The 57281-nt window shown below is 47.2% G+C and carries 60 protein-coding genes and 5 tRNA genes (2 of these 65 running past the window's edge); 59 read left to right on the top strand and 6 right to left on the bottom strand.

The genetic code is table 11. From position 1 onward, the window contains the following. Nucleotides 1-885 carry the start of a type I DNA topoisomerase gene (topA, locus tag ZMTM_RS01150; protein ID WP_221764526.1) on the bottom strand. Its footprint begins 1704 nt before the window's first position, so 885 of the gene's 2589 nt are visible here — the first part of the coding sequence; its start codon is at nt 883-885; its stop codon lies off the left edge, out of view. Nucleotides 886-1038: 153 nt separating this feature from the next. Between topA and ZMTM_RS01155 the strand changes: the two genes are divergently transcribed. The 4 genes from ZMTM_RS01155 to ZMTM_RS01170 are packed head-to-tail and all read left to right on the top strand — an operon-like array spanning nt 1039 to nt 4791. Beyond that, the gene (locus ZMTM_RS01155; protein ID WP_221764527.1) at nt 1039-1437 is read left to right on the top strand and encodes an MliC family protein; all 399 of its coding nucleotides are present in this window, start codon (nt 1039-1041) and stop codon (nt 1435-1437) included. A gap of 30 nt (nt 1438-1467) precedes the next feature. Continuing rightward, a complete protein-coding gene (locus ZMTM_RS01160) occupies nt 1468-3321 on the top strand; it encodes a CHASE2 domain-containing protein (protein ID WP_221764528.1) in 1854 nt (617 codons plus the stop codon). 46 nt (nt 3322-3367) lie between these two features. Then, a complete protein-coding gene (locus tag ZMTM_RS01165; protein ID WP_221764529.1) occupies nt 3368-3934 on the top strand; it encodes an SH3 domain-containing protein in 567 nt (188 codons plus the stop codon). Beyond that, nucleotides 3931-4791 (top strand): M48 family metalloprotease, encoded by an 861-nt coding sequence (locus ZMTM_RS01170; protein WP_221764530.1) that lies wholly within the window; start codon nt 3931-3933, stop codon nt 4789-4791. Before ZMTM_RS01165 ends, ZMTM_RS01170 begins: the two co-directional genes overlap by 4 nt. Before the next feature lie 1070 nt (nt 4792-5861). Here ZMTM_RS01170 and ttcA read toward each other — a convergent pair. Then, nucleotides 5862-6773 (bottom strand): tRNA 2-thiocytidine(32) synthetase TtcA, encoded by a 912-nt coding sequence (gene ttcA / locus ZMTM_RS01175; RefSeq protein WP_221764531.1) that lies wholly within the window; start codon nt 6771-6773, stop codon nt 5862-5864. A 10-nt stretch (nt 6774-6783) separates the two neighbouring features. After that, on the bottom strand, nt 6784-7536 hold the full coding sequence (locus tag ZMTM_RS01180; RefSeq protein ID WP_221764532.1) for a pteridine reductase: 753 nt from the start codon (nt 7534-7536) through the stop codon (nt 6784-6786). A gap of 105 nt (nt 7537-7641) precedes the next feature. On the opposite strand from ZMTM_RS01180, the gene ZMTM_RS01185 reads away from it, so the two are divergent. Beyond that, nucleotides 7642-8811, top strand: a complete 1170-nt coding sequence (locus ZMTM_RS01185; RefSeq protein ID WP_221764533.1) for a class I SAM-dependent methyltransferase — start codon at nt 7642-7644, stop codon at nt 8809-8811. Between the two features lie 36 nt (nt 8812-8847). Next, the gene (gene trmB, locus ZMTM_RS01190) at nt 8848-9582 is read left to right on the top strand and encodes a tRNA (guanosine(46)-N7)-methyltransferase TrmB (protein ID WP_221764534.1); all 735 of its coding nucleotides are present in this window, start codon (nt 8848-8850) and stop codon (nt 9580-9582) included. Here trmB and yihA read toward each other — a convergent pair. After that, nucleotides 9541-10164 carry a ribosome biogenesis GTP-binding protein YihA/YsxC gene (yihA, locus tag ZMTM_RS01195; protein ID WP_221764535.1) on the bottom strand — a complete coding sequence of 208 codons (624 nt, stop codon included), beginning with the start codon at nt 10162-10164 and terminating at the stop codon, nt 9541-9543. The two genes, trmB and yihA, sit on opposite strands and share 42 nt — an antisense overlap. Before the next feature lie 152 nt (nt 10165-10316). Here yihA and ZMTM_RS01200 point away from each other — a divergent pair, with 152 nt between their 5' ends. The 3 genes from ZMTM_RS01200 to ccsB all read left to right on the top strand — a co-directional run bounded on the left by ZMTM_RS01200 (nt 10317) and on the right by ccsB (nt 14231). Further along, nucleotides 10317-10925, top strand: coding sequence for a c-type cytochrome (locus ZMTM_RS01200; protein WP_221764536.1), 609 nt, complete (start codon nt 10317-10319; stop codon nt 10923-10925). 204 nt (nt 10926-11129) lie between these two features. Then, nucleotides 11130-13055: a cytochrome c biogenesis protein ResB gene (locus ZMTM_RS01205; RefSeq protein ID WP_221765525.1), complete on the top strand. Its 1926-nt coding sequence runs from the start codon at nt 11130-11132 to the stop codon at nt 13053-13055. 30 nt (nt 13056-13085) lie between these two features. Beyond that, nucleotides 13086-14231: a c-type cytochrome biogenesis protein CcsB gene (gene ccsB / locus ZMTM_RS01210; protein ID WP_221764537.1), complete on the top strand. Its 1146-nt coding sequence runs from the start codon at nt 13086-13088 to the stop codon at nt 14229-14231. A 70-nt stretch (nt 14232-14301) separates the two neighbouring features. On the opposite strand, the gene ZMTM_RS01215 is transcribed toward ccsB, so the two are convergent. After that, entirely contained in the window at nt 14302-15993 is a 1692-nt protein-coding gene (locus ZMTM_RS01215) for a sensor histidine kinase (protein ID WP_221764538.1), read from the bottom strand. A 232-nt stretch (nt 15994-16225) separates the two neighbouring features. Here ZMTM_RS01215 and ZMTM_RS01220 point away from each other — a divergent pair, with 232 nt between their 5' ends. The 25 genes from ZMTM_RS01220 (at nt 16226) to tatC (ending at nt 33317) form a co-directional block, all read left to right on the top strand. After that, nucleotides 16226-16891: a prepilin-type N-terminal cleavage/methylation domain-containing protein gene (locus tag ZMTM_RS01220; protein ID WP_221764539.1), complete on the top strand. Its 666-nt coding sequence runs from the start codon at nt 16226-16228 to the stop codon at nt 16889-16891. 110 nt (nt 16892-17001) lie between these two features. Further along, a complete protein-coding gene (locus tag ZMTM_RS01225) occupies nt 17002-17808 on the top strand; it encodes an ABC transporter ATP-binding protein (protein ID WP_221764540.1) in 807 nt (268 codons plus the stop codon). Continuing rightward, on the top strand, nt 17801-18589 hold the full coding sequence (gene mlaE, locus ZMTM_RS01230) for a lipid asymmetry maintenance ABC transporter permease subunit MlaE (protein ID WP_404804700.1): 789 nt from the start codon (nt 17801-17803) through the stop codon (nt 18587-18589). The genes ZMTM_RS01225 and mlaE overlap by 8 nt, the downstream gene beginning before the upstream one ends. Before the next feature lie 114 nt (nt 18590-18703). Continuing rightward, nucleotides 18704-19177 (top strand): outer membrane lipid asymmetry maintenance protein MlaD, encoded by a 474-nt coding sequence (gene mlaD / locus ZMTM_RS01235; RefSeq protein ID WP_221764542.1) that lies wholly within the window; start codon nt 18704-18706, stop codon nt 19175-19177. A gap of 10 nt (nt 19178-19187) precedes the next feature. Further along, the gene (locus ZMTM_RS01240) at nt 19188-19817 is read left to right on the top strand and encodes an MlaC/ttg2D family ABC transporter substrate-binding protein (RefSeq protein WP_221764543.1); all 630 of its coding nucleotides are present in this window, start codon (nt 19188-19190) and stop codon (nt 19815-19817) included. A gap of 35 nt (nt 19818-19852) precedes the next feature. Then, nucleotides 19853-20161, top strand: a complete 309-nt coding sequence (locus ZMTM_RS01245) for an STAS domain-containing protein (protein WP_225907055.1) — start codon at nt 19853-19855, stop codon at nt 20159-20161. A gap of 33 nt (nt 20162-20194) precedes the next feature. Continuing rightward, the gene (locus ZMTM_RS01250; protein WP_221764544.1) at nt 20195-21103 is read left to right on the top strand and encodes an ABC transporter ATP-binding protein; all 909 of its coding nucleotides are present in this window, start codon (nt 20195-20197) and stop codon (nt 21101-21103) included. After that, nucleotides 21096-21890 carry an ABC transporter permease gene (locus ZMTM_RS01255; RefSeq protein ID WP_221764545.1) on the top strand — a complete coding sequence of 265 codons (795 nt, stop codon included), beginning with the start codon at nt 21096-21098 and terminating at the stop codon, nt 21888-21890. Before ZMTM_RS01250 ends, ZMTM_RS01255 begins: the two co-directional genes overlap by 8 nt. A gap of 18 nt (nt 21891-21908) precedes the next feature. Further along, on the top strand, nt 21909-22157 hold the full coding sequence (locus ZMTM_RS01260) for a BolA family protein (RefSeq protein ID WP_221764546.1): 249 nt from the start codon (nt 21909-21911) through the stop codon (nt 22155-22157). An 85-nt stretch (nt 22158-22242) separates the two neighbouring features. Next, on the top strand, nt 22243-22560 hold the full coding sequence (gene grxD, locus ZMTM_RS01265) for a Grx4 family monothiol glutaredoxin (protein WP_221764547.1): 318 nt from the start codon (nt 22243-22245) through the stop codon (nt 22558-22560). Next, the gene (gene murA, locus ZMTM_RS01270) at nt 22561-23826 is read left to right on the top strand and encodes a UDP-N-acetylglucosamine 1-carboxyvinyltransferase (RefSeq protein ID WP_221764548.1); all 1266 of its coding nucleotides are present in this window, start codon (nt 22561-22563) and stop codon (nt 23824-23826) included. It abuts the gene before it with no gap. Between the two features lie 79 nt (nt 23827-23905). Beyond that, nucleotides 23906-24562 carry an ATP phosphoribosyltransferase gene (hisG, locus tag ZMTM_RS01275; protein ID WP_221764549.1) on the top strand — a complete coding sequence of 219 codons (657 nt, stop codon included), beginning with the start codon at nt 23906-23908 and terminating at the stop codon, nt 24560-24562. Nucleotides 24563-24565: 3 nt separating this feature from the next. Beyond that, nucleotides 24566-25864, top strand: a complete 1299-nt coding sequence (hisD, locus tag ZMTM_RS01280) for a histidinol dehydrogenase (RefSeq protein WP_221764550.1) — start codon at nt 24566-24568, stop codon at nt 25862-25864. Then, the gene (hisC, locus tag ZMTM_RS01285; protein ID WP_221764551.1) at nt 25864-26928 is read left to right on the top strand and encodes a histidinol-phosphate transaminase; all 1065 of its coding nucleotides are present in this window, start codon (nt 25864-25866) and stop codon (nt 26926-26928) included. Before hisD ends, hisC begins: the two co-directional genes overlap by 1 nt. 213 nt (nt 26929-27141) lie before the next feature. Beyond that, nucleotides 27142-27810, top strand: a complete 669-nt coding sequence (gene hxlA, locus ZMTM_RS01290; protein ID WP_221765527.1) for a 3-hexulose-6-phosphate synthase — start codon at nt 27142-27144, stop codon at nt 27808-27810. 184 nt (nt 27811-27994) lie between these two features. Then, on the top strand, nt 27995-28582 hold the full coding sequence (gene hisB / locus ZMTM_RS01295; protein WP_221764552.1) for an imidazoleglycerol-phosphate dehydratase HisB: 588 nt from the start codon (nt 27995-27997) through the stop codon (nt 28580-28582). A gap of 59 nt (nt 28583-28641) precedes the next feature. Continuing rightward, nucleotides 28642-29286 carry an imidazole glycerol phosphate synthase subunit HisH gene (hisH, locus tag ZMTM_RS01300; protein WP_221764553.1) on the top strand — a complete coding sequence of 215 codons (645 nt, stop codon included), beginning with the start codon at nt 28642-28644 and terminating at the stop codon, nt 29284-29286. 27 nt (nt 29287-29313) lie between these two features. Then, nucleotides 29314-30054, top strand: a complete 741-nt coding sequence (gene hisA / locus ZMTM_RS01305) for a 1-(5-phosphoribosyl)-5-[(5-phosphoribosylamino)methylideneamino]imidazole-4-carboxamide isomerase (protein ID WP_221764554.1) — start codon at nt 29314-29316, stop codon at nt 30052-30054. 10 nt (nt 30055-30064) lie between these two features. Next, the gene (gene hisF / locus ZMTM_RS01310) at nt 30065-30823 is read left to right on the top strand and encodes an imidazole glycerol phosphate synthase subunit HisF (protein ID WP_221764555.1); all 759 of its coding nucleotides are present in this window, start codon (nt 30065-30067) and stop codon (nt 30821-30823) included. A gap of 12 nt (nt 30824-30835) precedes the next feature. Beyond that, nucleotides 30836-31225 (top strand): phosphoribosyl-AMP cyclohydrolase, encoded by a 390-nt coding sequence (hisI, locus tag ZMTM_RS01315; protein WP_221764556.1) that lies wholly within the window; start codon nt 30836-30838, stop codon nt 31223-31225. Further along, complete coding sequence (locus tag ZMTM_RS01320) at nt 31218-31535, top strand: phosphoribosyl-ATP diphosphatase (protein ID WP_221764557.1); 318 nt, start codon at nt 31218-31220, stop codon at nt 31533-31535. Before hisI ends, ZMTM_RS01320 begins: the two co-directional genes overlap by 8 nt. A gap of 1 nt (nt 31536) precedes the next feature. After that, nucleotides 31537-31875, top strand: a complete 339-nt coding sequence (locus ZMTM_RS01325; RefSeq protein ID WP_221764558.1) for a histidine triad nucleotide-binding protein — start codon at nt 31537-31539, stop codon at nt 31873-31875. Nucleotides 31876-31910: 35 nt separating this feature from the next. Then, a complete protein-coding gene (gene tatA, locus ZMTM_RS01330; protein WP_221764559.1) occupies nt 31911-32126 on the top strand; it encodes a Sec-independent protein translocase subunit TatA in 216 nt (71 codons plus the stop codon). Between the two features lie 6 nt (nt 32127-32132). Then, entirely contained in the window at nt 32133-32567 is a 435-nt protein-coding gene (gene tatB / locus ZMTM_RS01335; protein ID WP_221764560.1) for a Sec-independent protein translocase protein TatB, read from the top strand. Between the two features lie 6 nt (nt 32568-32573). Further along, a complete protein-coding gene (gene tatC, locus ZMTM_RS01340) occupies nt 32574-33317 on the top strand; it encodes a twin-arginine translocase subunit TatC (RefSeq protein ID WP_221764561.1) in 744 nt (247 codons plus the stop codon). Here tatC and ZMTM_RS01345 read toward each other — a convergent pair. Continuing rightward, nucleotides 33314-34474, bottom strand: a complete 1161-nt coding sequence (locus ZMTM_RS01345) for a Do family serine endopeptidase (protein WP_221764562.1) — start codon at nt 34472-34474, stop codon at nt 33314-33316. The genes tatC and ZMTM_RS01345 overlap by 4 nt on opposite strands. Before the next feature lie 39 nt (nt 34475-34513). Between ZMTM_RS01345 and ZMTM_RS01350 the strand changes: the two genes are divergently transcribed. The 25 genes from ZMTM_RS01350 to tuf (ZMTM_RS01470) form a co-directional block, all read left to right on the top strand. Next, nucleotides 34514-35260 carry a Nif3-like dinuclear metal center hexameric protein gene (locus ZMTM_RS01350; protein WP_221764563.1) on the top strand — a complete coding sequence of 249 codons (747 nt, stop codon included), beginning with the start codon at nt 34514-34516 and terminating at the stop codon, nt 35258-35260. A 185-nt stretch (nt 35261-35445) separates the two neighbouring features. After that, entirely contained in the window at nt 35446-36027 is a 582-nt protein-coding gene (petA, locus tag ZMTM_RS01355) for a ubiquinol-cytochrome c reductase iron-sulfur subunit (protein ID WP_221764564.1), read from the top strand. Nucleotides 36028-36041: 14 nt separating this feature from the next. Beyond that, complete coding sequence (locus ZMTM_RS01360) at nt 36042-37325, top strand: cytochrome b (RefSeq protein WP_221764565.1); 1284 nt, start codon at nt 36042-36044, stop codon at nt 37323-37325. Further along, a complete protein-coding gene (locus ZMTM_RS01365; RefSeq protein WP_404804680.1) occupies nt 37322-38065 on the top strand; it encodes a cytochrome c1 in 744 nt (247 codons plus the stop codon). Before ZMTM_RS01360 ends, ZMTM_RS01365 begins: the two co-directional genes overlap by 4 nt. An 80-nt stretch (nt 38066-38145) precedes the next feature. Further along, nucleotides 38146-38745 carry a glutathione S-transferase N-terminal domain-containing protein gene (locus tag ZMTM_RS01370; protein WP_221764566.1) on the top strand — a complete coding sequence of 200 codons (600 nt, stop codon included), beginning with the start codon at nt 38146-38148 and terminating at the stop codon, nt 38743-38745. Between the two features lie 5 nt (nt 38746-38750). Beyond that, nucleotides 38751-39191 carry a ClpXP protease specificity-enhancing factor gene (locus tag ZMTM_RS01375; RefSeq protein ID WP_221764567.1) on the top strand — a complete coding sequence of 147 codons (441 nt, stop codon included), beginning with the start codon at nt 38751-38753 and terminating at the stop codon, nt 39189-39191. Nucleotides 39192-39230: 39 nt separating this feature from the next. After that, nucleotides 39231-39306, top strand: a tRNA-Thr gene (locus tag ZMTM_RS01380). Nucleotides 39307-39384: 78 nt separating this feature from the next. Beyond that, nucleotides 39385-39469, top strand: a tRNA-Tyr gene (locus ZMTM_RS01385). Nucleotides 39470-39548: 79 nt separating this feature from the next. Next, nucleotides 39549-39624, top strand: a tRNA-Gly gene (locus tag ZMTM_RS01390). Nucleotides 39625-39685: 61 nt separating this feature from the next. Further along, nucleotides 39686-39760 (top strand) — tRNA-Thr (locus ZMTM_RS01395). Nucleotides 39761-39887: 127 nt separating this feature from the next. Continuing rightward, complete coding sequence (gene tuf, locus ZMTM_RS01400) at nt 39888-41078, top strand: elongation factor Tu (RefSeq protein ID WP_221764568.1); 1191 nt, start codon at nt 39888-39890, stop codon at nt 41076-41078. 68 nt (nt 41079-41146) lie between these two features. Then, nucleotides 41147-41222, top strand: a tRNA-Trp gene (locus tag ZMTM_RS01405). A gap of 86 nt (nt 41223-41308) precedes the next feature. Beyond that, nucleotides 41309-41656 carry a preprotein translocase subunit SecE gene (gene secE, locus ZMTM_RS01410; RefSeq protein ID WP_221764569.1) on the top strand — a complete coding sequence of 116 codons (348 nt, stop codon included), beginning with the start codon at nt 41309-41311 and terminating at the stop codon, nt 41654-41656. After that, nucleotides 41656-42195, top strand: a complete 540-nt coding sequence (gene nusG, locus ZMTM_RS01415; RefSeq protein WP_221764570.1) for a transcription termination/antitermination protein NusG — start codon at nt 41656-41658, stop codon at nt 42193-42195. Before secE ends, nusG begins: the two co-directional genes overlap by 1 nt. Nucleotides 42196-42314: 119 nt before the next feature. After that, a complete protein-coding gene (gene rplK / locus ZMTM_RS01420) occupies nt 42315-42746 on the top strand; it encodes a 50S ribosomal protein L11 (RefSeq protein ID WP_221764571.1) in 432 nt (143 codons plus the stop codon). 1 nt (nt 42747) lies between these two features. Next, the gene (gene rplA, locus ZMTM_RS01425) at nt 42748-43440 is read left to right on the top strand and encodes a 50S ribosomal protein L1 (protein ID WP_221764572.1); all 693 of its coding nucleotides are present in this window, start codon (nt 42748-42750) and stop codon (nt 43438-43440) included. A 103-nt stretch (nt 43441-43543) separates the two neighbouring features. Further along, entirely contained in the window at nt 43544-43699 is a 156-nt protein-coding gene (locus ZMTM_RS01430; protein WP_221764573.1) for a hypothetical protein, read from the top strand. Nucleotides 43700-43811: 112 nt separating this feature from the next. Next, entirely contained in the window at nt 43812-44333 is a 522-nt protein-coding gene (gene rplJ / locus ZMTM_RS01435) for a 50S ribosomal protein L10 (RefSeq protein ID WP_221764574.1), read from the top strand. Between the two features lie 45 nt (nt 44334-44378). Continuing rightward, nucleotides 44379-44759, top strand: coding sequence for a 50S ribosomal protein L7/L12 (rplL, locus tag ZMTM_RS01440; protein WP_221764575.1), 381 nt, complete (start codon nt 44379-44381; stop codon nt 44757-44759). 181 nt (nt 44760-44940) lie between these two features. Continuing rightward, entirely contained in the window at nt 44941-49113 is a 4173-nt protein-coding gene (rpoB, locus tag ZMTM_RS01445) for a DNA-directed RNA polymerase subunit beta (protein ID WP_221764576.1), read from the top strand. Between the two features lie 9 nt (nt 49114-49122). Next, entirely contained in the window at nt 49123-53358 is a 4236-nt protein-coding gene (gene rpoC / locus ZMTM_RS01450) for a DNA-directed RNA polymerase subunit beta' (RefSeq protein WP_221764577.1), read from the top strand. A 111-nt stretch (nt 53359-53469) separates the two neighbouring features. Continuing rightward, complete coding sequence (gene rpsL, locus ZMTM_RS01455) at nt 53470-53847, top strand: 30S ribosomal protein S12 (RefSeq protein WP_221764578.1); 378 nt, start codon at nt 53470-53472, stop codon at nt 53845-53847. Nucleotides 53848-53882: 35 nt separating this feature from the next. Continuing rightward, on the top strand, nt 53883-54353 hold the full coding sequence (gene rpsG, locus ZMTM_RS01460) for a 30S ribosomal protein S7 (protein ID WP_221764579.1): 471 nt from the start codon (nt 53883-53885) through the stop codon (nt 54351-54353). Nucleotides 54354-54380: 27 nt separating this feature from the next. Further along, nucleotides 54381-56471, top strand: a complete 2091-nt coding sequence (fusA, locus tag ZMTM_RS01465; protein ID WP_221764580.1) for an elongation factor G — start codon at nt 54381-54383, stop codon at nt 56469-56471. Nucleotides 56472-56525: 54 nt separating this feature from the next. Next, a protein-coding gene (gene tuf, locus ZMTM_RS01470; protein WP_221764568.1) for an elongation factor Tu crosses the window boundary here: on the top strand, nt 56526-57281 show its 5' portion. Its footprint extends 435 nt past the window's final position; only the first 756 of its 1191 coding nucleotides appear in the window; it begins with the start codon at nt 56526-56528; its stop codon lies beyond the right edge, outside the window.

Raw genomic sequence — 57281 nt, forward strand, 5'->3', positions numbered from 1 at the left:
ATCAATACCTTCATATAGCTGCTGCGCAATGCGCATGGCGCGGCTGGTGGTAAAGCCCAGCTTGCGCACGGCTTCTTGTTGCAATGTTGAGGTAGTGAATGGGGCAGCTGGACTGCGGTTTTTCTGTTTTTTCTCAACACGGGTAACAGTAGTTTTACCTGCACTGGCAAGCAACAGTTTGCCAACAACGGCTTCTTCTTGCCCTTGGTTGGTAATCGTGAATTGCTCTACTTTTTTGCCATCTAGCTGCACCAGCTTGGCGTCAAACGCATGCTGATGTTTGCGTGATTCAAGGTGAATCGTCCAGTATTCCTGGCTTTTGAACGCTTCAATCTCAAGCTCGCGCTCTACGATCAATCGTAGTGCAGGGCTTTGTACACGGCCTGCGGATAGGCCGCGACGAATCTTTTTCCACAGCAAAGGCGATAAATTGAAACCGACCAGATAATCCAGCGCGCGTCTTGCCTGCTGTGCGTTTACCAGCGGCATAGCAATATCACGTGGGTTTGCAATCGCATGCTCAACCGCGCTTTTGGTGATTTCATGAAACACCACGCGCTTGAGTATTTTGTCCTTAAGTAGTTTTTTGGTTTTTAGTATCTCTGCAATGTGCCATGAAATCGCTTCGCCTTCACGGTCCGGGTCAGTCGCCAGATATATCGCATCGGCGACTTTAGCGGCTTTGGCAATCGCATCCACATGTTTGGCATTACGCTCTATTAGCTCATATTTCATGGCGTAGTCATTGTCCGTATCGACGGCGCCAGTTTTCGGGATGAGGTCGCGCACATGGCCATAAGAGGCGAGCACTTCAAAGTCCTTACCCAGGTATTTTTTCAGGGTTTTGGCTTTGGAAGGCGATTCAACAATCAATAATTTGGACATGAACACAGATGGCTAAAAGAGGCAAGAGTGGCAGATAATAAGAGTAAATCTGCGACTAGACAAGAAATCTTGTTGCGCAAGGCTTTGTCGTAGGCGCGTTTTGTCTATTATGATGTACATAAATCGAATCAATCAAAAGCTAAGGATGTAAGTATGTATAAGGCATTAAAGACCCCATTCAGGGTTGTAAGTTTTGCAGCGGCAGGATTAACGTTGCTGCTTTCAGGTTGTGCTACGCCAAAGATGCCCGATATAAAAGTATGGCCGTTTGGTGATAGCGATGTAGAAGTTGACAGAACCACGCCAGAAAACTCCACTAAATATGTATGCGATGCAGGTAGAAAGCTTTATGTGCGGACTTTAAATAATGGCGAATCCGTCTGGTTGATATTGACCGACCGTCAATTTGGCCTGGATAAAGTAGCCTCTGATACTGGCAAACGTTACAGCAACGGCAATAGCGTGTTGAATATCAATGGTGATGAAGCTACATTTGATGATGGCCCGACCACTGCCTACAAAAATTGCAAAGTGGTAGAAGTCAAAAAGTAGCTAGAAAAACCAGTATCAACACAGGGGACAATGTTGAAACATTCAGCGCAATATAAATATACAGGCTTGGCCTTGTTTGTATCGCTGCTGTTGGTGATTGAGCTGGCTTGGTTGCATGTGCTGCAGCCCATGGAAAATCGTGTGGCTGATGCCATGCTGGCGCGCCATGCGCTGAAAAGCGCCCCAGATAAAGACATCATCATTGTCGATATTGACGAACGTAGCCTGGACTTGATGGCCGATAGCGTTGGCCGCTGGCCGTGGCCGCGTTCATTGCATGCGGAGTTGGTCGAAGGCATAGAAAAGCAGCATCCCAAGGCGATTGTCTTTGATGTGCTATTCAGCGACCCAGACCTCACCCGCCCATCGGATGACGCCTATTTTGCAGAGACCGTGCAGGCACAATCCAATCTCTACTTCCCTATGTTGTTGCTGAACCCCACGGCCAATGGCATCCCGCTTGCCCAGTATGCCGAGGCGCTGGGCATCACCAAAACAGCCGTTGCCGAACCGCAAGCAAGTGTGAGCATGGTATTGCCGCTACCCGCCATGATCAAAAGTACCAGCCTAGGCACACACAACGTGCTGGCAGATCGCGATGGCGTGGTGCGCAGCTATCTGGTGTATAGCGATGTTGCGGGCTGGCATATCCCTTCTTTGCCCGCAAAAGTGGCGACAGGTCTTGGCTACGGGTTACCAAACACCAATAATATCGTGTTGAACTGGCATGGTCGCGCTTTGAGCTATCAGCGCGTTTCATATGCAGATATTTACAACGATTTACAGCGCAAAACACCACAGCGCGCTTCGGATGAATTCAAGGACAAAATAGTCATTGTCGGCGCCACAGCCACAGGCCTGCATGATGTTCGCGCCACGCCCGTCGATGGCTTCTATACGGGCGTCGAGATACTCGCCACGGCGATTGATAACCTGAAGAATGCAGATGCCTTGCGTCCAGTCTGTAAATGGCTGATAGCCGTCTTAGGTGTTTTATTGATTGGCCTGCTTGGCTGGGCATTTACACGCGCCTGCAAGCTATTGATTATAGGTGTCGCTCTTGCAGGAGTTACGATTGCCCTCATATTTGCTGCCTACAGCGCTTTGAACTGGTTGTGGCTGTTCACCATACTTACGCCATTGCTATTTGCCTGGGTGTATTACCTGATCGCCGCATTGATGGAATACCTCAAAGAGCGTAAAACGCGTGAGTTGGCCATTGCTACTTTCAGCCGCTTTTTGGATCCACGAGTAGTTCAGGCACTGGTGAGCCGTGGTGAAACCATGGAATCCATGAGCGGTAAAAGCTCCGAGATCACTGTGCTGTTCTCAGATATTCGCGGTTTTACCACGCTCTCTGAAAACAGTACGCCAGAGCAGGTTGTGGAGTTGCTCAATGCCTATTTCAGCCAGCAATCTGCTGCTGTTTTCGCGCATGAAGGTACGCTGGATAAATATATCGGCGATGCCATCATGGCATTCTGGGGCGCACCCACTAGCCAGCCAGACCATGCACTCAAGGCCGTGGCAGGCGCGCTAGCAATGAGCGAGCAATTGGAAGTGTTCAGGCAGCAATATGGCGCGCTAGCAAAAGATATAGAAATCGGCATAGGTGTGCATAGCGGCCAGGCCGTGGTTGGCTTCATCGGCTCTGAAAACAGGCAGGATTACACTGCCATTGGCGATACGGTGAATCTATCCAGTCGCATAGAAGGGCTGACCAAAGGCATTGCACGCGTTCTAGTGTCGCAAGAGACGCGTGATTTGTGTATCAAACAATCGGGCGATGCAGCCTGCCCGTTTGCGTTTATTGATTGTGGTAGCCATGCAGTCAAAGGCCGTGCGCAGCCAGTGCAACTGTATGAACCTATAAAAAAGAGTTAAGTAATATCCATCAATGCAGTGATTCATCAATTTCGGGGAAGATAGGATGAAAATATTCAAGCTATTCACGGCAGCTTTGCTGTTCAGCAGCCTTACTGCTTACGCGGCAGAAGACCCTGCCACAACCTTAATTAGTACTGATCTCAAGCAGGAGCCGTTTATCGACGCGCAGGTGATCATCAACCTGCCAGTCAATACCTCGGTGACTGTGCTCAAGCGCCAGGCTGGCTGGGTACAGGTTAAATCCAGTGGCGGTGCGCAAGGCTGGCTCAAGATGACCAGTATCAAGCTCGGCTCTGGCGGTGCATCTGGCAAGGGCGATAACGGCATCATGTCCCTATTCAATGTGGCGCGTAGCGGGCGCTCTGGCAATAACGGCGTAGTAGTCACCACAGGCGTGCGCGGCCTGACGCCTGAAGAGCTCAATAATGCAAGCCCAAATGCAGCTGAAGTAAAAAAGATGGATAACTTCCCTAAAGGTAAAAAAGAAGCAGATACCTTTGCCAGCGCAGGCAAACTCCAAAGCCAGCAAGTGGATTACCTGGCTGCTAGCCAGCCGACCAGCACGCCAACCCAGACCAGCAAACCATTCGTGAATGGAGGCCATAAATGAATAAGGCCATACAACACCTCAGCCTCTGTATTGCGCTATCAATATCATTCAACGCTTATGCGTTTGACTTGAACCTGAACAATCTCAACGTCGATAAACTCATCAGCATCGCCAAAAAAACGCAGGACTTAAAACCTGTCGATGAAAAAGCCGAGTTCGAGATCGGCAGTGGTGTCGCAGCCAACCTGCTAGGCGCTGCGCCCTTGGTTAAAGATGAAAAACTACAAGCCTATGTGAATCGTCTCGGCTGGTGGCTGGCCTTGCAAACTGAGCGGCCAGATATCCCATGGCATTTCGGCGTGCTGGATAGTGATGGCATCAATGCCTTTGCCGCGCCCGGTGGCTATGTGTTCATCACCAGGGGTTTGCTGTTGCACCTGCGTAGTGAGGCCGAGCTGGCGGGCGTGCTCAGCCATGAAATCTCGCATGTACTCAAAAAACACCACCTAATGGCCATCCAGAAAAGCGCGCAGACCGGAATCATGGCCGATGTCGCCAGCATGGCGGTGGAAGGAAACCAGAATAGCGAGCTGGCGAAAAAAGCCATAGGCGCGGGTACCGAATTATATTCGCGCGGTTTAGATAAGGATGACGAGTTTGAGGCAGATCGCATGGGCGTGGTGATCGCCGCGCGCGCAGGCTATGACCCTTATGGATTGCCAGCGGTGTTGCAGACATTGGAGGCTATGAATGCGGATGATAGTAATTTGGCGTTGATGTTCAAGACGCATCCTGCGCCGCAGAAAAGGTTGGAGTTGCTGGATGCGGCGATGACGGGGACGTTGGAGAGATATGCGACACAGGTAGAGGGGGAGGAGAGGTTTGTGAAGGTGGTGGGGGATTATGCGAAGAAATAATTGCTTGTGAATTCTTAAGTGGTATTAGATAAAAATATTCAGATTTGTGCAATTTGTGGGTTACGACCAGCCACAACCTCAGATCATGTCCCTCCTAAAGGCATATTTCCTAAACCACGCCCCAATGACTTAGTGACTGTTCCTTGTTGCTTTTATTGTAATAACACGAGCTCGAAAAATGATGAGGAATTTAGAGTTTTTCTTAGTCTTCAGCTTGGTATGGAATTACCTGCAACAAGAAAGCTTGGACTGATGGTGCACTTAAATCAATTCAACATAATAATCGTCTCAGAAATAACATAATCAATAACTCAAGAATTGTTGATGTCCATACTCCTGATGGAATTTATCTTGGTAAACAACGAGCCGTTCCAATGTCAGTTAAGGCTCATAATGCAGTTCTTGATCGAACTGTTAGAGGGCTTTATTTTCATCATTTCCATCAAGTGCTAGGTACCAGAGTTTCATGCCGAGTTAGGCCTCTTATAAGCTTGCCTGTTGAATTCAACTCAATTCTAAATTTAATGAATTTAGGTTCAATAGGAGGCGACTCGTTAGTTTATCGTTATAACCGAGCTTCTGACTCTCATCTTGATTCTTTATGGGTGATTCTTTTCTATAAGCGCTATCTTGTTCTTGTTGAAACTAGGTCAAAAAAAGGCCGTAAAAAATCTGCATGAGAAATCCCTTTCTTTTTCGCCTCTTGGCGAGTTTCTTTCTTTTGCTCAGCCAAAAGAAAGAAACCAAAGAAAAGGCTGCCCCACTACCGCTTATTCCCTGTGCTGCTCATCCTCATGGGCGTCAATCAAACTCGCCCTAGTGTCTTACACAAACCGTAAGCCACCGCGGAACTCAAACAGGTGATTGACTAAAACTCCCATGATGACTGCGCTGCTCGGCGCGGTAGAGGGGAGTTAAGGTCAAAACCAACCCACCTTGAGTTCGTCATTCCCGTGAAAACGGGAATCCATTTTCGTATCTGTGGGTGGATTCAGTTACTGCAGGCTAAAAAGCACGATGCCCTGAGAGGCAATATCCATGCGGCTCTCGTGGCATCGTGTTTTTCTGGATTAAGCGATATTGCGCTTGAATTCGATTCTGGTGCCTTCGCTATTGGCTAGGCTGAGGGCGGGGCTTTCTTTTTCTGCGATGTCACCGAATAGTGGGTCTTCGTCTTCGGGCTGCGCTTGTGTCAGGCCTTTGAAGTCGTAGAGTTCGGTATCTGCGAGGTGTGAGGGTTCTACGTTGGTGATGGCGCGGAAGATGTTGTTGATGCGGCCTGGTTGTTCGCGTTCCCAGCCTTGCAGCATGTCTTTCACTTTTTGCCGTTGCAGGTTTTCCTGCGAGCCGCATAAATCGCAAGGGATGATGGGGAATTCCATCTGTCTTGCATACGAGGCAATGTCTTTTTCCGAGCAGTAGGCCAGCGGGCGGATGACGATATTCTGTTTGTCGTTGGTGGCGAGCTTTGGCGGCATGGCTTTCAGCTTGGCACCGAAGAACATATTGAGGAACAGTGTTTCCACGATGTCATCACGGTGATGGCCGAGCGCGATTTTATTCGCGCCGAGTTCTTTTGCAGTTCTATAAATCACACCACGGCGCAGGCGTGAGCAGAGCGAGCAGGTGGTTTTGCCTTCAGGGATTTTCTCTTTGACGATGGAATAAGTGTCGGCTTCAACAATGCGGTAATCCACACCCAGTTTTTCCAGATAGGCAGGGAGAATGTCAGCGGGGAAGCCCGGTTGCTTCTGGTCAAGATTCATTGCCATCAACTTGAAATCAATCGGCGCGCGCTCTTGCAAAGCCAGCAGGATCATCAACATCGCATGCGAATCCTTGCCGCCACTCATGCAAACCAGCACGGTATCGCCGCCCTCGATCATGTTGTAATCGCCGATGGCTTTGCCCGTGGCGCTGATCAGGCTGTTGCGCAGACGGACAAAATTGCCAGAGGCGTTATCAGGTAAGTGTTTAATCATGCTGGGCATTTTACAGGTTTAGTGACCTGCCGCCATCTACCGCGATGATCTGGCCTGTGATGAAAGGTGCATCCTGAATCAAAAAGCGCACGGCCTTGGCAACGTCATTACCTTCGCCGATGCGTTTTAATAGGGTTTGCGAGATCACGCGCTGGCGATATACCTCATCAAACTGCGGGTTGTCTTCAGGCCACAGCACTGGGCCTGGCGCAACTGCGTTCACGCGGACTTCTGGCGCCAGCTCATGAGCGAGCGATTTGGTCAGCGTAACCAAGCCAGCTTTGGCAACGCTGTAAACGATATAACCTTTTTTCGGGCGCTCTACGTGCATATCGGTGATGTTCACGATGCAGCCATTGGTTTTGCGTAATTCTGGCGCGGCTGATTGCGATAAAAATAGTGGGGCTTTGAGGTTTGAACCTGTAAGGTCTTCCCATTCCTGTTCGCCGATCTGGCCAAGTTCAGTGGGGTAGTAGGTTGATGCATTGTTGATGAGCACATCCAGCTTACCAAAACGGCTCACGGTCTCAGTTATCAAGCTGGGTGACACGGCAAGGTTGAGCAAATCACCCTGAATAATCGCAACAGAGTTCGGGCGTTGCAGGTTCAGCTCAGATTGCAAGGCGCGTGCCTCATGTACCGAAGTGCGATAGTGAATCATCAGGTTAGCACCGTCTGCATGTAATAAACGGCAGATCGCCGCGCCTACGCGCTTGGCGCCGCCAGTGATCAAAATGACTTTATCTTGCAAATTATTATTCACAACGAATCCCTAAGTTTGCTTTACACGATTGATTGGCACTACAGGAGGACTATTTTTTGAGGGACGTCCTTAAAACATGCCCACGAATTATAATCCACTCTCACCATGAACACTTCATTACCTCAAGCTACTTTACCCGAACCTTCCGCTGAAGCACTTGTGCATAGCCAACGGCTGACCGAGCTGATTCAATCGGAGATTGAGACCGCAGGCGGCTGGATTGATTTCGCGCATTTCATGCATCTGGCTTTATATGCGCCCAGCCTAGGTTATTACAGTGGCGGCAGTAAAAAGTTCGGCAAAGCGGGCGATTTTGTTACCGCCCCTGAGATATCACCGCTATTTGCCCAGACTTTAGCTAAGCAAGTACAGCAAGTGTTAGCGCTTACTCAGGGCGATGTTCTTGAGCTGGGCGCAGGCACAGGTAAGCTTGCTGCAACCCTGCTACTGGAATTACAGCAAGCTGAACAGCTGTCAGAGCACTATTACATACTCGAAGTGAGTGCCTATTTACGTGACTTACAGCGAGAAACCTTGCAAAGTGAATTGCCCGCCGAATTATTCGAGCGCGTGATCTGGTTGGATACCTTGCCAGAAACCTTTAACGGTTTGATTCTGGGCAATGAAGTACTCGATGCCTTACCCGTGCATATCATTAAAACGCACGACGATAGCATTGAAGAATTAGGTGTGAGCATAGGCGCTGATGGTTTCGAATGGAAAACCAAAGTCCTCAAGCCTGATCTGCAAACAGTGGCAAGTAAGCTCTCACTCACGTCAGACTACACCACCGAAATCTGCCCGGCGGCCACAGGCCTGATTACCAGTCTGACGCAGTTATTAGAACATGGCGTAATCCTGATGCTCGATTACGGATTTCCACAGCGCGAGTATTATCACCCGCAGCGCGCGCAAGGTACGTTGATGTGCCATTACCGTCACTATGCGCATGACAATCCGTTTTTATATGTTGGGCTGCAGGACATTACTGCCCATGTGGATTTCACCGCCATCGCTGAAGCGGGCATGACGAATGGCGCTGAATTGCTCGGCTATGCCAATCAGGCGCAATTCCTCATCAACTGTGGCATTACCGATGTGCTCTCGCAGGTGTCACCCGAAAACATGCTTGAATACGTGCCGCTTGCCTCGCAGGCACAAAAGCTATTGTCACCGGCTGAAATGGGCGAATTGTTCAAAGTGATTGCCTTGGGTAAAGGCATATCAGAAGGTTTGCTCGGGTTCTCCCGTGGCGACAGAAGCCATACGTTATAATCCCGCTTCTAAAAAATTCCACAGACTTAAAACGTGATGCAAAAAGACTTAACCGAGCCAAAGCAGCCAGATATAGAAGAGCTAACAAATAATGAAGCGCTAAAGAATCGTCCGATTCGCAGCTTCGTTTTAAGACAGGGCCGCCTTACAACAGGCCAACAGCGTGCGCTAGAGCAAGTCATGCCGATATTCGGCGTGCCTTACCAACCAGAATTACTGGATCTAGCTACTGTGTTTGGCCGTACTGAAAGCAAAAAAATACTCGAAATCGGTTTTGGCATGGGCGAAAGTACCGCGTATATCGCGAGTCTATTGCCAGAGCAGGATTTTCTTGGAGTGGAAGTACACACTCCAGGCGTAGGCAGTTTGCTCAAACAGATTGATGAGCAGCAACTGAAGAATCTGCGCATCATCCAGCATGATGCCGTTGAGGTGCTGAACCACATGATTGCCGATGCAAGTTTGGATGGCGTGCACATATTCTTTCCCGATCCATGGCATAAAAAGCGTCACCACAAGCGGCGTTTGATTCAGGCAGGGTTTGTTAAGTTGCTGTGCAGTAAGCTAAAAGCAGGCGCTTACTTGCATGTGGCGACAGACTGGCAAGAGTATGCCGAGTGGGTCTTGGATGTGTTGAAAGCAGAGCCGCAACTGGAAAATACGGCCGCGGATTATGCGCCTAAACCTGCTTACAGGCCGCTGACCAAGTTTGAAAATCGTGGCATCAAATTAGGCCATGGCGTCTGGGACATTGTCTTCCTCAGGGTATAACCAGCTACCGATAATTTTCTCAGCCTCTTCCACTCCCTGTTTTTTCAGGCTTGAGAATAGCTGGATTGTGCAGTTGCCCCAGTTGGCATCCAGTTCTTTTTTCACGGCTTGCAAGGTCATCATCGCCGCGCTGCGCGATAATTTATCTGACTTGGTCAATAACACGTGAATCGGCCTGCCACTGGGCAGAAACCAATCCAACATTTGCCTGTCTAGAGGTGTGAGTGGATGGCGGCAATCCATGACTAGCACTAGGCCATGCAGGTTACCGCGGTGGCTGAGATAGTTGGATAGGGTGAGCTGCCAGTGCTGACGCAGCGCTTCTGGAACTTTGGCGTAACCATAACCAGGTAAGTCAACTAGAAAACGGTCGCCACCTAGTCTGAAAAAGTTGATGAGTTGCGTGCGCCCTGGTTGTTTACTCACATAAGCTAAGCGGTTATGGTTGGCTAGTGTGTTGAGTGCGCTGGATTTCCCAGCGTTGGAACGTCCAGCGAAAGCGACTTCAATGCCAGCAGGCGGCGGTAAATCGCGCAAGTGGTGCGCGGAGATATAAAAAGTGGCATTCTGGAACAAAGGCATGGATATAGTTCGCTTAAGCTAACGGCAACGGGCAAAAATCCTACCACGATAACGTAATTTTCGATAAAATGAATGGTTAATTTGTAGTTTATTCTGTAGCCGATGATTTGTCGGTTTATTTAGATGCAATGCATTGTATTAAGGAGTAGGTGATGAGTTTCCGTAATGTTGCTGTACTGGTGTTGAGTTTAGCTGGTGCTAGCTCAGCTTTTGCAGCCGGCGATGCCGCCAAAGGGCAAACAATTGTAACTAACGTCTGTTCTGCCTGCCATGGTGTGGATGGTAATAGCGTGGTTGCTATGTATCCTAAATTAGCTGGTCAACATCCTGAATACATCACCAAACAATTGATGAATTTTAAATCTGGTGATCGCAAAAACGCGATTATGGGCGGTATGGTGGCTGCGCTTTCACCTGAAGATATGGAAAACTTGGGTGCATACTTCGGCTCACAGACCCCTAAAACCGATACCGCAAAAAGTAATGGCCCTGGCTCTATTGGCGAGAAAATCTACAAAGGCGGCATCCCTGGCATAGGCGTACCTGCCTGTGCCTCCTGTCATGGCCCTGCTGGCGCTGGTATTCCAGTGCAGTTTCCACGTCTAGGCGGTCAGCATTCTGAATATATCGTGACGCAGCTTAAAGCTTTTGGCTCTTATGAGCGCGCAAACGACGGTGCCAAGATGATGCGCATGATTGCTTCCAAGCTTTCAGAGCAAGACATGGCAGCTGTTGCAGATTACATTCAAGGCTTGCATTAATTCGTTAGATTTTTTATTCACTTAAAAAGTCTGAACAAAACTGAGGGTGGCGCAGGCCACCCTTAAGTTTTTAAGCAACTCAAACCAGTTTGCACAGTCTCAATCTTAATTATCAAATCTCTTCAATCCGATTAAATATCAACTAGGCCTTTCGTGACTGCACGTTTATCCAATGCAAGAAGAGTGTATGAGCTATTAAGCTCCATGCGCATTGCCGTAAGCCTGCTGACGGTGCTGGGCATTGCTTCCATTATTGGTACGGTGCTCAAGCAGAACGAGCCTTATCCCAATTACATCATCCAGTTCGGCCAGTTCTGGTTTGATTCCTTCCAGATGCTGGGCCTTTACGATGTGTATCACAGCGTTTGGTTTTTGTTGATCCTGGTGTTTCTGGTGACCTCTACCAGCTTATGTATCTATCGTAATTCACCCTTGATGCTGAAAGAGCTACGTGCGTTTCGTGAACATGCCACTGAGAAATCTCTACGCACATTTAGCCACAAACATGAATATCAGACCTCAATCGCCAGAGATGAAAGCAAGCAGCGCTTATTTAATTTTCTGGGTATCAGGGGCTTTCGCTACAAAATCAAGCCGCAGGATGATGGCAGTGAACTGATTGCCGCCAAGGCGGGTAGCTATCAACGCTTGGGTTATATTTTCACCCACACCGCCATTGTGATCATCTGCGTAGGCGGCTTGATTGATGGCAACGTGCCTTTCAAAGTGCAAGAGTTACTCGGCTACAAAAAAGTAGAAACCCTCAACTTGCCAGATGACCAAGTGCCAAAAATCAGTCGCCTGACGCCAGCCAATCTTTCGTTCCGTGCCAATATGACTTTGTCTGAAGGTCAAAGCGGTAATACGGCATTCATGCGTATGCGCGACGGTTATCTGCTGCAAGAAATCCCATTTACCATCGCGCTTAAAGATTTCCGCATTGAGCATTACGAGACGGGCCAGCCTAAATCTTTTGAGAGTGATCTGGTCATTACCGATCCCGAAGTAAAAGAACCCATCACGCACACCATCAGTGTCAATCATCCATTCATTTATAAAGGCATTGCCATTTACCAATCTGATTTTCAGGATGGTGGTTCGAAGCTTAATTTTAATGTCTGGCAGTTATTCAACAATAATCCGCAGTCAAGCGAGATCAATGGCACGATCTTTGGCAATGCCCGCTTGGGTCAAGGCGATGATGTCTTGAAAGTGGAGTTTGAGGATTTTCGTAAATTCAATATTCTTAATCTTTCACCCGATGGCAAAGGCAAGTCACACAACGTAGGGCCTAGCGTGATCTTTAAAGTGCGTGATCTTGAAGGCCAGGCGCGTGAATACGTGAGTTACATGCAGCCTTTGCAGATTGGTGGGCGCCATTACTTTGTCTCAGGTATGCGTGAAACGCAGCAAGAGGATTACCGCTATCTGCGCTTGCCAGCGGATGACGATTTTGAACTCAAAGGTTTTATGCGCCTGCGTGCGGCGATGTTTGACCCTGCCATGCATAACGAAATCGCCCATCGATTTGCCTTGGCCGCGTTGGGTGAAAAAGCCAAAGACGACGTGATTCGTAACAAGTTTGAAGATAGTATCAAACAGCTACTTAAAGCCTTTAGCCAGGGCGGCTACACTACTATTGCTAAGGTAATTGAAAAATCAGTGCCAGTTGCCGAACGCGATAAAGCAGCCCAGACTTATATCAAGATTATCGCTGGTTCGGCTTACGAGGCTTACATCATTAGCCAGGAAAAGGCTGGGCTTAAGCCGTCAGATGATGACAACGAAACGCAACTATTCCTGCAGGATAGCCTCAATGCAATGAGCGATCTGTTTTTCTATGGCACGCCGTTTTATTTGCAGATGACTAATTACGAACAGCGTGAAGCCAGCGGTTTGCAATTGACGCGTTCGCCTGGCAAAAACTTGGTGTATTCTGGCTCCATATTATTGGTGCTGGGTATTTTCTCCATGATTTTTATCCGCGAACGTAGAATCTGGCTGTTGGTCAAACCCGATAATCGTATCTTGTTCGCCATGTCGGCAAACCGTAAAAACCGCGATCTTGATATAGAGTTCGATCAATACCAGCAACAAATCAAGCGCATGCTTGAAGACACAACGACTTAATACTCACAAATAAAGGATGAGGATTAAACAATGAATACCGCATACATGGATGGCGCACCCGTCCCGCTTCTGAAAAGACTGCATTGGCCAGACTGGCTTTATGCGGCATTGTTAGTGCTAGGCTCTGCTTACGCTTTCAAACAGTATGGCAATTTTATGGATGCCTACGAAACCACATTCCTGTTTGGTTTTGCGATTGCGTTCAGTGTGCTGGGTTGGCAGTGGAAACCACTACGTTTATTGATAGCAGGCATCGCCATCATCAGCCTCTATTCCATGAGTTTGTATAAAGGCGATCTCGGCAACGCAACGCAAGTGTTCTTGTTGAAATTCCTGATTTCTAGCCAGACCGCCATCATGTGGATGAACGTATTGTTTGTGCTGGCCATGCTCACCTACTGGTTTGCCTTGTTCAGCCGCTCAGTATTTGCAGGAAAAGTCGCAACAAGCCTGACCTGGAGCGCAGTATTGATGGGCTTTGTTGGCCTCATGGTGCGCTGGTATGAGTCTTACCTGATTGCGCCTGATGTTGGCCATATCCCGATTAGCAATCTGTATGAAGTATTCATTTTGTTCTGCCTCATTACTTCATTGCTGTATCTCTACTACGAAGGTCGCTATGCCACGCGCCAACTCGGAGGCTTCGTTTTGCTGGTCGTCAATGCGGCTGTAGGCTTCATTCTCTGGTACACCTTTGATCGTCAGGCTAACACTATTCAGCCCTTGGTGCCTGCCTTACAGTCTTATTGGATGAAGATTCACGTGCCAGCTAATTTTATCGGCTATGGTTCTTTCTCATTGTCCGCCATGGTCGCAAGTGCCTATTTGTTGTCTATGCGCGGCATACTGACATCACGCCTGCCTAAGCTCGAAGTGCTAGATGATGTGATGTATAAGTCCATCGCGGTTGGGTTTGCTTTCTTTACCATCGCGACGATATTGGGCGCAATGTGGGCAGCTGAAGCTTGGGGTGGCTACTGGTCATGGGACCCTAAAGAAACCTGGGCACTCATCGTTTGGCTGAATTATGCAGCGTGGTTGCACTTGAGATTGGTAAAAGGTTTGCGCGGTGAGATGCTCGCTTGGTGGGCGTTGATAGGTCTGCTGGTTACGACTTTTGCATTCCTAGGTGTGAATATGTTTTTGTCAGGCTTGCATTCTTACGGTACGTTGTAAGTCAGTAGCAAAATAAAAAAAGCAGATGAATACTTCATCTGTTTTTTTTATTGCCACATGAAAATAATGGCTAAGCTTTGTTCAGCCTGAATCTCACGGTACCTTGCCTGTTATCAATCAGGCTTAATTCATATCCTGATTGCTGCGCCTGCTTACCCGCATGGTAAAGCCCAACCCCCAAGCCGTTCTCTGAGCTTACCTGTTTTTTAAACAAGTGCTCTGCCACATGCTTTGGCATGGGTTTGCCCGTATCTGTTACCTCTATTGTCACACCTTGAACTGCCGTGATTTCTACACTTATTGCAATCGATGTGTCCATTTTTCGTTTCTCAATCGCATTCTGCAGCAGGTTTTCCAGCACGCTATCTAGCAACTCAACATCCACATCAGTCTTGGCGATTTCTGTTGTTACGAATGATATGTAGTGTTCTGCATAACGCTCGCGCAAAGCATTCCACCAGCTACTGAGTTTGGCGAAACGGGAGCTCTCCTTATTGGGTGTTTCCAGTTTTTCAAGGGTGCGTGCCAAGCGTTGATTGAGCAGCGGCAACTGTTTGCGAAACAATGCCAGCAATCTTTCGCTGTCAGCTTCTTGTGCCTGCTCAGCCGCACCACATAAAGCGCTCATTGATTGCACCAGATTTTTGATATCATGCGTCAGGCGTGAGCCTGTCTCATAAATTGCTTGCATATACACAGTTTGTCGCAGGGTTTCTTCGCGGCGTTTAGCTTCGTAAAATTCGCCAAGAATCTGCGAGAGCAGTTTGAGGTGGATGGTTAGCGCTGGGGTGAGTGGCAGTTTGCTGAATATCGTCAAATGAAAATCATAAAAGTCGAGGTTCGCCTGATATTTCTCTTGCTCGCCTAATTCACCATTGCCATCCAGCGTATCCCATTTCAGGCCTGTGACCCACGGGAGCGTCAGCAGCTCTTTCATAGCCGCATTGGTGAACTCTCCAGCGTTTGAGGTGCTCTCGCCAAGCTCGGCAATGTTGCGGATCCATTGTTCAAACGGCAACCCAACGCTTAACAGGTAGCGTGATAACAACTGCCCTACACCTGAGAATCCAGCGCGTGGATTCCATAGCAAGCTAATCCCTGCCAGCGCTATAGCAAGCCCCAGAAGCGTTTTAACTAGAATTTCGCCATACATTGCCTGACTAGAGGCCTGAATGGCAAATGAGCCCAACACCAGAATGACCGCAAGCATCAGCAGCAATAATGTGTAGAAGAAATCGAGTATCGGCGGTTGTCCACTTTCTTCCTCTGCCGCTTTCGTGAACCCTATACCAATAGGTATCAATGGCAGCAGGTACTCAATCAAAAATTTGGCAGCTTCCAGTTCGGCAGAGGTGTTGAGTAGTTTTGGGACTACCCACATCAGTAAAACCCCTACCAGATAGCTGGCTGCCAACAGGTAGCCTAGTCGTGCGCTTTTGGCTTGGGTGGAGAATACACGCCCACCTAGTAAGGCAAATAAAGCACACAACCAAAACGCAATCACCCACCAGCTAAGAAAAAACACCATGACTATTCCAGCAGCCACCAATAACAAGATAGAGCGTATTGAGAGTTTGTCTTTGGTATGCAGCACTGGTTGCCAGAGTAGGAAGAAACCTAGGTGGCAAATAATCAAGGCGGTTTGCAGTGAATTGCCCAAGCCGTTAATCAGCAAGGCATGCAACGAGAGCAGCATCAGGCTCAGTTCCCACTGGTGGCGACTGAAAAAACCTGTATGTTTATTGAATAACGGCGCGATCATTTAGCTGTATACATTTTAATTAACGTCAAATTATTGTCACTGCTGTTAAAAAATTGACAATCATGATTGAAATTTACGTTCTAATTGCGCTCGAATTATCATTTGAGGCACAATTTCGTGTAAATTGCCACTGGCATAAGATTTGCACATTAACACCTGAATTTATTATAAATACGCTTAATGCCATCAGTGTGTGGGCGAATAAGCAAGCTTTAAGGATTAGGATAACATAATGAAAAAGCAATCTGGTTTTACCTTGATCGAGCTAGCAATCGTGCTCGTCATCATCGGTTTACTACTCGGGGGGGTTTTAAAGGGGCAGGAGCTAATCAACAGCGCCAAGGTTAAGAATATGGCGAGTGATTTCAAGAATATTCAGGTATACATTTACGGGTATCAAGATAAATATAAAGCTTTACCTGGGGATGATGCTAGTGCCAATGCTCATCTGGGTTCTGCATGTACAACAGCACCAGTTACAACATGTGCTGCTGCCAATGGAACTCACGGCAATGGTGTTATTGAGGGTAATTGGAACGATGCCGCCGCCGCTGACTCCGAAGCTTTCAGATTCTGGCAGCAAGTTCGTGTTGCAGGTCTTGCTCCAGGCGCTACCAATAATGCTGATGCTAACTATATACCTAGAAATGCTGATGGTGGTCAGATTGGAGTTGAGAGCGTTTCTCAGTTAACAACAATTACAGGTATGACTGGTGCATTTGCGATATGCTCTGATGCAATTTTAGGGAAATTTGCTAAACAGTTAGACGTAACGCTTGACGATGGAGAAACTTCTACAGGATCTGTTCGGGCGGTGGTAAGTAATACATCAGGCGCTGGTGTTACAACTGCTCTTATTAATGATTCGTTAACATATACAGTATGTATGAGTTTTTAAGTTTAGATTTTTTGTTAAAAAGCCCGCTTGTGCGGGCTTTTTTCATTTTAGATTACGCCTTGTGTGCGATTTGATTTAAAATAATCAAGTTCATAAATTTAGCTAACTTCATGTCCGACAACATCGTCGAAATCGATAACCTTTCATTCGGTTACAAAAACCGCTTGCTGCACAAAGGCATCAATATGTCTTTTCCGCGTGGCAAGGTGGTGGCCATCATGGGTGGTAGTGGCAGTGGTAAAACAACGCTGTTGCGACTTATTGGTGGTCAACTGAAACCTACGCATGGTGAAGTGCGGGTGGATGGCTTGGTGGTGCATAAGCAGGACAGGCATGGCCTGTTTCAGTTGCGTCGCAAGATGGGCATGCTGTTTCAGTTTGGCGCGCTGTTCACTGATTTGTCAGTGTATGAGAATGTTGCCTTCCCTATTCGTGAGCATACCAATCTGCCAGAGACTATCGTACGTGATTTGGTGATGATGAAACTCAATGCTGTAGGCTTGCGCGGCGCTCGTGACTTGATGCCTACTGAGCTATCTGGTGGTATGGCGCGGCGTGTATCGCTTGCCCGCGCGATTGCGCTAGACCCATCGATTATTATGTATGACGAGCCATTTACTGGGCTTGACCCGATATCTATGAGCGTGACCTGTAACCTGATTCGCAAATTAAATGATGCCTTGGGTGCCACCTCTATTATGGTGACGCATGACGTGAAAGAGGCTTTTTTGATTGCGGATTATGTGTATATCGTCGCTAACGGTGTAGTAGAAGCCGAGGGTTCACCGGATGACTTGCGTAAATCAGATTTGCCGTTTGTGCATCAGTTTGTGCATGGCGAGATTGATGGCCCTGTGCCATTCCATTACCCAGCCCCTGATTACAGGAGAGATATGTTGAGGGGTCATGATGTTTAATAAACTGACGGGCATATTGCGTGGCATAGGTCACCGTATTGTTGACCGGGTCTGGCGTTTAGGTTCTGGTGCGCGCTTTCTGTTTTATATCCTCATTTATTCTACTGAAAGCTTTCGACGTTTACATCTGACCATACGTGAGATCTATTTCACGGGTGTGTTGTCGCTGGTCATTATTCTGGTATCTGCGTTTTTTATCGGCATGGTCTTGGCATTGCAGGGCTATAACACCTTACAGAAATACGGTTCATCTGAGTCTATCGGCGTGCTGGTCGCGTTGTCGCTAGTACGTGAGCTTGGGCCGGTAATGACGGCGTTACTGTTTGCGGGTCGTGCTGGCACTGCAATTACCGCAGAAATTGGTTTGATGAAAGCCACAGAGCAGCTATCTGCAATGGAAATGATGGCAGTTAGCCCGATTGCCCGTGTGGTTGCACCGAGGTTCTGGGCTGGCGTGATTTCCATGCCTTTGCTTTCATCCATGTTCACCATGGTGGGGATTCTCGGTGGTTATATGGTGGCTGTGCCCCTCATCGGTGTGGATAATGGCGCTTTCTGGTCGCAGATGCAGGCCAATGTTGATTTTCAGAATGATATTCTTAATGGCTTACTTAAGAGCTTTGTTTTCGGGGTCGCGTGCACGCTGATTGCCTTGTTTGAAGGGTTTGATGCACCGCCAACAGCTGAAGGTGTCAGCCGTGCAACTACGCGTACGGTGGTAAATTCATCCCTTGCAGTGCTTGGCCTAGATTTTGTCATGACCTCGTTCATGATTCTTTAAGGCTGTATACCAAAGCAAAAATGAGAAATTTTGATTCAAAAATCGCACTTAATGTAATAAGCATGGTCTGGAATGGGGTATATCCCGTCAGACATCAAAGCAACGGGAGATAACATGGAACGCACAACAATAGATTTATGGGTGGGTATTTTTGCAGCTGCGGGTGCCGCTGCGATTCTTGGGTTGGCTTTGAAAGTAGGTAACCTGACATCCAGTACCATCGGTGATACTTACAGCGTGACAGCAGCTTTTGAGAATATTGGTGGTCTGAAACCCCGTGCCCCAGTAAAAAGCGCTGGTGTGGTGGTTGGCCGCATCAACAGCATACAGTTTGATAGTAAAAGTTATGAAGCGATTGTAACTATTAACGTAGATAAGCGTTATGCATTTCCAAAGGATACTTTCGCCAATATTTACACAGCAGGGCTTTTGGGTGAGCAGTATATTGGTCTGGAGGCTGGTGGCGACCCAGATAATCTGAAAGATGGCGATAAGATTACCCATACACAAGATGCCGTAGTGTTGGAAAAGATGATTAGTCAATTCCTCTACAACAAGGCATCTGATTCGAATACTGATAAAAAATAGGTGAATGAAAATGAAAAGTTTGATAAACGGTTTTGCAAAATCGATATTGGCGCTGGGTTTTGTAGCCTTTGCTGGCGCTGCTTTTGCTGAGGTTGGCCCTGATACCCTGGTTAAAACCACCGCTGAAGATGTGTTAACCATCATCAAGAATGACAAAGATATTCAGGCGGGTAATCAGACCAAGATATTTGCTTTGGCTGAAGAAAAGATATTGCCGAATTTCAACTTTGACCGCGTTAGCCGTATTGTTCTCGGTAAAAACTGGAATGGCGCAACCAAAGAGCAACAAGATGCTTTTCAAAAAGAGTTTAAAACTTTGTTGATCAGAACCTATGCTTCTGCTTTGTCTAAGTACAAAAATCAGACTATTGAATACAAGCCATTGCGCGCTCAACCTACCGACACAGAAGTCAGCGTTAAGACTCAGATTAATCAGCCAGGTGGTCAGCCGATTGAAGTGGATTACAGTCTTGCTAAAGAGGCTGATGGCTGGAAAGTGTTTGATATCGTGATTGAAGGCGTAAGTCTGGTGACTAACTATCGTGGTCAGTTCAATAACGAGATTCGCCAATCTGGCATGGATGGTTTGATTCAAAAGTTAGTGGAAAAGAATAAATCTAACGCTAGCAGCAAGTCATAATCAAGACACTTAAGTTAAGAGAAAGTAATTCGCTTTTGGCAAATATTACACAACAAGAGAATCGCTGGCTGATTACTGGGGCTATGACCATGCCTCACATCTGCGCATTGCTGGATGAGAGCACGCAACTGTCGATGAATAAGTCTTTTGAGATTGATCTTGCTGAAGTCACGGACGTTGATACGGCGACCATTAGTCTATTGTTTGAGTGGTTGCGTTCAGCGCATGTGCACAAATCCAAGCTTACGTTTGCCAATTTCCCAGAGAATCTGGTGAGTCTTGCAACCCTTTATGGCGTGCTTGAGCTGCTTCCACAAGCGGCACATTCGCAAGTTACTCACTAGGTTTAGGCGTTCGCCTGAACCATCATTGCCGCTATGACCCCCGCTATCCATATTGAATCTGTACACAAACGCTTTGGCGCATTTAATGCGCTGAACGGTATTGATCTGAGTATTGGGCAAGGTGAATTTTTTGGCTTGCTCGGCCCGAATGGCGCGGGTAAGTCTACCTTGATCAATATCATGGCTGGCTTATTAAAGCCAACCAGCGGCTCGTTGAAAGTATTGGGGTATGACGTGCATAGCCAATATCGACAAGCACGGCAGTTGCTCGGAGTAGTGCCGCAAGAGCTCGTATTCGACCCATTTTTTACCGTACGTGAAATGTTGCGTTTTCAGGCGGGCTATTTCGGCTGTGGCCCTGAAAATGATGCTTGGGTAGATGAGATTATCGAATCCCTGGGCTTGGCTGATAAAGCCAACACCAACATGCGCAAGCTGTCTGGAGGTATGAAGCGTCGCGCGCTAATTGCCCAAGCCCTAGCGCACAGGCCACCAGTAATTGTATTGGATGAACCTACAGCAGGTGTGGATGTGGAATCCCGCCAGATGATGTGGGAGTTCATCAAAAGGCTCAATCGTGATGGCCATACCATTATCCTGACTACCCATTATCTTGAAGAGGCTGAAGTCCTGTGTAATCGGGTAGCAATGATGAAGCAAGGCAAGGTGGTCGCGCTGGATAGCACCGCCAATCTGTTGAATAGCTTGCCTGGTAAAAACCTGCGCTTGAAACTATCGAGTGAGGCTATGCCAGCAGTATTGCAAGCACTACTCAAAAGCCAAGATCAAAATAGCTTTACCTTTGCTCTCACCGAAGTGAGCCAGATTGAGTATGTGTTAAGCGAGTTGAAGAAAGCCAATATCATCGTTGAAGACTTTCAGTTGTTAGAAGCTGACCTCGAAGATGTATTTATCGATTTGGTAGGGCGCGACCATGCTTGATCACGACATCAATCTAAAACGCGGTACAAACCTGCGCGGTCCTTGGACGCTATTCAAAAAAGAGTCGCTACGTTTCTGGCGCGTGGGCATGCAAACCGTAGCTGCGCCTGTGATGACGGCATTGCTTTATTTGCTCGTGTTTTCGCATGTGCTGAGCTCAAGTGTAGAGGTTTATCCTGGTGTGACTTACACGGCGTTTTTGATTCCTGGCTTGATCATGATGTCTGTATTGCAGAATGCATTCGCCAATAGTTCATCCAGCCTGGTGCAGGCAAAAGTGATGGGTAATATCATCTTTATTCTGCTCACGCCATTGTCATATCTAGAAGTGTTTTTATCCCTGTTAGCTGCCTGTATCATTCGCGGCGTGGTGGTTGGCGTATGTATTTACTTGGTTGCGATTATTTTTATAGATTTGCCTCTGATGCACCCATGGATCATTTTACTATTCGCGGTACTGGGTAGCGCACTCATGGGTACGTTCGGCATTATCGCTGGCATATGGGCTGAGAAATTTGACCAGATGGCGTCGTTCCAGAATTTCATCATCATGCCGCTATCGTTTTTATCGGGTGTATTTTATTCGATTCATTCACTGCCACCTTTCTGGCAAAAGGTGTCGCATCTGAATCCATTTTTTTACATGATTGATGGCTTCCGATATGGATTTTTTGGCGCAGGCGATATCTCAACTGTAGTCAGCTTTAGCGTAGTGAGTGTTAGCGTGTTGTTACTTTCATGGCTGACTTTGGTGATGTTAAAGTCGGGTTATAAGTTACGCGGTTAATGGGGTAAGGGGAAAGCATTGGTAAGCGCAGAAGACGTTAAAGGTTATATAGAGCAAGGCTTGGCCTGCCAGCATGTGCAAGTGTTAGGTGATGATGGCCAGCATTTTGAAGCTATTATTGTCAGCAACCTGTTTGCTGGAAAGAACATGGTGCAACAGCATCAGATGGTTTATCAAGCGCTGGGTGATCGTATGCGTCAGGAGATTCATGCATTATCCATGCGTACATTTACACCAGAAGCGTGGGCGCAATTTAGCGTTCGCTAGGTGATTAAGAGCTGGTTAATTTAGCTTTAAGCATTTAAAGAGTATTTAATTTCGCAAAATTTGCGTTATTTATTGGAGAATCAATATGGACACACAAGAGATCATTCGTAATCAAGTTACAGCCAACCCTGTAGTGCTTTACATGAAAGGCAGCCCAAAATTCCCGCAATGTGGTTTTTCTGGTTTGGCTATTCAAATTCTGCAAGCGTGCGGAGTTAAAAATCTGGTGACGGTTGATGTGCTGGCAGACCCAGCGATTCGCGAAGGTATTAAGGTATTTTCAAATTGGCCTACCGTTCCACAGTTGTATATCAATGGTGAATTCATCGGTGGTTCTGACATCATGCGTGATCTTTATAGCCAAGGTGAGTTGCAATCATTGCTAGAAAAGGCAACTGCGTAATTGGAAAAACTGGTGATTGAGGGTGGTTTTCCACTCAATGGCGAGATTAATATCTCAGGCGCCAAAAATGCCGCTCTACCGATTTTATGTGCAGCACTGTTGGCAGAAACGCCACTCAAGCTTTGCCGTGTGCCCGTATTGCGTGATGTAGGCACAACCCAGCAATTGCTGGCGCACATGGGCGTTGTAGTCACTGACCATGGTGACAATTGCGTCACGCTGGATGCTAGCAATATTACTTCGCATGAGGCGCCTTACGAGATGGTGAAAACCATGCGTGCTTCTATCCTTGTGCTGGGTCCATTACTGGCGCGTTTCGGCCATGCCCGTGTTTCCTTGCCTGGCGGTTGTGCGATTGGTTCTCGCCCTGTGGATTTACATATCAAGGGTTTGCAGGCCATGGGCGCCGAAATCCATATCGAGCACGGCTACATCGAAGCGACTACCGCGCATTTGCCGAATAAACGTCTTCAGGGGGCGCGTATCTTTATGGATATCGTCACCGTCACAGGCACTGAAAACTTGATGATGGCTGCTGCCTTAGCTGATGGCACGACTTATCTGGAAAATGCGGCGCGCGAGCCTGAAGTGATTGATCTGGCAGAGTGCCTGATTAAAATGGGCGCAAAAATTGAAGGCGCTGGCACTGATGTGATTACCGTGCATGGTGTAGAACGCTTGCAAGGCACACAACATGATATCGTTTGCGACCGCATTGAAGCTGGCACTTATCTAGTGGCGGCAGCTATGGCTGGAGGCAGCATTACATTGAATAATGCGCGTGCAGACTTGCTTGATGCAGTAATTGAAAAGCTGCGCGAAGCAGGCGCTAAGATCGAACACACTGACAACACCATCAGCATTCAAAGTGATGGCAAGTTGAAATCTGTGAGTGTGCGTACAGCCCCACATCCAGCATTTCCCACTGATATGCAAGCTCAGTTCATGGCTTTGAATACAATAGCCACAGGTGCAGCAACCGTTATTGAAACGATTTTTGAAAACCGGTTTATGCATGTGCAGGAAATGCAGCGCCTAGGGGCAGAGATCGAAGTGGAAGGTAATACCGCGATAGTGCGTGGCGTTGAGTATCTTGATGGAGCAACTGTCATGGCAACTGACTTGCGAGCATCTGCCAGCCTTGTATTGGCAGGTCTGGTGGCTCGTGGCGAAACCACTATTGAACGCATTTACCATATAGACCGTGGCTATGAGCGCATTGAAGAAAAGCTTACTAAGCTCGGCGCACGTATAAAACGTATTTAAGCAGTTTCCTCTAAATAGTTTAAAATCTCGTTTTTGAAGCAGGCCAGCGAATGGTCTGCAGTCCAATACTGGAATTAAGATGATTACCATTGCCTTGTCCAAAGGCCGTATTTTTGATGAAACGGTCCCGCTTCTAGCGGCTGCTGGCATTACTCCGCTTGAAGACCCTGAATCCTCACGTAAACTCATCCTCGGCACCAACCGTGATGATGTGCGCCTGATTATCGTCCGTGCGACCGATGTGCCTACTTATGTGCAATATGGTGCTGCTGACTTGGGTATCGCGGGCAAGGATGTGTTGAATGAGCACGGTGGCGATGGTCTTTACCAGCCGCTCGATTTAAAAATTGCACGCTGCAAAATGATGGTAGCTGTACGTGAAGACTTTGATTACTTTGGCTCAATTCGGCGTGGTGCGCGGTTAAAAGTGGTCACTAAATATGTGAAAACAGCACGTGAACACTTTGCCGATAAAGGTATGCATGTTGATTTGATCAAGCTTTATGGATCAATGGAGCTAGGTCCATTAGTTGGTTTGGCTGATGCGATTGTCGATCTGGTCAGTACGGGCGGTACCTTGCGCGCTAACAATCTTAAAGCGGTTGAAGAGATTACTGACATCAGCTCACGATTGGTCGTCAATCAGGCATCACTCAAACTCAAGCGCGAATTGTTGCAACCAATCATGGATAGCTTTGCCCAAGCAGTTGCACAAAACGAAACGAATTTAGGTTAGAAAATGAACATCAAGCGATTATCAACAGCAGATGCTGGTTTTGATCAACAACTCAAAGATTTGCTGGCGTTTGAAACAGCGCAAGACGATCAGATAGATCTGGTCGTTGCGAATATCCTGCGCGACGTTAAAAATCGTGGCGATGTGGCTGTACTTGAATATACCAAGAAATTTGATCATCTCGATGTATCAGGCTTGAGCCAGCTTGAAATCCCAAAACCCGAATTACAGGCTGCGCTAGATAATCTGCCACCAGCCCAGCGTGATGCCCTCAAGCAAGCCGCTGAGCGTGTGCGCGTGTATCACGAAAAGCAATTGATGTCGTCATGGAGTTATACCGAAAATGACGGTACTTTGCTGGGGCAGCAAGTGACATCGCTGGATCGCGTTGGCCTCTATGTGCCAGGCGGTAAGGCTGCATATCCATCTTCAGTATTGATGAATGCTATTCCAGCGAAAGTGGCTGGCGTACAAGAGCTCATCATGGTGGTACCTACGCCAAATGGAGAAAAAAATCAGTTGGTCATGGCCGCTGCTGCCGTTTGTGGTGTTGATCGTGTGTTCTGTATTGGTGGTGCGCAGGCCGTGGCTGCCTTAGCTTATGGCACAGAGACCGTTCCTCAGGTTGATAAAATCGTTGGCCCAGGTAACGCCTATGTAGCGGCAGCCAAGCGTCGCGTATTCGGCGTAGTGGGCATCGACATGGTCGCTGGCCCATCCGAGATACTGGTGATTTGTGATGGCAAAACCAACCCTGACTGGATTGCCATGGATTTATTCTCTCAAGCCGAACACGATGAACTGGCGCAGGCGATTCTACTTTCACCAGATGCTGATTTTCTCGACAAAGTGGCTGCTAGTGCTAATCGACTGGTAGAAGAAATGCCGCGCAAGGAGATTATCCGCACATCGCTAGAAAGCCGTGGCGCCCTGATCAAGGTAAAAGACCTTGAAGAAGCTGCCCGTATCGCCAACTACATTGCGCCTGAGCATTTGGAGCTTTCAATTGACGATCCGCTGGCGTTCAGTAAAAAAATCAAGCACGCTGGTGCTATTTTCATGGGGCGAGATACCTGTGAGGCGTTAGGCGATTATTGCGCTGGCCCCAACCATGTATTGCCAACTTCACGCACTGCAAGATTCTCATCGCCACTTGGTGTATATGACTTCCAGAAGCGCTCTAGCCTGATTATGGTCTCGCCAGAAGGTGCGCAGACATTGGGTAAAGTGGCTGCAACGCTTGCTTATGGTGAGGGTTTGCAGGCGCACGCCCATTCAGCCGAATATCGATTGAAGCCATAATGAGCAAGTTCTGGAGCAAGATTGTCCATGAGCTCACGCCTTATACGCCAGGCGAGCAGCCCAAGCTCAATAATTTAATCAAGCTCAACACCAATGAAAATCCTTATGGCCCTAGTCCTAAGGTGATTGAGGCTTTGCAGGCTGAGGCGGCAGATAGCTTGCGCTTGTACCCAGACCCGAACTCAGATCGCTTAAAAGAAGCGGTTGCCAATTTTTACGGTATTAAGCCTACGCAAGTATTTGCAGGTAATGGCTCAGATGAAATTCTGGCGCACGTTTTTCAGGCATTGCTCAAGCATGATCAGCCGCTGCTTTTCCCCGATATTAGCTATAGCTTTTATCCAGTGTATTGCGGTCTGTACCAGATTCAATATAAAACCGTAGCGTTGACCGACACCTTTGAGATTGATGTGAATGATTACATGCAGCCAAACGGCGGCATTATTTTTCCGAATCCAAATGCGCCTACGGGCCGACTGTTGAGCTTGCAAGAAATAGAGCGTTTGCTCATAGCGAATAAAGAATCCGTTGTCGTGATTGATGAGGCGTACGTGGATTTTGGTGGTCAATCGGCAATTGGCCTGATGGATCGTTATCCCCAATTGCTTGTGACGCAAACCTTATCCAAAGCCCGTTCACTGGCTGGGTTACGCGCAGGTTTTGCAGTAGGCCACCCCGATTTGATTGATGCCTTACACCGTATCAAAGATAGTTTTAACTCTTACCCACTAGACCGCTTTGCGATTGCTGGCGCAGTAGCCGCGATGAATGATCGCGAATACTTTGAAATGACACGCCAGAAAGTGATTGCAAGTCGTGAGCGCTTGGTGGAAAAGCTGAATGCGCTTGATTTTGAGGTATTGCCATCAGGCGCGAATTTTATTTTTGCCAAACATGCAACCCACGATGGCGCTGAGCTCACCGCAAAATTGCGGGAGCGCAGCATTATTGTGCGGCATTTTAAAAATCCAGCCCGTATATCACCTTTTTTGCGCATTACCATCGGCACAGATCAAGAATGCGAGCTATTAGTCAGTGCGCTGATTGAAATACTAAAAGCGTGAACACAGAAACTAGACGAAATAACACTTCTGCTTATTCTTTAAAGTAAGACTAATGAATTGAATTAAAAAACTAACTTCACATAAAATACAGAAAAAATGTATTATATGGCGCTTAGGTCGGTTAATTTTTACTATCTTACGTGTACGGTGTGGTGATTAACTATCGTTTAATTAATAAGTGGAGGAAGTATCGTGGCAAAACCATTAGTTCAAATGGCACTAGATTCATTAGATTTTGATGCAACCGTAGCGCTGGCTACAAAAGTTGCTCCACATGTAGACATTCTTGAAATCGGTACCCCATGCATCAAGCATAACGGTATTGAATTGCTTAAAGTATTGCGTGCAAAATTCCCAAACAACAAGATCCTGGTTGACTTGAAGACAGCTGATGCTGGCTACTACGAAGCTGAGCCTTTCTTCAAGGCTGGTGCTGACATTGTTACCGTTCTTGGTATTTCAGACATTGGCACCATTAAAGGTGTAGTGGATGTTGCCAACAAATACGGTAAAGAAGCGCAAGTTGACTTAATCAGCGTTCCTAACAAGGCTGAAGTTGTTAAAGCTGTTGCTGCTGTTGGCGCACACATCATTGGTGTTCATACTGGTTTGGATCAACAAGCTGCTGGTCAAACCCCATTTAGCGATTTGGCTTTGGTTGCTGGTTTAAATACTGGCCTGAAGATCTCTGTTGCTGGTGGCGTTAAAGCTGCAACTGTTAAACAAGTAGTTGACGCTGGTGCAACTATCGTTGTTGCTGGTGCTGCTATCTACGGTGCTGCTGATCCTGCTGCTGCTGCTGCTGAAATTACAGCATTAGCACGCGGCGAGTCTGCTTCTAGCGGTGGTCTGTTTGGCTGGTTGAAAGGCCTGTTTAGCTAATTGTTAGCATTAAATCGTTAAGATTTAATCAGGCATTAAGCGACAAAAAAGCCGCTGCAAAACAGACTCAAGTCAACGTTTTGCAGCGGTTTTAATTTTGAACCAAAGTTATTTCAAATGTGGCTTTGAGTTTCATCAGAATATAGTTTTACCAGAGTTAATAATAATTTAAGTGAGCCATAAAATGCGTAGCGCCGAAGTCAGCCGTCAAACACTAGAAACCCAGATTATTGTATCTATCAATCTGGATGGCACTGGAGTATCTAAATTCGCTACAGGCTTGGGTTTTCTTGATCACATGCTTGATCAGATCGCACGCCACGGTATGCTGGATATTAGCGTTGAGGCCAAAGGTGATTTGCACATTGATGCACATCACACCGTTGAAGACATCGGCATTACACTAGGCCAAGCTTTTGCTAAAGCGGTCGGCGATAAAAAAGGCATACGCCGTTACGGCCATGCTTATATTCCGTTGGATGAAGCTTTATCCCGCGTTGTGCTCGATCTTTCTGGCCGCCCAGGACTTGAGTATGGTGTTAACTTTACGCGTGCCCAAATCGGTGATTTCGACGTTGACCTCATCCACGAATTCTTCCAAGGCTTTGTCAATCATGCATTAGTCACCCTGCATATTGATAACCTCAAAGGTGTGAATGCACACCACCAGGCTGAAACGATTTTCAAGGCATTTGGACGTGCCCTGCGTATGGCTTTAGAGCTGGATGCGCGCATGGCTGGTATTATGCCTTCTACCAAGGGTGCCTTATAGTTCATAAGCCAATCCGTATCTGAGAGCTATTTAAATTTCGTCCAAGTAACTAAGAATAAATGATTGATATCGCAGTAGTTGATTATGGTATGGGCAATTTGCGTTCAGTGTCTAAAGCACTTGAACATGTAGCTACTGATAAAAAAGTGGTCGTTACCAGCAATCCGCAAGATATTGCAGAAGCAGAGCGTGTCGTGTTTCCAGGCCAGGGCGCTATGCCTGACTGTGTGCGTGAACTGGATTCACGTGGTCTGCGTGAGGCCGTGATAGCGGCCGCAGCCAGCAAGCCTTTTCTGGGAATCTGTATCGGCCTGCAATTATTGTTTGACCATAGCGAGGAAGGTAATGCTGATGGTCTTGGCATTTTTGCTGGTCAAGTAAAACGCTTTTCGGCAGTAGATATGCATGATGTACAAGGCCACAAACTTAAAGTGCCGCACATGGGATGGAATGAAGTTTATCAGTCACAATCTCACCCACTGTGGGCGGGAATTGAGAATGGCGAACGTTTTTATTATGTGCACAGTTATTATGTGGCGCCGCAGGAAACAGCCTTGGTGGCTGGTTACAGCGAGTATCCAAAACGCTTTACCAGTGTAGTGGCTAAGGATAATATATTTGCTGTTCAATTCCACCCAGAAAAAAGCCAGCATGCAGGGCTAAAACTTTTATCCAATTTCGTTCAATGGAACGGTCATTCTTAATTTTTATTTAGTCTCAATATTTAAACCATGCTGATTATCCCTGCTATTGATCTCAAAGACGGTCACTGTGTCCGCTTAAAACAAGGCTTGATGGAAGAGTCCACTGTGTTCTCAGAAGACCCCGGCGCGATGGCGCGCAATTGGGTTGATCAAGGTGCCAAGCGTTTGCACTTGGTTGACCTTAACGGTGCTTTTGCTGGTAAACCCGTGAATGAAGCTGCTATCAAGGCCATTGTTCAAGCGGTGGGCGGTCAAATTCCAATTCAGTTGGGGGGCGGTATTCGCGATCTGGAAACCATAGAGCGTTATCTGGATGACGGTATTGATTATGTGATTATTGGCACGGCGGCTGTTAAAAACCCTGGCTTCTTGCATGAGGCCTGCTATGCATTCCCTGGCCAGATTATCGTAGGGCTTGATGCCAAAGATGGCAAAGTGGCGGTCGATGGCTGGTCTAAACTGACTGGGCATGACGTCATTGACTTAGCCAAAAAATTTGAAGGCTATGGCGTTGAAGCCATTGTCTATACCGATATTGGCCGTGATGGCATGTTGAGCGGCGTGAATATTGAAGCCACCGTGGCATTGGCGCAGGCATTGATGATCCCTGTGATTGCCAGCGGCGGCATTACCAACCTTGATGATGTGCGCAAGCTTTGTGCTGTCGAAAGCGAAGGCATTATCGGCGCTATTACTGGCCGCGCGATTTATGAAGGTACGCTCGATTTTACTGCCGCCCAAGCGCTGGCAGATGAGCTAAACGGTTAATGGAAATGACATGGCTTTAGCCAAACGCATTATTCCTTGCCTTGATGTCACAGCTGGTCGTGTGGTTAAAGGCATCAATTTTTTAGAGTTGCGCGACGCTGGCGACCCAGTTGAAATTGCCCGTCGCTATGATGAGCAGGGCGCTGACGAACTGACTTTTCTCGACATCACCGCCAGCTCAGATAACCGCGGCTTGATTCTGAATATTATTGAGCAAGTCGCCTCACAAGTATTTATCCCATTAACAGTAGGCGGCGGCGTACGCGAAGTAGAGGATGTGCGCCGATTATTGAATGCAGGTGCTGATAAAGTCAGCATCAACACTTCCGCGGTGCTTAATCCACAACTGGTAGCCGATGCTTCTGGCCATTTTGGGTCGCAGTGTATCGTTGTCGCGATTGACGCCAAACAAGTGGGTGACCACTGGGAAGTATTCACCCACGGCGGTCGCAATGCAACAGGCATAGATGCAATTGAATGGGCGAAAAAAATGGTGGCGCTTGGTGCGGGCGAGCTGCTGGTTACCAGCATGGATAGAGACGGTACTAAAGTTGGCTTTAACCTTGCACTCAATCGCGCAATCAGTGATGCTGTCGATGTGCCAATTATTGCTTCAGGCGGTGCAGGTAATCTGGTACATCTGGTTGAAGGTGTGCAAGAAGGCGGCGCTGACGCAGTGCTGGCGGCTAGCATTTTTCACTATGGTGAATACACGGTGCGCCAAGCCAAAGAATATATGCGTGAATGTGGTATTGAAGTGCGCCTGTAGCTGAATGAATAAATGAGCGATTATCTAGACAAAGTAAATTGGACGAGCGAAGGCCTTGTGCCTGTGATCGCCCAAGAACACAGCACCGGCAAAGTGTTAATGTTCGCCTGGATGAACCGTGAAGCATTAAAGTTAACGGTAGAGACGGGCCAGGCAGTTTATTGGTCACGTTCGCGTAATAAGTTATGGCATAAAGGTGAAGAATCAGGCCATGTGCAAAAAGTACATGATATCCGCCTAGATTGTGATGAAGACGTGATTTTGATTATCGTCGAACAGATAGGTGGTATTGCTTGTCATACTGGCAGGCATAACTGCTTCTTCAAGAAATTAGAAAATGATGACTGGGTGGTAGACCAGCCTGTTATCAAAGACACCAACGAGATTTACCACCATGAGTGATGTGCTGAATCGATTAGCCGAGTTGTTAGAGCAGCGTAAAACTGCGAGCCCAGACTCGTCATACGTGGCCAAGCTTTACGCCAAAGGCACAGACAGCATCCTCAAAAAAGTAGGTGAAGAATCCGCCGAACTGATTATTGCGGGCAAAGGCGGCGATCAACAGGAAATCATCTATGAAACTGCCGATCTTTGGTTTCATAGTTTAGTGTTGCTGGCGCATGCTGGTTTAAATCCACAGCAGGTGCTTGATGAGTTGGCGCGGCGTGAAGGTCTTTCGGGGCTTGAAGAAAAAGCACAGCGTAAGGGTTGAGATGAGTACAGACTGTATTTTTTGCAAAATCGTCGCAGGTGAAATCCCTGCCACCAAGGTGTATGAAGATGAAGATGTGATCGCCTTCAACGACATTCACCCCATTGCGCCAGTGCATTTTATGATAGTGCCAAAAGAGCATATTGAAAGTTTGGCGAGTGCTGAAGAAAAGCATCAAGCACTGTTAGGCAAAATATTGTTGCTAGCGCCTAAGCTGGCAAAGCAGCAAGGCCTAAAAGGTTTTCGTACCATGATAAATACTGGCCGTGAAGGCGGGCAAGAGGTATTTCATTTACACGTGCATGTATTCGGTGGCGGCGCTAGCTTACCTAAAACCTAGCTTGCATAAAACTATAGATATTCAGGAGAAACATCATGGGTTCATTTAGCATTTGGCATTGGTTAATCGTATTGTTAATTGTTGTGCTGGTATTTGGCACAAAAAAACTACGCAATATTGGTAGCGATGTGGGCGGTGCAGTTAAAAACTTCAAGGATGCGATGAAGGAAGAAAGCAGCAAACCCAAACTAGATGAGCCTGAACCAGGCCACACTGTTGAAGGCGAAGTAACCCAGAAAACTAAGCAGTAATTCAAATTGTTTGATATTGCATTCTCTGAACTGGTGGTGATTGGCGTCGTGGCATTGATAGTCATCGGCCCCGAGAAATTACCTAAAGTAGCTCGAACAGTGGGTTTGCTGGTGGGCCGATTGCAGCGCTATGTGGCCAATGTGAAAGACGACATCAGTCGCGAGATGCAGCTGGAAGACCTGAAAAAGCTACAACAGCAAATGCAGGAAAATGGGCAGAAAATCCAGACTGAGCTGATGCTGTCAAAAGACGCTGTGTCTAAACATCTTGATGAAGTGCGAGAGACGCTTTTAGAAGCGCAGAAACCATCTGCAGATACCACAGTTCCAGAGTCAGCATCAATCTCAACCTCCCAGGCATCTGCAGTTGAACCCCATTCTGAATCAGGCATTGAACCCAGTCCAGTATTACCGCCAGATACCAAAGAACGACAAAAGTAGCAGCCTGTGAACACCACCGAAACGTTTATCTCCCACCTCATCGAACTGCGTGACCGTTTGCTGCGCAGTGTAATTGGGCTGGTACTGGTGTTCATCGCACTTTTCCCCTTTGCCAACAAAATTTATCACTTGCTCGCCGAGCCTATGCTTAGCAAGTTACCCGCAGGCGGCCAGATGATTGCAACGGCAGTTACCACGCCTTTCTTTGTGCCGATGAAGGTGGCGATGCTGGCCGCATTCGTGATTTCATTGCCGCATACGCTGTATCAGATATGGTCGTTCGTAGCGCCTGGGCTATATGCACATGAACGCAAATTCATGGCGCCGCTTGTTGTTGCCAGCACATTGTTGTTCTTTACAGGTATGGCTTTCGCTTATTACCTGGTATTCCCCGTGGTCTTTGGCTTTATTACGCATGCCGCGCCAGAGGGCGTTGCCGTGATGACGGATATTGGTAACTATCTCGATTTTGTGATGACTATGTTCATTGCCTTTGGGCTCGCATTTGAGGTGCCAATTGCGGTTGTGATGCTGGTGCGATTCAATATCGTCAAGATTCAGACTTTGAAAGACATTCGTTCTTATGTCATTGTTGGCGCGTTTGTCGTGGGGGCTATTTTTACACCACCCGATGTGATTTCACAGATGATGTTGGCTGTGCCTTTGTGGCTGCTCTATGAGGCGGGCATCATCTTCGCAAGATTCACGATGCCGCATGTTGCCGATGAAAAAGCCATTTCAGATAATTAATCTTTAAGATCATTCTTAGCGCTGAGCGGTTTAGGGCGTTTGCCTATTGTGATAGGTACCTTGATTTCCTTCTCATCCCTCGCTACTACCAGTGTGGCTTGTTTATTAGGGGCTAGACCAGAGATCAGATTCAGCATGCTCGAGCTATCAATCACCTGGTTGCCGTTGATTTCAAGCAATATATCACCAGGCCTCAAGCCAGCACGCTCAGCAGGGCTGCCGCGCAAGATACCTGCAATCAATGATCCACGTACTTGCTTAAGCTTGAATGATTCCGCCAATTCTGGCGTGATGTCTTGTGCTTCAATCCCTATCCAGCCGCGCGTGACACTGCCTTGGCTGATGATTTGCTCCATCACTTGCTTAACCAAGCTGATGGGGATGGCAAATCCAATACCCATAGAGCCGCCGCTGCGCGAATAAATGGCGCTATTCACCCCCACCAGATTGCCTTGCGTATCAATCAATGCGCCGCCTGAGTTGCCAGGATTGATCGGCGCATCGGTTTGTATGAAATTTTCAAAAGTATTGATGCCCAGATGGCTGCGACCCAGCGCGCTGATAATGCCTTGCGTGACAGTTTGCCCCACGCCAAAAGGGTTACCGATCGCGAGCACAACATCACCCACGCTGCTTTGCTCGGCATCAGCAAAGGTAATGGCTGGCAGGTCTTTAACATCTACTTTGACCACGGCTAGATCAGTTTCGGGATCAGTGCCCACAATTTTTGCAGGGACTGTACGGCCATCTGCGAGAGCAATTTCGATTTCATCTGCGGATTCGACCACATGGTGATTCGTGACAATCAGGCCATCGCTGCTGACGATCACGCCAGAGCCTAGGCTGTTTTCACGTTGTGTCTGGTCATCTGGCTGGTCGCCAAAGAAGTGGCGAAACAATGGGTCGTCCATAAACTGACGATGGGGGTTGGGTGCTGCTTTTTTGCTGGTGAACACGTTGACTACGGAGGGCATCGCTTTTTTTGCAGCAACACTATAAGACTCAGCACTGCCGATTTTTGCAGTAGAAGCAGCCTCTTTAATGACTAGCGTTTTATCCACACTGTTGAGCAGGTTCGGGTGAAAAGTCTGCACCACAAAAAGAACGGCAAGACTTACCGTTACAGTCTGTGCAAAAATGAGCCAAAGTTTGCGCATATAATATTTTTATAAGTTAAAGAAGCGGATAAAAAGACTATGAAATTAAAAGAGTTAACCCATTATACGGGAGAAATTCTACAGGTTGAGCGCTTCCGCGACTATTGCCCCAATGGTTTGCAGGTAGAAGGCAAGCAAGAGGTCAGCAAGATTGTGGCAGGGGTCACTGCAAGTATGGATTTGTTGGAGGCCGCGCATGCAGCCGGTGCTGATTTAATACTGGTGCATCACGGATATTTCTGGCGCAATGAAGATGCGCGGGTGATCGGTATGAAGCGAGCACGCATCAAGTTTTTGCTGGAGCATGAGATTAATCTGCTGGCTTACCATCTGCCGCTGGATGCACACGCCGAGTATGGCAATAACGTTCAATTGGCGAAAAAACTGGGTTTTCAGCTAGAGGGTTGGGCGGGCGAGCAAAATATAATCGCTTATGGAACAATTGCTGTGCCTGTCAGTCTTCAACAACTAGGCGCTCATATCAATCAACAACTCAATCGTGAGCCCTTGTTGATTGGCGAGCAGAATAAACTGGTGAAACGCATTGCTTGGTGCACGGGCGCTGCGCAAGATTACATCGAACAAGCAATTGATTTAGGGGTGGATGTATTTATCAGTGGCGAGATTTCAGAGCGAACGGTGCATCTGGCGCGTGAATCTGGTGTTGCTTATATTGCCGCTGGACATCATGCAACTGAGCGTTATGGTGTGCAGGCTTTGGGTGAGCATCTCGCAACGCACTTTAATTTGGGCTACGAATGGATTGATATTGATAACCCCGTGTAAAGCGATGCAGCCAAAGTCTAGTAAACCTAAATTAAACATGAAGAAAAGACAGATAAGCTGGTTTAAAAGCCTGTTTATAGGTTTAAGTTTTTCTGTTAAAGCTGTAAAATGCGTGGTTTGATGAATGATGGTATTCAATCCAGTCGCATTCTGTTAAGAGTGCGGTCTATACATAGAGGCATGTGATGGCGAACCAACCAGTGGATCAACACAAACGACGATTTTTAATTGCGGCTACCACCGCTGTAGGTGGTGTGGCAGTGGCTGCGGTAGCTGTGCCTTTTGTGGCTAGCATGTTGCCAAGTGCGCGTGCAAAAGCTGCGGGTGCCCCAGTTGAAGTGGATGTTAGTAAAATTGAAGCTGGCGCCATGATCACAGTAGAGTGGCGTGGTAAACCAGTTTGGATTATTAATCGTAGTCAAGCCATGCTTGATGCGCTTAGTAATCACGATGATAGGCTGACCGACCCTAAGCTTGAAGTAAACCAACAGCCTGAAGACTGTAAAAATGCAGACCGCTCAATCAAACCAAACTTGATGGTGCTGGTCGGAGTTTGTACCCATCTAGGCTGTTCACCATCACCAAGACTGCAATCTGGCGCAGACATGGGTGCCGATTGGCCAGGTGGTTTCTTCTGCCCTTGCCATGGTTCTAAGTATGACCTTGCAGGCCGCGTATTTAAGGGTTCGCCTGCACCAATTAACCTGCTGGTACCTGACTACAAATACGTAAGTGATTCAGTAGTGCGTATTGGTAACGAAACTTAAGAGGCCACACCATCATGAATAAATTGGTAACAGGATTGCTAGGTTGGGTCGACGAGCGTTTCCCGCTAACAGCAAATTACAAAGCGCATTTGTCAGAATATTACGCGCCTAAGAACTTTAATTTCTGGTATTTTTTTGGTGCATTATCATTGCTCGTGCTGGTCTTGCAGATTGTCACGGGCATTTTCCTTACCATGAACTACAAGCCGGATGCTGATTTGGCATTTGCTTCTGTCGAATACATCATGCGTGACGTTTCATGGGGTTGGCTCATCCGCTACATGCACTCCACAGGTGCATCCATGTTTTTTGTGGTGGTTTATCTGCATATGTTCCGTGGCATTATTTATGGCTCATATCGCACGCCTCGTGAGCTAATATGGTTGTTTGGCGTCGGTATTTTCTTGGCATTAATGGGTGAGGCCTTTTTTGGCTACCTCTTGCCTTGGGGGCAGATGTCTTACTGGGGTGCGCAGGTGATTATTAACCTCTTTAGCTCCATACCTTTTATCGGCCCTGATATTTCTGAGTGGTTGCGTGGCGACTATGTAGTGTCCGATGCTACATTGAACCGCTTCTTCGCTTTCCATGTGATTGCCTTGCCTCTGGTGCTTTTGGGCCTAGTTGCTGCGCATATTATTGCTCTGCACGAAGTTGGCTCAAACAATCCTGATGGCGTCGAAATCAAAAAACTGAAAGATCCTGAAACCCATATACCGTTGGATGGCATTCCGTTCCATCCTTACTACACGGTGAAAGACATTATGGGCGTTTCGGTATTTCTGATCGTCTTTAGTGCCATTATCTTTTTTGCACCTGAAATGGGTGGCTATTTCCTTGAAGCAAATAACTTCATCCCAGCGGATTCGCTGAAAACGCCGCCACATATATCACCAGTTTGGTATTTCACACCTTATTACTCAATTCTGCGTGCCGTCCCGCCTGTTATGAACTCTTCATTTCCTGGTGTTGTGGGCATGGGGCTTTCTGTGATGGTGTTTGCTTTGTTGCCTTGGCTGGACCGTGGCGCCGTGAAATCCATACGTTACCGCGGTAGCTTGTACAAAAAATGGCTGGCTGCATTTGTGGTGAGTTTTCTGGTTTTGGGTTATCTGGGTACTGAGCCTTCGAACGTTTGGGGGCAATTTGATGCTGGCGTGTTTTTCCTCGGTGGTGCGGATCGTGCCACGGTGGTTGCCAGAATATTTACAGTGATTTACTTCCTCTTCTTTATCTTGATGCCTTGGTACACGAAAATAGATAAAACCAAGCCAGTGCCAGAAAGGGTAACGGGATGAGCGCGTCTATCATGAAAAAACTACTGATTGCTTTAACGTTATCTGCTTCATTCTCTGTGAGCGCGAGTGAGGGTCCAAAGCTTGAGCGTGCGCCTATTGATCCTGATAACCAGGCTTCTTTGCAGCGCGGCGCAAAGATATTTGTGAATTACTGCCTTAACTGCCATAGCGCTGCTTATATGCGCTACAACCGTTTGCAGGATATTGGCTTGACGCAAGAGCAGATTAAAGAAAATCTGCTTTTCGCAGGTGACAAAGTTGGCGAAACCATGAAAGTGGCGATGCCGAAAAAGGACTCTAAAGAGTGGTTTGGTGTAACGCCTCCTGATTTAACCGTGGAAGCTAGAGCGCGCGGCGCAGACTGGCTTTATGCATATCTCAGAAGCTTTTATCGTGATGATACCCGGCCTACAGGTTGGAATAATGTAGTGTACGAAAAAGTCGCGATGCCGCATGTCTTATGGCAATTGCAGGGTGACCAGATACTCAAGACAGAAGAAACCACAGAAGCCAATGGCGAAAAATCCGAACAGCACAAGCTAGTGCTGATTAAGCCAGGTAAGTTATCTCCTGCGGAATATGATGCTACCATAGCCGACCTCGTTAACTACTTGGTCTATATGTCAGAGCCAGCCAAAAGCACGCGTCTGCGTTTAGGCTTAATTGTGCTGCTATTTTTAGGGGGCTTATTTATTGTGAGCTATTACCTGAAAAAAGAGTTCTGGAAAGACGTCCACTAATATTCAAAGCTAGCATTCAAAGCTGAGTTTGCCATAATGGCAAACTCAGTCTCGCTTACCACGTAGGAAATATAAAGATTATGATGACCTTGTACTCGGGTACTACCGACCCATATAGCCACCGCTGCCGTATTGTCTTGTTTGAAAAAGGCATGGATTTCCAGGTGATTGATGTTGATCTTGCTAACAAGCCAGAAGATTTAGCGATTATCAATCCGCATAACGCAGTGCCTGTATTAGTTGAGCGCGATCTGGTTTTGCAACAAGCCAATATTATTAACGAATACATTGATGAGCGTTTTCCTCATCCGCAGTTGATGCCAGCAGACCCGGTCATGCGTGCTCGCGCACGCCTTTTTCTGTACAACTTTGAGCAAGAGCTGTTTGCCCACATCGGCGACATTGAATCTGGCAACACCAAGCTTGCAGACAAAGCACGCATTACTATTCGCGATAATCTGACTCAAATCGTGCCCCTGTTCAGTAAGCAGGAATATATTTTGGGCGACGAATTTTCCATGCTGGATGTTGCTATTGCGCCGTTATTGTGGCGTTTGGGGCATTACGGTATCGAGTTGCCGAAACAAGCTGCACCTTTACTTAAATACGCAGAACGTATATTCTCTCGCCCGGCTTACATCGAAGCGATGACGCCGTCTGAGAAGGCAATGCGCAAGTAATAAAAATGGCTGAGCAGATTTCGACCAAGCCTTATTTTATTCGTGCATTGCATGAATGGTGCACTGATAACAGCTTTACGCCGCATCTGTTGGTGGGTGTTGATGCCCAAACCAAAGTGCCTATGGGCTACGTTAAAGATGGCGAAATCGTGCTCAACCTGAATTACGCAGCAACCAAAGATTTGCATATTGGTAATGAAGCCATCACGTTTTCGGCACGTTTTGGTGGCGTATCAAATAATTTGTACGTGCCAATTGATGCAGTTCGTGGTATCTTCGCTCGCGAAAACGGTCAAGGCATGTCTTTCCAAGCCGAGCCTCAGTCAGAAATTACTTCTGACCAAAGTGCTGTGAGCAAAGAAATAGAAGGTGTAGTAAATGATTTACCCTTGGTTGAGGGTAAATCTAAAGAAGTTAAAAAGCCGACTTTAAAGTTGGTAAAATAGTAAAGCGTTGTTCATTAAGTCTTCAAGACTTATCAATTTGCCGGATTAGCTCAGTTGGTAGAGCAGCTGATTTGTAATCAGAAGGTCGTTGGTTCGATTCCGACATCCGGCACCAATCTTGTTTTACTCTGGTTTTTAGTCATTTTTGGTTTGACACTCGTACAAAAAGTCATCATAATCTTGGGTTCGGTTTGGAGGGGTGGCCGAGTGGTTAAAGGCGACGGACTGTAAATCCGTTCTCTCAGAGTACGAAGGTTCGAATCCTTCCCCCTCCACCAAAGATGAAGTTGCGGGATTAAATATTATTTTTTTAGATTCTATTTATTTAGGTTTGGATTTGATGTTCTAGTGCGGCATGCGGGTGTAGCTCAGCTGGTAGAGCACTTGCCTTCCAAGCAAGATGTCGCGAGTTCGAACCTCGTCGCCCGCTCCAGAATTTAGGTGCACGGAGCTTGCAAGGGAATTCAAGGCTTACAAGGAAATTCAAGTAAAGCGCCCATGTGGCTCAGTGGTAGAGCACTCCCTTGGTAAGGGAGAGGTCGCGGGTCCGATTCCCGCCATGGGCACCAGTATTAATGTTGATTGGATTGTGTGAGGTGGTGGGCTCGAATTGCTGTCAGAGCCCAGCACATTTTTAATGTGGTTTTAATTTAGAAGCTGTTTTAATTTAGAAGCTAAAGTTAAAGGAAAAAGAACATGGCAAAAGGTAAATTTGAGCGGACAAAGCCGCACGTTAACGTAGGTACGATTGGACACGTTGACCATGGCAAGACCACATTAACAGCAGCGATCACCACCATTCTGTCAAAGAAATTTGGTGGCGAAGCCAAGGCATACGACCAGATCGATGCAGCTCCAGAAGAAAAAGCACGTGGTATTACTATTAATACCGCCCACGTTGAATATGAAACTGCTAACCGCCACTACGCACACGTAGACTGCCCAGGCCACGCTGACTATGTAAAAAACATGATCACTGGCGCTGCTCAAATGGACGGCGCAATTCTAGTATGTTCAGCTGCTGACGGCCCAATGCCACAAACCCGCGAACACATCCTCTTGGCACGCCAGGTTGGTGTTCCATACATCGTAGTCTTCCTGAACAAGGCAGACATGGTTGATGACGCAGAATTGTTAGAGTTGGTCGAAATGGAAGTACGTGAGCTTCTGGACAAGTATGAATTCCCAGGTGACGATACCCCAATCATTCACGGTTCAGCCAAGCTCGCCCTTGAAGGTGACCAATCAGAAATCGGCGAACCAGCCATCCTGAAATTGGCTGAAGCATTAGATACCTACATCCCTACGCCAGAACGTGCTATTGACGGCACCTTCCTGATGCCAGTAGAAGACGTATTCTCAATCTCAGGTCGCGGCACTGTAGTGACTGGCCGTATTGAGCGTGGCATTGTTAAAGTCGGTGATGAAATTGAAATCGTTGGTATCAAACCAACCCTCAAAACCACCTGTACTGGTGTTGAAATGTTCCGCAAACTGCTAGACCAAGGTCAAGCAGGTGACAACGTAGGTGTTCTGCTACGCGGTACCAAGCGTGAAGAAGTTGAACGTGGCCAAGTATTGGCTAAATCAGGTTCAATCAAGCCACACACCAAGTTCGCAGCTGAGATCTATGTGTTAGGTAAAGATGAAGGTGGTCGTCATACCCCATTCTTCAATGGTTACCGCCCTCAGTTCTACTTCCGTACGACAGACGTGACTGGCGCAGTTGAATTGCCAGCAGGTACTGAAATGGTGATGCCAGGTGATAACGTGTCCATCACTGTTGCATTGATTGCCCCTATCGCCATGGAAGACGGCTTACGCTTCGCGATTCGTGAAGGTGGTCGTACCGTTGGTGCTGGTGTCGTCGCTAAGATTATTGAATAATTGTTGTTAATGTAGCCAGGGCTGCACTGTAAAACAGTGTGGCCTTTGCGCATTGTGAAAACGTTTTTAGGCCAGTAGCTCAATTGGCAGAGTGTCGGTCTCCAAAACCGAAGGTTGGGGGTTCGAGGCCCTCCTGGCCTGCCAGCATGTAAATGTAAATTAGTCCTGTAGATGTTAACTGGATTATTTGTGCGGAAACGCAAAGACTCAATACAAGCGATAAGTAAAATATGATCAATAAAATCAAGCTGGTAGTTGCATTATTGCTGGTTGCAGCAGGTATCGCTGGTTACTACGCAATTGCAGACCAGGCGCTGGTATTACGTATTCTGGTGGTGTGTGCTGGTATTGTTGCCGCAGTCGTGCTGACTTGGACTACCCCGCTTGGCAAAGAGGGTCTTGGTTTTATTCAAGATTCTGTTGCTGAAGCCAAGCGTGTTGTTTGGCCTAGCCGTAAAGAGGCGATACAAACTACCGTAGCCGTATTTGTGCTTGTCATTGTGATGGCCATTTTTCTGGCAATAGTCGATGCTGGTTTCTTGAAGATGGTGCAATGGTTGATGGGGCGGAGCGCTTAATGAGTATGCGATGGTATGCAGTGCAGGCATTTTCTGGGTACGAAAAAACAGTACAGCGTGGTTTGGAAGAGCGTATTGCGCGTTCCCCAATCGCCAAAGATTTCTTTGGTCAGATTCTAGTGCCTGTAGAAGAAGTCGTTGAAATGAAAAGTGGTCAAAAGACCATTACTGAACGCAAGTTATATCCAGGCTATGTACTGGTACAAATGGAAATGAATGATGACAGTTGGCATTTGGTAAAAAGTACGCCACGTGTGACTGCATTTATCGGCGGTACAGCACTCAAGCCTACACCAATTAAAGATAAAGAAGTTGAGATCATTCTGCAGCGTATGGATGACAGCAAGAGCAATCCAACACAGAAACTTACTTTCGAAAAAGGCGAGTCTGTGCGTGTGATTGATGGTCCGTTTAAGGATTTCTCTGGCAATGTTGAAGATATCAACTACGAGAAGAGCAAGCTGCGTGTCACGGTCACCATTTTTGGTCGTGCAACGCCTGTTGAGCTAGATTTCAGCCAGATTGAAAAAGAAGTTTAGTCGGATAGAAAAAGAAGTTTAAGCAGTAATGGCTGGTGTAAAACTGGCGCAGAAGTAGTACCAATATTAACTAACGGGGAGCTTAGATTTTAAGCGCTTGTACCCACCAGGAGTGAATCATGGCAAAGAAAGTCATTGGCTATATCAAACTGCAGATCCCTGCAGGTAAAGCCAACCCAAGTCCACCAGTTGGCCCAGCATTGGGTCAGCGCGGTTTGAATATTATGGAGTTCTGTAAGGCATTTAATGCTGCAACACAGAGCTTGGAACCAGGTCTGCCAATTCCAGTAGTGATTACTGCATTTGCGGATAAGAGCTTCACTTTTGTGATGAAGACGCCGCCGGCGACTATCCTGATCAAAAAAGCAGCCAAGATTGATAAAGGTTCACCACGTCCCCATACAGACAAAGTAGGCAAGATCACACGTGCACAGGCTGAAGAAATTGCCAAGACCAAAGCACCTGATTTGACCGCTGCTGATCTGGATGCGGCTGTTCGTACCATTGCTGGCAGTGCGCGCAGCATGGGCATCGTTGTGGAGGGTGTATAACATGACAACTATTTCTAAGCGTGTAGCTGCGATCAAGGCAAAAGTTGATCGTAATAAAGTATATGCAGTCGCTGAGGCTTTGACATTGGTTAAAGAAACAGCAACCGCAAAATTTGATGAATCTGTAGATGCTGTAATCAATCTTGGTATTGATGCACGTAAATCAGACCAATTGGTACGTGGCGCATTAGTCTTGCCTAATGGCACTGGCAAAAGCAAGCGTGTGGCTGTGTTCGCACAAGGTGCTCAAGCTGACGCTGCTAGAGCCGCTGGCGCTGAAGTTGTCGGCTTTGAAGATTTGGCTGAGCAAGTTAAGGCTGGTGTTATCGACTTTGATGTGGCGATTGCTACACCAGATGCAATGCGTATTGTTGGTCAGTTGGGTCAAGTATTGGGCCCACGTGGTCTGATGCCTAATCCTAAAGTTGGTACTGTTACCCCTGACGTGGCAACTGCAGTCAAGAATGCTAAGGCTGGTCAAGTGCAATACCGTACTGACAAGGGCGGCATCGTGCATTGCACCATTGGTCGTGCTTCATTCACTGTAGAGGCTTTACACGGTAACTTGGCTGCACTGGTTGATGCTTTGAACAAAGCGAAACCATCTTCTACCAAGGGTGTTTACCTGAAAAAAGTATCAGTTTCTAGCACCATGGGTGCAGGCATTCGCGTTGACCAATCTAATATTGCCTAAAGCGATAAAGATTGTCTGGTAGCTAAATAGATTTAAATGGATGTATCAGCGTAGTTTGTAATTTCAAACTGCGTTGACGAAAGACTTTGGGCTTGATGTGAATATGATTTATCGCATTCACATCAAGATCATCAAAGACCGTAGGAGCCTTAATGGAAATATCCAGAAATGGATAGAGTCAAGCAGGTTTAATCCACTGTCAAAAGTGCATGTGGGTGGTGTGCTGCAGCAGAGATCCTACGCAGATGGCGTTCCCTAAAACAGGTTTAAGTAATATTCCTGATGACAGGTCGCCGTGGTAGGTTTTGATGTTTGGCCGTGCAACAAGGCGGCTCGATATTTAAACTCAATTAACGGAAGGAGGTTGGACCTTGAGTCTTAATCTTGAAGAGAAAAAAGCAGTTGTTGCTGAAGTCAGCGAGCAAGTCTCAAAGGCACAGTCAATTATTCTTGCTGAGTATCGTGGCTTACAAGTGGGTGAAATCACCAAATTGCGAGCTGAAGCCAGAAAATCTGGTATTTACCTGCGTGTTCTAAAAAACACATTGGTACGTCGTGCTGTTGACGGCACACCGTTTTCTGCTTTGGCTAGTGAGATGGTTGGCCCATTGGTGTTCGGTATTTCTACGGACCCAGTTGCTGCGGCAAAAGTATTGAATGATTTTGCTAAAGCCAATGACAAGTTCGTGATCAAAGGTGGCGCATTGCCAAATCAAGTCATGGATGCCAAAGGCATTCAGGCATTGGCTACGCTACCAAGTCGCGAAGAATTGCTCTCTAAATTGCTCGGCACCATGCAAGCACCTATTGCCAAGTTTGTACGCACTCTTAATGAAGTGCCTTCAGGCTTTGTACGTGGTCTGGCAGCGGTTCGCGATCAAAAAGCAGCTTAATTTTAAAGTAGATTTATCTACACATTATTATCAGGAGTATTACAAATGGCATTATCTAAAGCAGACATTCTTGACGCAATCGCTGGATTGACCGTTCTTGAATTATCAGAACTGATTAAAGACTTAGAAGAAAAATTCGGCGTATCTGCAGCAGCTGTTGCTGCACCTGCAGCCGCTGGCGCTGCTGCACCTGCAGCTGCTGCAGCTGAAGAAAAGACCGAATTTGACGTTGTATTGCTTGCCGCTGGCGACAATAAAGTAAACGTGATTAAGGCAGTTCGTGAATTGACAGCACTTGGCTTGAAAGAAGCTAAAGACTTGGTTGACGGCGCTCCTAAAGCAATTAAGGAAGGCGTTTCCAAGGCTGATGCTGATGCAGCACTGAAGAAGCTTGAAGAAGCTGGCGCTAAGGCTGAAATCAAGTAATTGGTGGTATGAGCTTGTGGGCTGGCGGGCAACCGCCAGCCTTCAGCTTTTTCTAGTATCTGTAGTTTTAAGCCGTTATTTAAGCATCACATTTTAATTTATAAGACTTATTGATAGTCGTTATACAACAGCGAGTGACCCTTCGCTTTCTGTTATATACCCTCTACCCTCAGGAGATGCTATGAGCTATTCCTTTACCGAGAAAAAACGCATTCGTAAGAGTTTTGCTAAACGCGAAAGTGTGCAAGAAGTTCCTTACTTGCTCGCGATGCAATTAGAATCTTACGCTGCTTTCTTGCAAGCTAATGTATCAGTTGATAAGCGTGAAAACGCTGGTTTGCAAGCAACGTTTGCTTCGGTGTTCCCGATTGTCAGTCACTCTGGCAACGCACGTCTTGATTATGTCAGTTACCATCTGGGCCAAGAGCCGTTTGATGTTAAAGAATGCCAACAACGTGGCCTGACTTACGCTGCACCATTGCGCGTTAAAGTACGTTTGACCATCATGGACAAAGAGGCTTCAAAGCCTACCGTGAAAGAAGTCAAAGAGCAGGAAGTGTACATGGGTGAATTGCCACTCATGACCGAGAACGGCTCATTCGTCATCAATGGTACCGAGCGTGTCATCGTGTCCCAGTTACACCGTAGCCCAGGCGTGTTCTTTGAGCATGACCGCGGTAAAACTCATAGCTCAGGTAAATTGTTGTTCTCAGCTCGTATCATTCCTTACCGTGGTTCATGGCTGGATTTCGAGTTTGACCCTAAAGATTATCTGTACTTTCGTGTGGATCGCCGCCGCAAAATGCCGGTTACCATCCTGCTGAAAGCATTGGGCTATACACCAGAACAGATTCTGGAAACATTCTACGATTTGGATACTTTCCATATCAGCGCAAAGGGTATCCAGTTTGAACTGGTGCCTGAGCGTTTGCGTGGTGAAGTTGCCAAGTTTGACATTGTCAGCAAAGACGGCACCGTCGTTGTTGCCAAAGATAAACGCATTACTGTTAAGCATATTCGCGACATGGAAAAAGCTGGTATCAGCAAAATCACTGTGCCTGAAGAATTCCTGCTTGGCCGTGCATTGAGCACAGCAATCGTTGATAAAGAAACAGGCGAAGTTGTTGCCAATGCTAACGACGAAATCACTGAGTCAGTGGTTGAAAAACTACGCGAAGCCAGCGTCAGCAAGATCAACACGCTGTACGCGAATGATCTTGATCATGGCGATTACATTTCACAAACCTTGCGTATTGATGAAATTCCTGACCAATACAGCGCAAAGGTTGCGATTTACCGCATGATGCGTCCAGGCGAGCCGCCAACCGAAGATGCTGTGAATGCATTGTTTGAAGGCTTGTTCTTCAATGAAGATCGTTATGATCTTTCAGTGGTTGGTCGCATGAAGTTTAACCGCCGTGCCTTCCCTGAGCGTATTGAAGATCGCACAGCTGCTTGGTTACGTCGTTTCTATGAGAAATCTGGCGCACGTGGTGCTGAAGGTTCTGGCATTCTTTCTAACCAAGACATTCTTGCCGTAGTTGCCGTATTGCTTGAATTACGCAATGGCCGTGGCGAAATTGATGACATCGATCACTTGGGTAATCGTCGTATTCGCTCTGTTGGCGAATTGGCAGAAAACCAATTCCGCGCTGGTTTAGTCCGCGTAGAGCGCGCTGTTAAAGAGCGTTTGAGCCAAGCTGAATCAGATAACCTGATGCCGCATGATTTGATCAATGCGAAGCCAGTTTCTAGCGCGATTCGTGAGTTCTTCGGTTCTTCACAATTGTCACAGTTTATGGACCAGACCAACCCATTGTCTGAAATTACCCATAAACGCCGTGTTTCAGCGTTGGGCCCAGGTGGTTTGACCCGTGAACGTGCAGGTTTTGAAGTGCGTGACGTACACACCACCCATTACGGTCGTGTATGCCCGATCGAAACACCAGAAGGTCCAAACATTGGTTTGATTAACTCATTGGCCTTGTTCTCGCGCACTAATAAGTACGGTTTCCTTGAAACCCCTTATCGCCGTGTAGAAAACAATAAAGTCTCTGAGAAGATTGATTTCTTGTCTGCGATTGAAGAAAGCCAGTACATGATTGCGCAAGCAAACACTGAACTGGATAGCAAAGGTCAATTCCAGGAAGAGTTGGTTTCTGCTCGTTACCATAACGAATTCACGATGGCACAGCCAGACCGTGTGCAGTATATGGACGTTGCACCTAGCCAGATCGTTTCAGTGGCTGCTTCATTGATTCCGTTCCTTGAGCACGATGATGCAAACCGCGCCTTGATGGGTGCCAACATGCAGCGTCAAGCGGTGCCATGTCTGCGTGCTGAAAAAGCCGTGGTTGGTACAGGTATTGAGCGTACGGTTGCTATTGACTCAGGCACTATCGTTCAGGCACGCCGTGGCGGTATTGTTGACTATGTTGACTCAAGCCGTATCGTGATCCGTGTGCATGATGCTGAAGCATTGGCTGGCGAAGTCGGTGTGGACATCTACAACCTGACCAAGTACACCCGTTCTAACCAGAACACCAATATTAATCAGCGTCCGCTGGTTAATGTAGGTGATGTATTGGCGCGTGGCGATGTGATCGCTGACGGTGCTTCTACTGATATGGGCGAACTGGCTCTTGGACAAAACATGCTTGTGGCATTTATGCCATGGAACGGTTACAACTTTGAAGATTCGATCCTGATTTCTGAGCGCGTAGTGTCTGATGACCGCTATACCTCGATTCATATCGAAGAGCTTTCAGTGGTTGCGCGTGACACCAAGCTGGGCGCTGAAGAAATTACCCGTGATATTTCAAACTTGTCCGAGCGCATGCTGGGTCGTTTGGATGACTCTGGCATTATTTACATCGGTGCCGAAGTTGAAGCAGGTGACGTGCTGGTTGGTAAAGTAACCCCTAAGGGCGAAACCCAACTGACACCAGAAGAAAAACTGTTGCGTGCTATTTTCGGTGAAAAAGCTTCTGACGTTAAAGACACTTCACTGCGCGTGCCTTCTGGCATGAGCGGTACCGTGATTGACGTTCAAGTATTTACCCGTGAAGGTATTGACCGCGATCCACGTGCACAGCAAATTATTGATGACCAGCTTGGTCATTACAAGCAAGATCTGGCTGACCAGATGCGTATTGTTGAAGATGACGCATTTGGCCGTATTCGCCGCCTGCTTGAAGGTAAAGTTGCCACTGGCGGCCCTAAAAAGCTGAAAAAAGGCGACACCTTGAATGCTGAATATCTTGAAGATATCGGTCGTTATGACTGGTTTGATATTCGCTTGAGCGATGAAGATGCTGCACGTCAACTCGAGCAATTGAAAGACAGCTTGGCGCAAGCCCGCGTGACTTTCGACAGCAAGTTTGAAGAGAAAAAACGCAAACTGACACAAGGTGATGAATTACCACCTGGCGTACAGAAGATGGTCAAGGTTTACCTGGCTGTTAAACGTCGTATCCAGCCTGGTGACAAGATGGCCGGCCGTCACGGTAACAAGGGTGTGGTTTCCAAGATTGTTCCAGTTGAAGACATGCCACACATGGCCGATGGTACGCCAATGGACATCGTGTTGAACCCGCTAGGTGTTCCGTCACGTATGAATATTGGTCAGATTCTTGAGACCCATTTGGGTTGGGCTGCTAAGGGCCTAGGCATGCGTATCGGTGAAATGCTACGTAGCCAGACTAAAGTATCTGAAGTGCGCAAGTTTATTGACCAGATTTATAACAACAGTACCGGCAAGAAAGAGGACATCAAGTCTCTGACCGATACCGAAGTGCTTGATCTGGCTAAAAACCTTGAGCGTGGTGTGCCATTTGCAACACCAGTGTTTGACGGCGCAGCAGAATCAGACATTAAAGCGATGCTTGACTTGGCTTTCCCTGATGATGACCCGCGTACCAAACAGCTGGAATTTGCTGCTGGTAAGACACAAGTGAAGCTGATTGATGGTCGTACTGGTGAGACATTTGAGCGCCCTGTTACTGTTGGTTATATGCATGTTCTGAAGCTGCATCACTTGGTTGATGACAAGATGCATGCACGTTCAACTGGTCCTTATTCTCTCGTGACTCAACAACCGCTGGGTGGTAAAGCTCAGTTCGGTGGTCAGCGTTTCGGTGAGATGGAAGTTTGGGCGCTTGAAGCTTATGGCGCGGCTTACACCTTGCAAGAAATGCTCACGGTTAAATCAGATGATGTGTCTGGCCGTACCAAGGTTTATGAAAATATCGTCAAGGGCGAGCACAAGATTGATGCCGGTATGCCGGAATCATTCAACGTGCTGGTTAAAGAAATTCGCTCATTGGCTATCGATATTGACCTGGACAGAAACTAAGGAGATTACATGAAAGCTCTATTAGACTTATTTAAGCAGGTAACGCAAGAAGAAGAGTTTGATGCAATTAAGATTGCATTGGCTTCTCCTGAAAAAATCCGTTCATGGTCTTATGGCGAAGTCAAAAAGCCAGAAACCATTAACTACCGTACGTTCAAGCCTGAGCGTGATGGTTTGTTCTGCGCCAAGATTTTTGGCCCTATAAAAGATTACGAGTGCCTGTGCGGTAAATACAAACGTCTCAAGCATCGCGGTGTGATCTGCGAAAAATGCGGCGTAGAAGTGACGCTGTCTAAAGTCCGTCGTGAGCGCATGGCGCACATTGAACTGGCTTCACCTGTTGCCCATATCTGGTTCTTGAAGAGCTTGCCTAGCCGTCTGGGCATGGTGCTGGATATTGCACTGCGCGATATTGAGCGCGTTCTCTACTTTGAAGCATATATCGTGATCGATCCAGGCATGACCCCGCTAACCCGCGGTCAATTGCTGACAGAAGATGATTACCTAGCCAAAGTTGAAGAATACGGTGACGAATTCAATGCCGTGATGGGTGCTGAAGCTGTACGCGAATTACTGCGTACCATGGACGTCCATTCAGAAATCGAAAGACAGCGTCGCGAAATCACTGAAACTGGTTCAGAAGCCAAGATCAAGAAGATCTCCAAGCGCCTGAAAGTGCTGGAAGCATTCCAAAAATCTGGCATCAAGCCAGAGTGGATGATCCTGGAAGTATTGCCAGTATTGCCACCAGAGTTGCGCCCATTGGTGCCACTGGATGGCGGTCGCTTTGCAACTTCTGATTTGAACGATTTATATCGTCGCGTTATTAACCGTAACAACCGTCTGAAACGTCTGTTGGAATTGAAAGCACCTGAAATCATCGTACGTAACGAAAAACGTATGTTGCAGGAAGCAGTCGATTCACTGCTGGATAATGGCCGTCGCGGTAAAGTAATGACTGGCGCCAACAAGCGTCCGCTGAAATCACTGGCTGATATGATTAAGGGTAAGGGCGGTCGTTTCCGTCAGAACTTGCTTGGTAAGCGTGTGGATTACTCTGGTCGTTCAGTGATTGTGGTTGGCCCACAACTGAAATTGCATCAGTGCGGTCTGCCTAAGAAAATGGCGCTTGAATTGTTCAAGCCATTCATTTTCCACAAGCTCGAAGTATTAGGGCTTGCTACCACCATTAAAGCGGCTAAGAAGAAGGTTGAAGAGGAAGGCCCAGAAGTCTGGGATATCCTGGAAGACGTGATTCGCGAGCATCCAGTACTGCTTAACCGTGCGCCTACTTTGCACCGTTTAGGTATCCAAGCTTTCGAGCCAGTATTGATCGAAGGTAAAGCTATTCAGCTTCACCCATTAGTTTGCGCTGCGTTCAACGCCGACTTTGACGGTGACCAAATGGCTGTACACGTTCCATTGAGCCTTGAGGCGCAAATGGAAGCACGTACCTTGATGCTTGCATCAAACAACGTGCTATCACCAGCTAACGGCGAGCCTATTATCGTGCCTTCACAGGATATCGTGTTGGGTCTGTACTATATGACGCGTGAGAAGGTTAACGCACGTGGCGAAGGCATGCGCTTTGCTAACGTTAACGAAGTGCAACGTGTCTATGACGCAGGCTTGATTGATTTGCATGCCAAGGTGACTGTACGTATCAAGGAATACGAAGTTGACCTGAACGGCGACAAGCACGAGAAAATCAACCGTTATGAAACGACAGTTGGTCGTGCATTGTTGTCAGAAATTCTGCCAGCAGGCTTGCCTTTCAGCACTATTGACCGTGCGTTGAAGAAAAAAGAAATCTCTAAGCTGATTAATGCTGGCTTCCGTAAGGTTGGCATTCGCGAAACAGTTATTCTGGCTGATAAGCTAATGACCATGGGTTACACCTATGCGACACGTGCTGGTATCTCTATCAGCATCAACGATATGTTGGTGCCACCAGAGAAAGAGCAATTGATTGCTTCTGCTGAAGCTGAAGTGAAAGAAATTGAAAACCAGTATGTTTCAGGTCTGGTAACGCAAGGCGAACGCTATAACAAGGTAGTGGATATCTGGGGTCGTGCTGGCGATAAAGTCGCTGACGCCATGATGAAACAATTGCGTGAAGAGCCAGTACTCGATGCCGATGGCAATGTAACTAAAGATGCATCAGGTAAAGTCATCAAACAAGAGTCATTTAACGCCATTTACATGATGGCCGACTCTGGTGCCCGCGGTTCAGCCGCTCAGGTACGTCAGTTGGCAGGTATGCGCGGTCTGATGGCGAAACCAGATGGTTCTATCATTGAAACGCCGATTACTGCGAACTTCCGTGATGGTCTGAACGTGTTGCAATACTTTATTTCAACCCACGGTGCACGTAAGGGCTTGGCAGATACTGCGTTGAAGACAGCTAACTCTGGTTACCTGACACGCCGTCTGGTTGACGTTACCCAAGATTTGGTCGTGACCGAGCATGATTGCGGCACGATAGACGGCTTGGTTACCAAGGCCTTAGTTAAGGGTGGTGAAGTCATCGAGCCATTGCATGACCGTATTTTAGGTCGTGTAACAGCGATTGATTTGGTTAACCCTGAAACGCAGGAAGTGGTTTATCCAGCAGGTACGTTATTGACTGAAGATGAAGTTGAAAATATTGATGCGTTAGGTATTGATGAAGTCAAAGTGCGTACTGCGCTGACTTGCGATACACGCTACGGTATTTGCGCTAAATGTTATGGCCGAGATTTGGGCCGTGGCAGACTGATTAACATGGGCGAGGCTGTTGGTGTGATTGCTGCGCAATCCATCGGTGAGCCAGGCACACAGTTGACCATGCGTACCTTCCACATCGGTGGTGCGGTATCGCGCGCGGCTTCTATTAGCCAGGTTGAAGGTAAATCAAACGGTGTTGTGCGATTTACATCAACCATGCGTTATGTAACCAATGCGCGCAATGAACAAGTGGTGATTTCACGTAATGGTGAAGCCATGATTCAGGACGAAAATGGTCGTGAGCGTGAGCGTCATAAAGTACCTTACGGCGCAACCTTGCAATTGCTTGACGGCAAAACCGTTAAGGCAGGCCAGGCATTGGCAACATGGGATCCACATACCCGTCCAATCATTACCGAATATGCAGGTAAGATTAAGTTCGAAAACGTGGAAGAAGGCATCACTGTTGCGAAGCAGATTGATGATGTAACTGGTTTGTCATCACTAGTCGTTATTGATCCTAAGCAACGTGCTGGTCAATCCAAGGGCCTGCGTCCGCAAGTTAAATTGTTGGATGCAAATGGCGTGGAGGTGAAGGTTTCTGGTGGCGAAACACCAGTGAACATTACCTTCCAACTGGGTTGCATCATTACAGTGAAAGATGGTCAAGAGGTTGGTGTGGGTGAAGTGCTTGCACGTATCCCACAAGAATCTTCTAAGACCCGCGATATTACTGGTGGTCTGCCACGTGTAGCTGAATTGTTTGAAGCTCGCTCACCGAAAGATGCTGGCTTGCTGGCTGAAGTGACGGGTACTGTATCTTTCGGTAAAGATACCAAGGGTAAGCAACGTCTGGTCTTTACAGATCTTGATGGCATTACCCATGAATATCTGATTCCTAAAGATAAGCACGTGACTGCACATGATGGCCAAGTGGTTACCAAGGGCGAAAGCATTGTGGACGGCCCAGCCGACCCACAAGATATTCTGCGTTTGCAAGGCCGTGAAGCATTAGCACGCTACATCATTGATGAAGTACAAGACGTTTATCGCTTACAAGGTGTGAAGATCAACGATAAGCACATTGAAGTGATCGTGCGTCAAATGCTACGTCGTGTACGTGTGTCAGATGCGGGTGAAACCAACTTTATCCTGGGCGAGCAAGTTGAGCGCGCAGACCTGTTGGCAGAAAATGAACGCGTGACGGCTATCAACAAGCGTCCTGCAAGTTTTGAGTATGTGTTGCTGGGTATTACCAAGGCTTCACTCTCAACAGATTCGTTCATCTCTGCCGCATCCTTCCAGGAAACAACGCGTGTTCTTACCGAAGCTGCAATTCTGGGCAAACGTGATGAATTGCGTGGCCTGAAAGAAAACGTAATTGTCGGTCGTTTGATTCCTGCCGGTACTGGACTTGCTTACCACGAGACGCGTAGACGTCAAGCGGCAGGCACAGATGCAGCACCTTCAGTCATTGAAGCAGCCGAGCCAGAAGTGGCGCCAGTAATAGAAACAACGGGTGATGCTGAAGTTGCTTAGCAACAGTTAGCTTGACAATACATGTAACGCTTAATAGAATGCTGAGTTTTCCGGGATGGCGACTTCGTCATCCCGTAATTTTTAGCGGTTAAAATATAAAGGCTAAAGGTTATGCCAACCACCAATCAGTTAGTGCGCAAGCCGCGCCAAAAAGTAGTCACCAAGAGCAAAGTACCAGCGCTTGAAAGTTCACCACAAAAACGTGGTGTATGTACACGTGTTTACACAACCACGCCTAAAAAGCCAAATTCTGCTTTGCGTAAAGTCGCTAAAGTACGTTTGACTAATGGTTACGAAGTAATTAGTTACATCGGTGGTGAAGGCCACAACCTGCAGGAGCACTCTGTTGTGCTATTGCGCGGTGGTCGTGTAAAGGATTTACCAGGCGTTCGTTACCACATGGTACGCGGTAGCTTGGATACTGCTGGCGTGAAAGATCGTAAGCAGTCACGTTCTAAATACGGCGCTAAGCGTCCTAAAGCTGCTTAATAGCAGCTCTATATAGTTAAAGAATCGAGAAAGTCATGCCAAGACGTAGAGAAGTCCCCAAGCGCGATATTTTGCCGGATCCAAAATTTGGAAGCCAAGAAGTATCGAAATTCATCAATGTGCTGATGACTGGCGGTAAGAAGTCAGTTGCTGAGCGTATTTTGTACGGTGCATTTGACCAAGTGTCTACCAAGAGCGGCAAAGATGCGCTTGAAGTGTTCACTTTGGCGATCAGCAATCTTCGCCCAGTCGTTGAAGTTAAGAGCCGCCGTGTAGGTGGTGCTAACTATCAAGTGCCAGTTGAAGTGCGTCCAAGCCGTCGTAGTGCTTTGGCGATGCGTTGGTTGCGTGATGCTGCCCGTAAGCGTGGTGAAAAATCTATGGGTCTGCGTTTGGCTGCTGAGCTGGTTGAAGCATCTGAAGGCCGTGGCTCTGCAATGAAGAAGCGTGAAGAAGTGCACCGTATGGCTGAAGCCAACAAAGCATTCTCGCATTTCCGCTTCTAATCAAATTTTAAGTAAAAGGTAATTCTTGTGGCTCGTATAACTCCCATCGAACGCTATCGTAATATTGGTATCAGTGCGCACATTGACGCCGGTAAAACGACGACAACTGAACGTATTCTTTTCTATACTGGCGTAAACCATAAAATCGGTGAAGTGCATGATGGCGCTGCCACCATGGACTGGATGGAGCAAGAGCAAGAGCGCGGTATTACCATTACTTCAGCTGCTACTACCTGTTTCTGGAAGGGTATGGCTGGCCAGTTTGAACAGCATCGTATCAACATTATTGATACCCCAGGTCACGTTGACTTCACTATTGAAGTTGAGCGTTCTATGCGCGTCTTGGATGGCGCCTGTATGGTCTATTGTGCTGTGGGTGGCGTGCAACCGCAATCTGAAACTGTATGGCGTCAAGCCAACAAGTACAAAGTGCCGCGTCTGGCATTCGTAAACAAGATGGACCGCGCTGGTGCAAACTTCTTGAAAGTTTACGATCAGATGCGTACACGTCTAAAAGCAAACCCAATTCCATTGCAATTGCCGATTGGCGCTGAAGAAAAATTCGAAGGTGTTGTCGATCTAATCAAGATGAAAGCAGTGTACTGGGATGATTCGTCTCAAGGCATGAAGTTCGACTATCGCGAAATTCCTGAAGAGATGAAGGCTGAATGCGATAAGTGGCGCGAGAACATGATTGAAGCCGCTGCTGAAGCCAATGAAGAGTTGATGAATAAGTACCTTGAAGAAGGTAATCTTTCTGAAGAGGAAATTCTGGCAGGTCTTCGTCAGCGTACCATTGCGTTTGAAATTGTGCCGATGATGTGTGGTTCGGCTTTCAAAAACAAGGGCGTGCAGGCGATGTTGGACAAAGTCATTGAGTTGATGCCAGCACCAACCGATATTCCTCCAACTAAAGCGCAAAACGGCAAGGGCGAAGAAATTCGTCTTAAGGCTGCTGATGATGAAAAGTTTGCTGCATTAGCATTCAAGATCATGACTGACCCATTTGTTGGGCAACTGATTTTCTTCCGCGTTTACTCGGGTGTTGTTAAAGCTGGCGACAGTGTTTACAACGCAATTAAAGGCAAAAAAGAGCGTATTGGCCGTATTGTGCAAATGCATGCGAACACACGTGAGCCTCTAGAAGAAGTTCGTGCGGGTGATATCGCTGCTGCAGTTGGTCTTAAGGATGTAACTACTGGTGATACCTTGTGTGGTCTGAATGAAGAAATCATTCTTGAGCGCATGATATTCCCTGAGCCGGTGATTCATGTGGCTGTTGAACCTAAGACCAAGGCTGACCAAGAGAAGATGGGTGTTGCACTCAATCGCTTGGCACAAGAAGATCCTTCGTTCCGTGTGAAGACTGATGAAGAAACCAACCAGACCATTATTTCTGGTATGGGTGAGTTGCACCTTGAAATTCTAGTTGATCGTATGAAACGCGAGTTTGGCGTTGAGGCAAACGTTGGTGCGCCTCAAGTGGCTTACCGTGAAGCGATTAAGAAGAAGGTTGAAGTTGAAGGCAAGTTCGTTAAGCAATCTGGTGGCAAGGGTCAGTATGGCCACGTTTGGTTGATGATGGAGCCGAACGAGCCAGGTAAGGGCTTTGAATTCATCGACCAAATCAAGGGTGGTACTGTTCCACGTGAATTCATCCCTGCTGTTGAAAAGGGTTTGAGGGAAACGATTCCTAGCGGTATCTTGGCTGGCTTCCCAGTGGTTGATGTAAAAGTGACGCTTTTTGACGGTTCTTACCATGACGTTGACTCGAACGAAAACGCCTTTAAGATGGCGGCTTCGATTGGCTTCAAGGATGGTATGCGCAAGGCGGATCCAATTCTGCTTGAGCCTATGATGGCCGTAGAAGTGGAAACGCCTGAAGACTACATGGGTGATGTGATGGGTGACTTGTCTTCACGTCGTGGCATGATCCAAGGCATGGATGACAATGCAACTGGCAAGGTGATTCGTGCTGAAGTGCCATTGGCTGAGATGTTTGGTTACTCAACCGTTGTGCGTTCGTTGTCACAAGGTCGTGCAAGCTATAGCATGGAATTCAAGCATTACTCAGAAGCACCGAGAAACGTGGCAGAAGCCATCATTAACAAGAAATAACATTAAACTTATATATTCTGTTGAATTAAGTTAGATAGATAAAGGAAAAAGAACATGGCAAAAGGTAAATTTGAGCGGACAAAGCCGCACGTTAACGTAGGTACGATTGGACACGTTGACCATGGCAAGACCACATTAACAGCAGCGATCACCACCATTCTGTCAAAGAAATTTGGTGGCGAAGCCAAGGCATACGACCAGATCGATGCAGCTCCAGAAGAAAAAGCACGTGGTATTACTATTAATACCGCCCACGTTGAATATGAAACTGCTAACCGCCACTACGCACACGTAGACTGCCCAGGCCACGCTGACTATGTAAAAAACATGATCACTGGCGCTGCTCAAATGGACGGCGCAATTCTAGTATGTTCAGCTGCTGACGGCCCAATGCCACAAACCCGCGAACACATCCTCTTGGCACGCCAGGTTGGTGTTCCATACATCGTAGTCTTCCTGAACAAGGCAGACATGGTTGATGACGCAGAATTGTTAGAGTTGGTCGAAATGGAAGTACGTGAGCTTCTGGACAAGTATGAATTCCCAGGTGACGATACCCCAATCATTCACGGTTCAGCCAAGCTCGCCCTTGAAGGTGACCAATCAGAAATCGGCGAACCAGCCATCCTGAAATTGGCTGAAGCATTAGATACCTACATCCCTACGCCAGAACGTGCTATTGACGGCACCTTCCTGATGCCAGTAGAAGACGTATTCTCAATCTCAGGTCGCGGCACTGTAGTGACTGGCCGTATTGAGCGTGGCATTGTTAAAGTCGGTGATGAAATTGAAATCGTTGGTATCAAACCA

Origin of the sequence: Methyloradius palustris (genome assembly GCF_019703875.1) — a bacterium.
Classification (GTDB): domain Bacteria; phylum Pseudomonadota; class Gammaproteobacteria; order Burkholderiales; family Methylophilaceae; genus Methyloradius; species Methyloradius palustris.

Bases quoted from the DNA above. Each gene is read 5' to 3' on its own strand.
- ZMTM_RS01215 (WP_221764538.1), bottom strand. From the start codon at position 15,993: ATGATCGCGCCGTTATTCAATAAACATACAGGTTTTTTCAGTCGCCAC.
- ZMTM_RS01365 (WP_404804680.1), top strand. From the start codon at position 37,322: ATGAGCGCGTCTATCATGAAAAAACTACTGATTGCTTTAACGTTATCT.
- ZMTM_RS01255 (WP_221764545.1), top strand. From the start codon at position 21,096: ATGCTTGATCACGACATCAATCTAAAACGCGGTACAAACCTGCGCGGT.
- hisH (WP_221764553.1), top strand. From the start codon at position 28,642: ATGATTGATATCGCAGTAGTTGATTATGGTATGGGCAATTTGCGTTCA.
- ZMTM_RS01220 (WP_221764539.1), top strand. From the start codon at position 16,226: ATGAAAAAGCAATCTGGTTTTACCTTGATCGAGCTAGCAATCGTGCTC.
- ZMTM_RS01350 (WP_221764563.1), top strand. From the start codon at position 34,514: ATGAAATTAAAAGAGTTAACCCATTATACGGGAGAAATTCTACAGGTT.
- tuf (WP_221764568.1), top strand. From the start codon at position 39,888: ATGGCAAAAGGTAAATTTGAGCGGACAAAGCCGCACGTTAACGTAGGT.
- ZMTM_RS01170 (WP_221764530.1), top strand. From the start codon at position 3,931: ATGAATAAGGCCATACAACACCTCAGCCTCTGTATTGCGCTATCAATA.
- ZMTM_RS01320 (WP_221764557.1), top strand. From the start codon at position 31,218: ATGAGTGATGTGCTGAATCGATTAGCCGAGTTGTTAGAGCAGCGTAAA.
- ZMTM_RS01240 (WP_221764543.1), top strand. From the start codon at position 19,188: ATGAAAAGTTTGATAAACGGTTTTGCAAAATCGATATTGGCGCTGGGT.
- ZMTM_RS01200 (WP_221764536.1), top strand. From the start codon at position 10,317: ATGAGTTTCCGTAATGTTGCTGTACTGGTGTTGAGTTTAGCTGGTGCT.
- ttcA (WP_221764531.1), bottom strand. From the start codon at position 6,773: ATGATTAAACACTTACCTGATAACGCCTCTGGCAATTTTGTCCGTCTG.
- mlaE (WP_404804700.1), top strand. From the start codon at position 17,801: ATGTTTAATAAACTGACGGGCATATTGCGTGGCATAGGTCACCGTATT.
- ZMTM_RS01205 (WP_221765525.1), top strand. From the start codon at position 11,130: ATGCGCATTGCCGTAAGCCTGCTGACGGTGCTGGGCATTGCTTCCATT.
- ZMTM_RS01430 (WP_221764573.1), top strand. From the start codon at position 43,544: ATGATTTATCGCATTCACATCAAGATCATCAAAGACCGTAGGAGCCTT.
- ZMTM_RS01360 (WP_221764565.1), top strand. From the start codon at position 36,042: ATGAATAAATTGGTAACAGGATTGCTAGGTTGGGTCGACGAGCGTTTC.
- hisG (WP_221764549.1), top strand. From the start codon at position 23,906: ATGATTACCATTGCCTTGTCCAAAGGCCGTATTTTTGATGAAACGGTC.
- hisI (WP_221764556.1), top strand. From the start codon at position 30,836: ATGAGCGATTATCTAGACAAAGTAAATTGGACGAGCGAAGGCCTTGTG.
- ccsB (WP_221764537.1), top strand. From the start codon at position 13,086: ATGAATACCGCATACATGGATGGCGCACCCGTCCCGCTTCTGAAAAGA.
- rplL (WP_221764575.1), top strand. From the start codon at position 44,379: ATGGCATTATCTAAAGCAGACATTCTTGACGCAATCGCTGGATTGACC.
- ZMTM_RS01375 (WP_221764567.1), top strand. From the start codon at position 38,751: ATGGCTGAGCAGATTTCGACCAAGCCTTATTTTATTCGTGCATTGCAT.
- hisD (WP_221764550.1), top strand. From the start codon at position 24,566: ATGAACATCAAGCGATTATCAACAGCAGATGCTGGTTTTGATCAACAA.
- ZMTM_RS01345 (WP_221764562.1), bottom strand. From the start codon at position 34,474: ATGCGCAAACTTTGGCTCATTTTTGCACAGACTGTAACGGTAAGTCTT.
- hisC (WP_221764551.1), top strand. From the start codon at position 25,864: ATGAGCAAGTTCTGGAGCAAGATTGTCCATGAGCTCACGCCTTATACG.
- secE (WP_221764569.1), top strand. From the start codon at position 41,309: ATGATCAATAAAATCAAGCTGGTAGTTGCATTATTGCTGGTTGCAGCA.
- ZMTM_RS01370 (WP_221764566.1), top strand. From the start codon at position 38,146: ATGATGACCTTGTACTCGGGTACTACCGACCCATATAGCCACCGCTGC.
- hisA (WP_221764554.1), top strand. From the start codon at position 29,314: ATGCTGATTATCCCTGCTATTGATCTCAAAGACGGTCACTGTGTCCGC.
- rpoB (WP_221764576.1), top strand. From the start codon at position 44,941: ATGAGCTATTCCTTTACCGAGAAAAAACGCATTCGTAAGAGTTTTGCT.
- ZMTM_RS01225 (WP_221764540.1), top strand. From the start codon at position 17,002: ATGTCCGACAACATCGTCGAAATCGATAACCTTTCATTCGGTTACAAA.
- ZMTM_RS01185 (WP_221764533.1), top strand. From the start codon at position 7,642: ATGAACACTTCATTACCTCAAGCTACTTTACCCGAACCTTCCGCTGAA.
- ZMTM_RS01325 (WP_221764558.1), top strand. From the start codon at position 31,537: ATGAGTACAGACTGTATTTTTTGCAAAATCGTCGCAGGTGAAATCCCT.
- rplK (WP_221764571.1), top strand. From the start codon at position 42,315: ATGGCAAAGAAAGTCATTGGCTATATCAAACTGCAGATCCCTGCAGGT.
- rpoC (WP_221764577.1), top strand. From the start codon at position 49,123: ATGAAAGCTCTATTAGACTTATTTAAGCAGGTAACGCAAGAAGAAGAG.
- rpsG (WP_221764579.1), top strand. From the start codon at position 53,883: ATGCCAAGACGTAGAGAAGTCCCCAAGCGCGATATTTTGCCGGATCCA.
- ZMTM_RS01165 (WP_221764529.1), top strand. From the start codon at position 3,368: ATGAAAATATTCAAGCTATTCACGGCAGCTTTGCTGTTCAGCAGCCTT.
- trmB (WP_221764534.1), top strand. From the start codon at position 8,848: ATGCAAAAAGACTTAACCGAGCCAAAGCAGCCAGATATAGAAGAGCTA.
- tatA (WP_221764559.1), top strand. From the start codon at position 31,911: ATGGGTTCATTTAGCATTTGGCATTGGTTAATCGTATTGTTAATTGTT.
- yihA (WP_221764535.1), bottom strand. From the start codon at position 10,164: ATGCCTTTGTTCCAGAATGCCACTTTTTATATCTCCGCGCACCACTTG.
- rplA (WP_221764572.1), top strand. From the start codon at position 42,748: ATGACAACTATTTCTAAGCGTGTAGCTGCGATCAAGGCAAAAGTTGAT.
- hisB (WP_221764552.1), top strand. From the start codon at position 27,995: ATGCGTAGCGCCGAAGTCAGCCGTCAAACACTAGAAACCCAGATTATT.
- ZMTM_RS01160 (WP_221764528.1), top strand. From the start codon at position 1,468: ATGTTGAAACATTCAGCGCAATATAAATATACAGGCTTGGCCTTGTTT.
- mlaD (WP_221764542.1), top strand. From the start codon at position 18,704: ATGGAACGCACAACAATAGATTTATGGGTGGGTATTTTTGCAGCTGCG.
- hisF (WP_221764555.1), top strand. From the start codon at position 30,065: ATGGCTTTAGCCAAACGCATTATTCCTTGCCTTGATGTCACAGCTGGT.
- ZMTM_RS01155 (WP_221764527.1), top strand. From the start codon at position 1,039: ATGTATAAGGCATTAAAGACCCCATTCAGGGTTGTAAGTTTTGCAGCG.
- nusG (WP_221764570.1), top strand. From the start codon at position 41,656: ATGAGTATGCGATGGTATGCAGTGCAGGCATTTTCTGGGTACGAAAAA.
- rpsL (WP_221764578.1), top strand. From the start codon at position 53,470: ATGCCAACCACCAATCAGTTAGTGCGCAAGCCGCGCCAAAAAGTAGTC.
- grxD (WP_221764547.1), top strand. From the start codon at position 22,243: ATGGACACACAAGAGATCATTCGTAATCAAGTTACAGCCAACCCTGTA.
- ZMTM_RS01250 (WP_221764544.1), top strand. From the start codon at position 20,195: ATGACCCCCGCTATCCATATTGAATCTGTACACAAACGCTTTGGCGCA.
- hxlA (WP_221765527.1), top strand. From the start codon at position 27,142: ATGGCACTAGATTCATTAGATTTTGATGCAACCGTAGCGCTGGCTACA.
- petA (WP_221764564.1), top strand. From the start codon at position 35,446: ATGGCGAACCAACCAGTGGATCAACACAAACGACGATTTTTAATTGCG.